Annotated in this window: 40 protein-coding genes; 24 read left to right on the plus strand and 16 right to left on the minus strand. The window is 46.7% G+C overall.

The genetic code is table 11. From position 1 onward, the window contains the following. Window positions 1-501: 501 nt before the first annotated feature. The 4 genes from QZZ36_RS09345 to QZZ36_RS09360 all read right to left on the minus strand — a co-directional run bounded on the left by QZZ36_RS09345 (window position 502) and on the right by QZZ36_RS09360 (window position 4,090). A complete protein-coding gene (locus tag QZZ36_RS09345; protein ID WP_295080505.1) occupies window positions 502-1,380 on the minus strand; it encodes a carbon-nitrogen hydrolase family protein in 879 nt (292 codons plus the stop codon). Window positions 1,381-1,384: 4 nt separating this feature from the next. Continuing rightward, window positions 1,385-1,930 (minus strand): prolyl-tRNA synthetase associated domain-containing protein, encoded by a 546-nt coding sequence (locus tag QZZ36_RS09350; RefSeq protein WP_295080508.1) that lies wholly within the window; start codon window positions 1,928-1,930, stop codon window positions 1,385-1,387. Between the two features lie 13 nt (window positions 1,931-1,943). Next, the gene (locus QZZ36_RS09355) at window positions 1,944-3,140 is read right to left on the minus strand and encodes an ATP-binding protein (RefSeq protein WP_295080511.1); all 1,197 of its coding nucleotides are present in this window, start codon (window positions 3,138-3,140) and stop codon (window positions 1,944-1,946) included. Between the two features lie 536 nt (window positions 3,141-3,676). After that, window positions 3,677-4,090 carry a pyridoxamine 5'-phosphate oxidase family protein gene (locus QZZ36_RS09360; protein ID WP_295080513.1) on the minus strand — a complete coding sequence of 138 codons (414 nt, stop codon included), beginning with the start codon at window positions 4,088-4,090 and terminating at the stop codon, window positions 3,677-3,679. Window positions 4,091-4,376: 286 nt separating this feature from the next. Here QZZ36_RS09360 and QZZ36_RS09365 point away from each other — a divergent pair, with 286 nt between their 5' ends. From QZZ36_RS09365 to QZZ36_RS09375, 3 genes are all read left to right on the plus strand, one after another. Next, a complete protein-coding gene (locus QZZ36_RS09365; protein ID WP_295080517.1) occupies window positions 4,377-5,273 on the plus strand; it encodes a helix-turn-helix transcriptional regulator in 897 nt (298 codons plus the stop codon). A 70-nt stretch (window positions 5,274-5,343) separates the two neighbouring features. Continuing rightward, window positions 5,344-7,773, plus strand: a complete 2,430-nt coding sequence (locus QZZ36_RS09370) for a glycoside hydrolase family 44 protein (protein ID WP_295080520.1) — start codon at window positions 5,344-5,346, stop codon at window positions 7,771-7,773. Between the two features lie 222 nt (window positions 7,774-7,995). Next, complete coding sequence (locus QZZ36_RS09375) at window positions 7,996-10,179, plus strand: dockerin type I domain-containing protein (RefSeq protein ID WP_295080522.1); 2,184 nt, start codon at window positions 7,996-7,998, stop codon at window positions 10,177-10,179. Window positions 10,180-10,280: 101 nt separating this feature from the next. On the opposite strand, the gene QZZ36_RS09380 is transcribed toward QZZ36_RS09375, so the two are convergent. From QZZ36_RS09380 to QZZ36_RS09390, 3 genes are all read right to left on the minus strand, one after another. Next, the gene (locus QZZ36_RS09380; RefSeq protein WP_295080525.1) at window positions 10,281-11,390 is read right to left on the minus strand and encodes a GGDEF domain-containing protein; all 1,110 of its coding nucleotides are present in this window, start codon (window positions 11,388-11,390) and stop codon (window positions 10,281-10,283) included. Window positions 11,391-11,523: 133 nt separating this feature from the next. Further along, the gene (locus tag QZZ36_RS09385; RefSeq protein ID WP_295080528.1) at window positions 11,524-11,994 is read right to left on the minus strand and encodes a C-GCAxxG-C-C family protein; all 471 of its coding nucleotides are present in this window, start codon (window positions 11,992-11,994) and stop codon (window positions 11,524-11,526) included. Between the two features lie 25 nt (window positions 11,995-12,019). Further along, complete coding sequence (locus tag QZZ36_RS09390) at window positions 12,020-12,646, minus strand: nitroreductase family protein (protein WP_295080532.1); 627 nt, start codon at window positions 12,644-12,646, stop codon at window positions 12,020-12,022. A 461-nt stretch (window positions 12,647-13,107) separates the two neighbouring features. On the opposite strand from QZZ36_RS09390, the gene QZZ36_RS09395 reads away from it, so the two are divergent. From QZZ36_RS09395 to QZZ36_RS09410, 4 genes are all read left to right on the plus strand, one after another. Continuing rightward, complete coding sequence (locus QZZ36_RS09395) at window positions 13,108-13,800, plus strand: hypothetical protein (RefSeq protein ID WP_295080535.1); 693 nt, start codon at window positions 13,108-13,110, stop codon at window positions 13,798-13,800. Window positions 13,801-13,814: 14 nt separating this feature from the next. Beyond that, entirely contained in the window at window positions 13,815-14,813 is a 999-nt protein-coding gene (locus tag QZZ36_RS09400; RefSeq protein ID WP_074714407.1) for a GGGtGRT protein, read from the plus strand. Window positions 14,814-14,939: 126 nt separating this feature from the next. Continuing rightward, window positions 14,940-15,386: a hypothetical protein gene (locus QZZ36_RS09405; RefSeq protein ID WP_295080538.1), complete on the plus strand. Its 447-nt coding sequence runs from the start codon at window positions 14,940-14,942 to the stop codon at window positions 15,384-15,386. Beyond that, a complete protein-coding gene (locus tag QZZ36_RS09410; protein ID WP_295080541.1) occupies window positions 15,379-15,798 on the plus strand; it encodes a hypothetical protein in 420 nt (139 codons plus the stop codon). Before QZZ36_RS09405 ends, QZZ36_RS09410 begins: the two co-directional genes overlap by 8 nt. A 39-nt stretch (window positions 15,799-15,837) precedes the next feature. Here the strand turns inward: QZZ36_RS09410 and QZZ36_RS09415 are convergent, their stop codons facing one another. From QZZ36_RS09415 to QZZ36_RS09445, 7 genes are all read right to left on the minus strand, one after another. Further along, window positions 15,838-16,719 carry a DegV family protein gene (locus QZZ36_RS09415; RefSeq protein WP_295080544.1) on the minus strand — a complete coding sequence of 294 codons (882 nt, stop codon included), beginning with the start codon at window positions 16,717-16,719 and terminating at the stop codon, window positions 15,838-15,840. Between the two features lie 197 nt (window positions 16,720-16,916). Further along, window positions 16,917-17,441, minus strand: a complete 525-nt coding sequence (locus QZZ36_RS09420; RefSeq protein WP_295080547.1) for a hypothetical protein — start codon at window positions 17,439-17,441, stop codon at window positions 16,917-16,919. A 16-nt stretch (window positions 17,442-17,457) separates the two neighbouring features. Next, entirely contained in the window at window positions 17,458-18,495 is a 1,038-nt protein-coding gene (locus QZZ36_RS09425) for a metal ABC transporter substrate-binding protein (protein WP_295080550.1), read from the minus strand. A gap of 96 nt (window positions 18,496-18,591) precedes the next feature. After that, window positions 18,592-18,891 (minus strand): hypothetical protein, encoded by a 300-nt coding sequence (locus tag QZZ36_RS09430; RefSeq protein WP_295080553.1) that lies wholly within the window; start codon window positions 18,889-18,891, stop codon window positions 18,592-18,594. Window positions 18,892-19,070: 179 nt separating this feature from the next. Next, window positions 19,071-20,129 (minus strand): alpha/beta fold hydrolase, encoded by a 1,059-nt coding sequence (locus QZZ36_RS09435; protein ID WP_295080556.1) that lies wholly within the window; start codon window positions 20,127-20,129, stop codon window positions 19,071-19,073. Between the two features lie 84 nt (window positions 20,130-20,213). Continuing rightward, window positions 20,214-21,140: a SufD family Fe-S cluster assembly protein gene (locus tag QZZ36_RS09440; protein WP_295080559.1), complete on the minus strand. Its 927-nt coding sequence runs from the start codon at window positions 21,138-21,140 to the stop codon at window positions 20,214-20,216. A 13-nt stretch (window positions 21,141-21,153) separates the two neighbouring features. Continuing rightward, window positions 21,154-21,882: an ATP-binding cassette domain-containing protein gene (locus tag QZZ36_RS09445; RefSeq protein ID WP_295080562.1), complete on the minus strand. Its 729-nt coding sequence runs from the start codon at window positions 21,880-21,882 to the stop codon at window positions 21,154-21,156. Window positions 21,883-22,171: 289 nt separating this feature from the next. Here QZZ36_RS09445 and QZZ36_RS09450 point away from each other — a divergent pair, with 289 nt between their 5' ends. From QZZ36_RS09450 to QZZ36_RS09500, 11 genes are all read left to right on the plus strand, one after another. Then, on the plus strand, window positions 22,172-22,555 hold the full coding sequence (locus QZZ36_RS09450) for a VOC family protein (RefSeq protein ID WP_295080565.1): 384 nt from the start codon (window positions 22,172-22,174) through the stop codon (window positions 22,553-22,555). A gap of 9 nt (window positions 22,556-22,564) precedes the next feature. Beyond that, window positions 22,565-23,038 (plus strand): GNAT family N-acetyltransferase, encoded by a 474-nt coding sequence (locus QZZ36_RS09455; RefSeq protein ID WP_295080568.1) that lies wholly within the window; start codon window positions 22,565-22,567, stop codon window positions 23,036-23,038. A gap of 703 nt (window positions 23,039-23,741) precedes the next feature. Next, window positions 23,742-25,208 carry an anthranilate synthase component I gene (gene trpE, locus QZZ36_RS09460; protein ID WP_295080571.1) on the plus strand — a complete coding sequence of 489 codons (1,467 nt, stop codon included), beginning with the start codon at window positions 23,742-23,744 and terminating at the stop codon, window positions 25,206-25,208. Next, complete coding sequence (locus QZZ36_RS09465) at window positions 25,205-25,771, plus strand: aminodeoxychorismate/anthranilate synthase component II (protein ID WP_295080574.1); 567 nt, start codon at window positions 25,205-25,207, stop codon at window positions 25,769-25,771. Before trpE ends, QZZ36_RS09465 begins: the two co-directional genes overlap by 4 nt. Before the next feature lie 27 nt (window positions 25,772-25,798). Next, window positions 25,799-26,818 (plus strand): anthranilate phosphoribosyltransferase, encoded by a 1,020-nt coding sequence (gene trpD / locus QZZ36_RS09470; RefSeq protein WP_295080577.1) that lies wholly within the window; start codon window positions 25,799-25,801, stop codon window positions 26,816-26,818. Window positions 26,819-26,826: 8 nt separating this feature from the next. After that, a complete protein-coding gene (gene trpC, locus QZZ36_RS09475) occupies window positions 26,827-27,603 on the plus strand; it encodes an indole-3-glycerol phosphate synthase TrpC (RefSeq protein ID WP_295080580.1) in 777 nt (258 codons plus the stop codon). 1 nt (window position 27,604) lies between these two features. Further along, window positions 27,605-28,204: a phosphoribosylanthranilate isomerase gene (locus QZZ36_RS09480; RefSeq protein WP_295080583.1), complete on the plus strand. Its 600-nt coding sequence runs from the start codon at window positions 27,605-27,607 to the stop codon at window positions 28,202-28,204. 16 nt (window positions 28,205-28,220) lie between these two features. Further along, on the plus strand, window positions 28,221-29,411 hold the full coding sequence (gene trpB, locus QZZ36_RS09485) for a tryptophan synthase subunit beta (protein WP_295080586.1): 1,191 nt from the start codon (window positions 28,221-28,223) through the stop codon (window positions 29,409-29,411). Then, window positions 29,404-30,177 (plus strand): tryptophan synthase subunit alpha, encoded by a 774-nt coding sequence (gene trpA / locus QZZ36_RS09490; protein WP_295080589.1) that lies wholly within the window; start codon window positions 29,404-29,406, stop codon window positions 30,175-30,177. Before trpB ends, trpA begins: the two co-directional genes overlap by 8 nt. A gap of 616 nt (window positions 30,178-30,793) precedes the next feature. After that, entirely contained in the window at window positions 30,794-31,468 is a 675-nt protein-coding gene (locus QZZ36_RS09495; protein ID WP_295080592.1) for a response regulator transcription factor, read from the plus strand. A gap of 4 nt (window positions 31,469-31,472) precedes the next feature. Continuing rightward, window positions 31,473-33,251, plus strand: coding sequence for a HAMP domain-containing sensor histidine kinase (locus tag QZZ36_RS09500; protein ID WP_295080595.1), 1,779 nt, complete (start codon window positions 31,473-31,475; stop codon window positions 33,249-33,251). A 40-nt stretch (window positions 33,252-33,291) separates the two neighbouring features. Here QZZ36_RS09500 and QZZ36_RS09505 read toward each other — a convergent pair whose 3' ends face one another. Together QZZ36_RS09505 and QZZ36_RS09510 are read right to left on the minus strand one after the other, a co-directional pair. Then, the gene (locus tag QZZ36_RS09505; RefSeq protein WP_295080598.1) at window positions 33,292-34,110 is read right to left on the minus strand and encodes an RNA methyltransferase; all 819 of its coding nucleotides are present in this window, start codon (window positions 34,108-34,110) and stop codon (window positions 33,292-33,294) included. 5 nt (window positions 34,111-34,115) lie between these two features. Continuing rightward, window positions 34,116-34,892: a nucleoside phosphorylase gene (locus QZZ36_RS09510; RefSeq protein ID WP_295080601.1), complete on the minus strand. Its 777-nt coding sequence runs from the start codon at window positions 34,890-34,892 to the stop codon at window positions 34,116-34,118. Window positions 34,893-35,210: 318 nt separating this feature from the next. Here QZZ36_RS09510 and QZZ36_RS09515 point away from each other — a divergent pair, with 318 nt between their 5' ends. The 6 genes from QZZ36_RS09515 to rpoC form a co-directional block, all read left to right on the plus strand. Then, entirely contained in the window at window positions 35,211-36,188 is a 978-nt protein-coding gene (locus QZZ36_RS09515; RefSeq protein ID WP_295080606.1) for a DUF4003 family protein, read from the plus strand. 43 nt (window positions 36,189-36,231) lie between these two features. Then, window positions 36,232-37,179, plus strand: a complete 948-nt coding sequence (locus QZZ36_RS09520) for a PPK2 family polyphosphate kinase (protein ID WP_295080609.1) — start codon at window positions 36,232-36,234, stop codon at window positions 37,177-37,179. A 172-nt stretch (window positions 37,180-37,351) separates the two neighbouring features. Next, window positions 37,352-38,023, plus strand: a complete 672-nt coding sequence (locus tag QZZ36_RS09525; protein WP_295080613.1) for a GntR family transcriptional regulator — start codon at window positions 37,352-37,354, stop codon at window positions 38,021-38,023. Window positions 38,024-38,038: 15 nt separating this feature from the next. Next, a complete protein-coding gene (locus QZZ36_RS09530) occupies window positions 38,039-39,082 on the plus strand; it encodes a TraB/GumN family protein (protein WP_295080616.1) in 1,044 nt (347 codons plus the stop codon). A gap of 395 nt (window positions 39,083-39,477) precedes the next feature. Next, window positions 39,478-43,398 (plus strand): DNA-directed RNA polymerase subunit beta, encoded by a 3,921-nt coding sequence (rpoB, locus tag QZZ36_RS09535; protein ID WP_295080619.1) that lies wholly within the window; start codon window positions 39,478-39,480, stop codon window positions 43,396-43,398. 122 nt (window positions 43,399-43,520) lie between these two features. Beyond that, on the plus strand, window positions 43,521-46,963 hold a 3,443-nt coding region (rpoC, locus tag QZZ36_RS09540; protein ID WP_295080621.1), incomplete at its 3' end, for a DNA-directed RNA polymerase subunit beta'.

Here is a 46,963-nt window from a genome sequence, read left to right on the forward strand (position 1 = left end):
TTGGTGCGATCATTACAGCTGTAATCAGTCCTGCAACGATCTTCTTATAATTTTTATGCATGATATTCCCTCCCTTTATCTATCTGCATTTGTAATAATATTATATATTATTATCTTACATATGTCAAGATCACTTGTCACAATTAACAAACAATTACACAGTATCAATATCCTCTAACCCGAATATCTCTACTTTACTAGATTAGAAGAGTTTAAATTAATCCTCAAATCAGATCTAATAAAAACAGCTCCCTCGCGGGAGCTGGATTATTGTTGTATCGTTATACTGCCTTTCGTCGTGTGCATTCCGTGTGCATTTCATGTGCATTACACCTGTTTTTTGTGCACACGGGACTGCAAATTTCCATTTAAAACTGCTTTCTGTATGTAACAGAAAAGCCTGTATTTCGGTGTTTTCCTCGAAATACAGGCTATTTAATTCTGGCGGACAGAGAGGGATTCGAACATTCATTACATTCATAATTTTCTCATATTCAATTACTATTCCTTTTTATGTTCACTCTCATAAGACTTGATACCTGCTTCTGTATCGGGCTTGAGAATACAGTGCTTGAACAGCCAGTTACCGCGCAGGATGTCTTCGCCATAAAAACGGATTTCCTTATGCATTTTCTTAGGCTGAATATCGACCTCTGCACCTATTATTTCGGGAATATCAGTATTTATCGGTACAGATTCTTGTGCATATATCCTGCTCATACCATTCATTCTGAAACTGTATTTCTTCATCATTGCGCCCATTTTTCCAGGCATATATTCAAGTTCACCTGTACTGTTCACGTAGACAACAGGGACTCCGAATGCCTCAACATAAGCCATACAGCGCTTGTCGTTTTCACTGCGTTCTTTATCTGGTTTATTCGAGTCCGCAGGGGAACCATGCGGAAACAGTATCAGTGAAAGCTCCTCATTACTGACGTTATCGTAGAAGTGCTTGCGGCGTGAATCGTAACAGATACCAATACCAACGTTTCCAAATGGAGTATGAATAATACTGCCGAAGTTTCCGCGTTTGAATACTGCCGATTCACCCTCAGACTTAGTAACAGTACCACATACTCCGTCAGGACCTGAGATCATATAGCGGTTATAGTAGTCACCGTTCTCTTTATCGAGATAGCCTGCTCCAATGTAGATATTGTACTTTTGGGCGATGCTGACAGTCCATTCACTTGTGCCACTACCGCAGTCATCTGCAAGCTCCCATATCTTCTGACTTGCCATATAACTGCATATAGCAAGCTCTGGCAGAACTACTATATCAGGCTTGGGAAGCTTTTCAATAAGCCCCTCAATATAAGCCTTTCTTGGTTCGATACCTTTAATATCATTATCAAGCTCTAATGCAAATATACGCATAATATCACTCCACGGGAAGGTCAATGAATGTTGGCTCATGCTTAGAAGCACGAACATATTTAAGCATGTCCTCACGGAGCAGGCGTAATGTTGAAGTATTGAGACCAGGATGTCCGCAGATGTACTCGTCTTTCATAAGGTCGTTATCAATGACGAGCTGGATGTTGTTATTAGTATCAAATATCAGTTCAAGAGCTGAAACAGAGCCGGGGATAGTATGCAGATATTCCTGCATCTTGTCAGCCTCTGCAAATGAAAGTCGGGCACAGTTCAGCTGCGAGGTGAGGAATTTTGTCTTGAAAGGCTTATCACCAGGCATAAGCAGCATATAAAAGCTCGTCTTCTGACGATTGCAGAGAAAAAGGTTCTTGCATATTTTAGCACCAAGTACTGATTCTATCAGCAGGCAGTCCTCCATAGTATCGGCATGATCGTGGTCTGCTCTCTTGTATTTGATACCGAGAGAATCAAGCCTGTCATATATAGCCATTTCAGCTTCTGAACGCTCGTCCGAGGGACGTCCAGTATAAAGTGTCTTGTCAATATTCATTGCAATTCTCCATTTACCATTTATCTCGCATAAGGAAATCCGCTATATGCACTATCTCGATACCGTTATCGTTGCCTAAAGCGAGTGGGTCGCGGCATACTACATATTTATGGTAGTGATCCTTTATATCCATAAGGTTAGCAGTTTCACGGTTGGATCCGTCGGGAAGCTGAACGCAGACCTGAACGTATATCCTTTCATCTCTGCGAACCGCAACGAAGTCAATCTCTTTGGTATTGTTCTTGCCAATATATACCTCATAGCCTCTACGCCTTATTTCGAGGTATACTATGTTCTCAAATACAGCTGAAAGCATTTTTGTATCGAAGCCCATCTGACTGTACTTGATAGAAATATCGGAAAGATAGTATTTTTCCTGAGTTTTGAGTACTGCCTTGCCTTGAAGATCGTAACGCTGACAGGGATAGATGATAAACGCTTCACTAAGCCATTTCAGGTAGTTGTAGATAGTCTCAACAGAAAGACTGCGGTTCTCGTTTTTTAGGAACTTCACTATCGTATTAGCCGAGAAGGTCATACCAACATTTTCAATCACATAACGAACAACTCTGTCAAACAGCTCCTTATTACGTATCTTATGACGCTTGGATATATCTCTTGTTATGACGGACGCATAGATTCCGTCAACGATCTGATATGCAGACTTTGTATCAAAGCTGCTGATACCTACAAGAGGAAATCCTCCATATTGTACATAGTCATCGAATATGTCTCTTGCCTGAGACTCATCTTTGCTTTTGAACGTAAGGTATTCACGAAGTGAAAGAGTATATACAGGTATCGTCACATATCTGCCCGTGAGGTATGTGGATATCTCACTTGACATCAGTTTGCTGTTTGAACCGGTGACATATATATCAACATCGCTGTTTTCAAGAAGGTCGTTAATGACCTTCTCCCAGCCTTTAATCTCCTGTAATTCATCAAGGAGCAGGTAACAGCGTCCTTTACCAGAAATTACAGTTTTTATATCGGCGTACATCTCTTTTGCAGAAAAGTCCTCATACATGATCTCGTTGTATCTGCGCTCAATGATACTTTCTTTTGAAACTCCACGCTGCATGAGTTCATCAGCTACCATTTCAAGTATAGTGGATTTACCACAACGACGAACTCCGGAGAGTATCTTAACGATAGGGGAGTCTATAAATGGCTCTATTGCGTTAATATAATCAGGTCTAAGAATCATAATATCACCTCTTTATACTATTATACCCGAAATAGTTGTGATAGTCAAGAAGTTTTTTCTTGTATAATAGAAAAAATAAATGTAATCTAATGTTTTTTCAATATAAGAAAGAGTAAGCCGTCATAAGACGGCTTACTGAAATTAATAATGTGGAGCAATCTTTCAGTGGGATTTGCGTGACTTGATTGTATTCAATGAGAAAATGGATCGATTATAGCATATGCTAAAATAATGACATTGCTCCCTTAAAAAGGGGAAAAACTGTTGAAAAATATATACAAGTTCGGGTCAATTCAAGTGTGGAAAAACTGTGGAAAAATCATTTTATTCATCGCCTGAAACGACGATATATCTGATAAAAAGCGTTATCGTTAATTGGGCTTCCGTGGCATACGAACATAACTTTTATCATAGCTTTAAACCTCCGTGACCGCGGAATTCTAAGGACATCGTTATTAGTAAAAATGGTAGTAAACACAGTGTGTTTTACTACTAAGGATTTTGAGCCGATTTCTATACATAAAACGGTTGCTTCATTACTCAACAGTAAAGCTTTCTGTTTTCAAATCGCAATAGTATCTTCCGGTTTCTGCTGTGAATCTCAAAACACAGTAATCAGGATCAGTAACGCCGCCTTTATAGAACAGTGTGTCTCCTTTGCGCCAGATCATATCCTTAGTTTTTTGATCAGTCAGCACTTCCATTTTCCCTTTCAGCATAATACCTGTATATTTGATCAGTCCCTTATGATAAAAGTAAATGCAGGCGTTTGGATTACTTAAATACTGTTTCACTCTCATTGAAGATGTGTTGGTTGAGAAATAGAAATGATGCAGTCCATCGATTTTTCGTGGCTTTAGCATCGCTTTGACATTCGGGAATCCTTCTTCATCAACTGAGCATATAAAAGCAACTTTTTGTTTTCTGATAAACGATAGCACTGTATCCATGTTCATAATATTTCCTACCCACCATTCCGATTGCGTTTTTATATCACTTTATTATACCATAATCCTTCTTTTTTCTCAAGTCAAAACGGGCAAAAAATAACGGCTCACCAAAGTGAGCCGCAGATGAGCATATCATACTGTCAAAGCCCTGCGGCGGAAGCTGTTTTTATGAATGATATTACAAATACAACCAATAGTTGCAAAATGTCTATTAATATTCGCTTGAACTCAACTGAATGTTGTGATAAAATGTAAATGTAGAAAGCACAGAGAACGGAGGTGTACCATGGACAAAAACAATGTTTTCAGAATGAATCTTGTAAAGCGCAGAAAAGCTCTCGGACTGACACAGGAACAGCTTGCGGTACGTATGAACGTATCTCCGCAGGCGGTATCAAAGTGGGAAAATTCCAGTTATCCTGACGGTGAATTGCTTCCTCAGCTTGCAAAGGAACTGAATACCTCTCTTGACTCACTTTTCGGTGTAAAGGTAATGAGCAGCGAAAGAGACATAGAGCAGCTCGTTGACGATGAAATGAGAGCGACCCTCCCTGAAAACAGAGCGGAAAAGTTCATGAAGATATTGTACACCGCCCTCTGCGCCTGCAATCCCAACAACGACACCGTTGCGAAGCTCCGCGAAGGTTATGAGCACGAGACCTACGCAGGACTGAAAACTGACCGTGAACTGGCACTTTCACGCATCAGCAGGGATCTCAGATACTTCTGTTTCCTTGAGATCCCTGAAAACGGCGTCAATTCCTACTTCGGCGATACTACGAACATGGTGCGCCTGTTCAACACCCTTGCGGACAATGATGCTATCAGTATTATCAGCTACCTCGGAGCAAGCGTACGGAACAAGATGTTCTCGGCGGCGATGATCTCGGAAAAGCTCGGAATATCTTCCGAAAAGGTACAGCATATAATCGACCGTCTCGACAGGTTCGGACTTGTATGGCGTGTCTCGGCGGATATCGACGACAAGCCTGTCATACTCTACGGCTATACTCATCAGATACCGCTGACGATGATACTGGTACTTGCAAAGACAATTACGAATTATATCAAATATATGGATCCCAACGTGGAGGAATGGACTCAGGGCGCTTTCAGACGCGGTGACGGCGAGCAGGACGAGGTCGTACCCCAGGTCCCGTGGTGGGGCGAAGGAGAGCTTTAGGCAACAGCAGCGAAAGCTGTTTATATAACCGCTGAGGCATTACAGCGGGAAAGAATACGGAGGAAAAAACATGAAAAAGACAGCAGCATTTATTGCGGCCTGCGTTGTTTCAGGCTGCGCAGTCACTTCACCGTTCAGCGCTGTACCGCAGAATTACGCAGCTGCGGCAGACGGTTACAGCATGAACATCTCGGTTGACCTGAAGGGTGAGCGCAAGGAGATATCCCCACTCATCTACGGCGTCAACCAGTACACCACAAAGCTAAAGGACGTCCGCGCAACGGCAGTACGTCAGGGCGGAAACCGCATGACTGCCTACAACTGGGAGACAAACGCTTCAAACGCCGGTTCTGACTGGAAGCACAGCTCTGATACCAATCTTTCAGAATCTGACGATCCCGCCGACTGCGTACAGGTGCTTTCAAAGGACGCAGCCAAGAACAATGTAGGCTATAAGCTGACAACTCTCCAGCTTGCGGGCTATGTTTCGGCTGACAAGAACGGTCCCGTATCCGAGGAGGAGGCAGCTCCCTCAGACCGCTGGAACAAGGTAGTCATCACCAAGAACGCTCCATATGCAGACACTCCCGACCTTACCGACGGAGTAGTATACATGGACGAGTATGTGAACTATATCATCAACAAGCTCGGAAACTCAAAATCTGAGACCGGCATACAGGGCTACAGCCTTGACAACGAGCCTGTACTCTGGAACGATACCCACAGCCGTATGCACCCGGAGCCTGTAACTATTGAAGAGCTCGGCACCAAGTCCGTTGAAATGGCAAAGGCAGTAAAGAAGCTCGATCCCGATGCTGAGGTATTCGGACCTGCCCTTTACGGATATACCGCCTTCGATCACCTCGATGACGACGACGACCATACCGAATGGGAGGAGATAAAGGCTGCAAACAACTACCACTGGTACCTTGACTGCTACCTCGATCAGATGAAGAAGGCTTCCGATGAAGCAGGAACAAGACTTCTTGACGTTCTCGATATACATTATTACTCCGAATCCGCAAGAAACGGCATTGACGACAGGCTCCAGTCAGTACGTACACTTTACGAGGAGGGCTTTGCCGAGAACAGCTGGATCGGTAAGTGGTGCATGGAGAATGTGCCCATACTTCCCACGGTAAAGGCTTCCATAGACAAGTATTATCCCGGTACAAAGCTTGCCATATCCGAGTACAATTTCGGCGGCGGCGACAATGCTTCCGGTACTATCGCACAGGCTGAGGCACTGGGCTGCTATGCGGATCAGGGCGTATACTTCGCTTCACTCTGGGGCGGAGAGCCTTTCATAGTTGCAGGCATAAACCTCTATACCAACTATGACGGCAAGGGCGGCAGCTTCGGCGATACGCTTATACCTGCGGCTACTGAGGACGTGTCAAAGTCCAGCACTTACGCTTCCGTAAATGCCGATGACGATTCAAAGGTAACTGTAATGGTCACAAACAAGGATCAGAAGGAAAATGAAAAGGCAGTTATTGAACTGAAAAACGCAGAAAAGGAATACAAGTCGGCAGCTGTATACGCTGTATACGGCGATACAGAGGAGATAAAGCTCATAGACATAATCAAGGACGTAAAGGATAACAAGGTTAATGCAGAGCTTCCTGCTTTTTCGGCTGCTATGGTAGTGGTTTCCGACAAGGCTGACGCCTTTGACGGGCTGAAGACTTACGCAGAGACAAAAACGGATACAGTAACAAAGGAATATACAGATATCGAATCTATCACAAATGATAAGGGCTTCGTAGTAGTTCCGATAGATGACGAAAAGCACCTTTCAAAGATAATCATCAACGGTTCCGTGACATCTGCTGCCGGTTCGAGCTGGGGAACAGCAGGCTGTGCCGTATGTATGAACGCTGTTTCAAAGGATGGCGAGGGCTTCTGGACATATAAGGACTTTACGCTCCCGCTCGGAAACAACGTATCAGCTATAGTAAAGTTTGACGGTATACTCACAAAAACCACCGGCGAGGGCGCTGACAAGGTCTCTGAGGATCTTGAGGCGACTATCGCTGACGGCAAGATAGAGCTCCAGAAATGGTGGGACGCTTCTGAAAAGGGCGAATCAGGGGAGGATACTATCGAGCTCAAATATACCAGTGTTCAGGTGGTATACGAATACGCTCAGGGCGAAGCTCCGGCTGTTTCCTCGACCACCACAACAACTGTAACCACGACGACTACAACTACAACTTCAACATCTTCAGCAAACACCGGCGATGACAAGACAGTATACGGTGACGCAAACTGCGACGGTACCGTTGATATCGCAGACGCGGTGCTTATCATGCAGTCCCTTTCAAATCCTGACAAGTATGGAATAAAAGGCAGTGATGAACTCCACATCACTGAGCAGGGACTCAGAAACGCGGACTGCTGCAGCACAGGTGACGGTGTTACAACCAATGACGCACTTCTGATACAGCTTTACAAGCTGAATCTGGTAAAATCGCTTCCCGGCGAGATCAGTGAATGATACTCATTTCACTTCAAATCTGACTGTTTTGTATAGAAAAGGACTTTCGTTACGAAAGTCCTTTTTTCGTCCGTGAATTTGACTACATATTTGACTGTTTTTTCATGCATGATATCAATTGAAATTAAATCGTTATTGTGGTATGATACAATTATAAGAAAAATAGTTGAACAAAACTGTTAAAATATTACTAATAATATACGACCAGGAAAGGGTGAGAGTATGCCGCGCAAAAAAAGACTAAAAAAGACAGCCACTGCAGTGATATCTGTTTTCCTGCTTACGCAGTCCTCACCCGGAGTAATCGTTGTTGCCGAATATGATATCCCGTCAATGCCTGATTTCTCGTACATTGGCGATGTCGGGAGCCTTTCGGCTCAGCAGACCAGGACAGCGGCTGAAACGGTATATGAATCACTTTATTTCCATAAGGATAATGTGGATTTTTCAAGCAGGGGAGTAAAGATGAACAACAGGAATGCCGATGACCTCATAGCGATATACAGGCACGTTGCCGCGTGCTATGATGTCGGTATCCTTGTAAAAAAGGGAGTTATATCCTACAGCCCATACAGCAGTACAATAAGCCTGTCGTATCTGTACAGCGGAAGTGAGTATAATGAGAAATTCCGTGAATATAACGGTATGCTCGATGATATACTATCAGGAGTGAGCGAAAGCTGGTCTGATGAGGAAAAAGCGCTTTATCTTCACGATTATATAGCAGTCAGGTTCGATTATGACTATCCTGCGTACTACGGGGCGGTCAGCCGGCAGGACAAGGAACAGTACAGCGCTTACGGAATGCTGAAAAACGGTCTTGCGGTCTGCGAGGGCTATTCTGAGCTTTATGCCAAGCTGCTCAACAGACTCGGCATAGAGGCCCAGCTCGTTACCAGCGACGAGCTCCGCCATGCATGGAATATAATATGTATAGACGGTAATCACTATTTTGTTGATGTTGCGTGGGACGACAGCTTCCTTGGATACAAGGGGATAGTCAAGCATGATAACTTCCTCAGAACAGCCGATGAGATGTTCGATGAGAATCATGACGCCAATGACTGGAAGGACGTTTTCGGCAGAAATCTTAACAGTATCGAGGTGCCGGACAATTTCAGCAATGCCTTCTGGCTTGGGACAAAAAAGGCTATAAAGCGCTATCAGGATGGCTGGCTCGCACTGACGGGAACTGTCAAATCTACAAAGGTTGAGTATTACCGGTATGACGGAACTTCGCACAGTGCGGTTTCGTCAGAAACACTGTATACCCTTCCTTCCACGGATTCAATATGGTTCGTATGGGGAGACAAGCGCTCCTACTGGACGGAGTCCTTCAATGTGGCAGAAGTAGTCAGCGGTGTGATCTACTATACTTCTCCGACTGCACTTTATGCCCTGTATAAAGGCAGGAATATGAAAGTGTATGAGCTGAATGATGTGGAGAAGTCAACCGGATATATATATGGAATGTATGCTGACAACGGAAAGCTGTGCTACGGACTTGATACCGAGCGGCACAATGCGGATAAAAGCGGTACGGTGCCGATAAAATACAATGGTATAGCGATCAGATCACTTGAAGAAAAGGTCGAATCGGAAACTGGAGAGACGGTTCCATCAGGTACATCTGTTAATACGACTATAATAACTACCACGACAAAGCCGACCACAACGACTACGACTACGGTAACTACTACAAAGAAACCGACCACAACTACCACGACTACGGCTACTACTACGAAGGAATCGACCACAACGACCACGACTACGGTGACTACTACGAAGAAACCGACCACAACTACCACGACTACGGTAACTACCACTAAGAAACCGACCACAACTACCACGACTACGTTGACTACTACGAAGAAACCGACCACAACGACCACGACTACGTTGACTACTACGAAGAAACCGACCACAACGACCACGACTATTGTAACTACCACTAAGAAACCGACCACAACTACCACGACTACGGTAACTACCACTAAGAAACCGACCACAACTACCACGACTATTGTAACTACCACGAAGAAGCCGACCACAACGACAACAACTATGGCAACTACCACGACAAAGCCGACCACAACGACTACGGTAACTACAACTACTACGATCACAACAACAACGACGGCTCCGCTGATACCTCACGGAGATGCTAATGGTGACGGACGGGTAGATGCGGTAGATGCTTCCGTTATTCTTGCTCATTATGCAAGGATATCTACCGGCAGCAGAGCTATACTCAGCAGGGAACAGCAGCTTGCGGCAGATGTGAACGGCGACGGTATCATTGACGCTGTAGACGCTTCGTGCATACTCAGCTATTATGCATATCTTTCAACACATACGGAAACACTTTCCATAGACGCCTTCATTGACAGGAGGCGTACATACTGAGATAATAAAACAGCCCGTTTGCAGTATAGCATACGGGTTGTTTTGTATTATTATGCAGAAAAAAAGCCCCATACAGTTCGCTGCTGTACGGGACTAAGCTATCAGTCAGTATATTCCGTGTGGTTTTTGCCGTTGTTTTTGCCTTTATAAAGGCGCTTATCGGCTTTCGTGATAACACTGTCGATCTTATCAACAGGGATTCCCACGCTTATTCCGAAAGTCATAGTGACTCCGAACTCACAGTCATCGATCTCAAAAACGTGGGCACGAAGTGATTTGTGGATCTTTTCAGTGAATGCAAGACCTGCCTCTATGCTTGATTCGGGAATAATGAAAAGGAATTCCTCACCGCCCCATCTTGCAGCGTATCCGCCGTCAGGAATGGTGCTTATGAAAAGATTTGAAACGTATACCAGTACCTTGTCGCCTGTATCGTGACCATAGGTATCGTTTATTCTCTTGAAATTGTCAATGTCTCCGATACCGATAACGTACTTGCTCTTGGGTGAGCGGCAGTTACGGCGGATAGCCCTTATGTTCTCATTCATAGCGCGTCGGTTGTACAGATTTGTCAGCGGGTCGATGGAAGCGAGCTTCTTGAAAGTCTCCCTCTGGTCGATGAGCTGGAACTCCATGTACTCACGCAGCAGGATATTTGTCATAGCCGCACAGAGCATCACGAATACTCCGATAATAGCGTTGGTTATCTGTATAGCCCTTATTATGTTATTATCATCAAATGTATACTTGACATTGGCATTGTACGCAAGCGTTATTTTGAAGTACAGGTACAATCCGAGCGATAACGCGCCTATCAGGATAGGTATATAAACCTTTTGTGTCTTCGTAAGAAATGTGGCAGGGATAATGAGAATAAAGAACATTGCGAAATCCGGCTGCCAGCCGAGCAGATGGGTGGCGTAAGCAGCATGAAGTATGATCTCCAGATCTCCGAGGTAAACGATAATGCTTCTGTCGCGTACAAAGCGGACGGCTATAATAAGGATTATATATGTCAGTATGCTGAAAATATTAAAGATCATCAGTTCTTTTACATTAAGGTAATAGAACATGACGAAATACGAAATATGGGCGCAGAGACAAGCTGCCAGTCCTATGGAAAAGACCGATATTTCATTTGTGTGGTCAAAAAAATGCTTGTGGTCTGCAACGAAATCTCTTAAAAAATTAGAACCATTTTGGGAGTCCATACCAGTTGTCACTTCCCCTCAAGTAAACTATGTTTTATTATACATCAAATACGGTAAAAATTCAATATATAAATTGTAAATATTATTAGATTCATTAGCAAATGGCTTAAATAAGGCAAAAAGCCTGATTTGATCATGAGTTGTTTTGCGGCGGGTTTTCTTTGAGGTAAGAATCAAGTATTTCAGCAGCTGTGCGGACAAATCTGACGCAGGGACGGACTTTATAATACTGTTCCGTGCGTTTTTCAGGTTCAGGATCGCTTGTGACTGACAGTCCTTTGAGCAGTTCACGGCAGATAATGGTGTCGTGCTTTTCCCTGAAACGGGCAGCAAGCTCCTGAATGAGCCCGTAATGGGCGGATTTTTCTTCATGGGTGAAGTCGCTGCCGGGACCGTATAGTATGCCGGCCACCATGAACATGGCAGAGCAGGTGCCGCAGACCTCACGCATTCTTCCCATACCTCCGCCAAAAGACGATGACAGGCGTACAGCGAGATCCCTGTCCATTCCCGTGACGTCACAGAAAGCGACAAATATTGACTGAGCGCAGTTGAGACCGCCTGCAAAGAGCTCGCAGGCCTTGTCAGCATGGTCGTATGTCATATTGATAGTATTCCTTTCTAATGAATCAGAATTTATCCCAGTGTATTCTTTCCTTAATGCTGATCTCCTTTTGTTTTACGGGAGCTGTGTCATTTTTTGGCCTGCCTATGCCGATAAAGCAGGGCATAAAATAATCCTCCGGGAAACCAAGTACGCCTCTTGCGTACTCTTCCTCGTCACCGAGGGGTATCCTCAGATTGCAGCCGTATCCTTCTGCCGTGGCGGCAAGGAAGATATTTTCAATACTGCACCATATTGAAGCAAATCCGTTAAGGTGAGAAATGTTGTCAGGGTGCAGGATATCAGTTTTTTGTTTCAGCAGGGGAATAATGACAGCTGACGCATCGAGCAGCATCCTGTACTGCTTGGGTACGGCATTGCGGTAGCACTCCTGCTGTATGCTGTCGTTAAGATTCCAGTCACGTATCAGTGCTTCCATATCTTCAACGGAAATACCCTTGGGAATAATATCAAGCAGACGGTATGCGGTGTCCCTGTCTCTTACGATTATGTAATGCCAGTCTCTCATATGGTCATTTGTAGGCGCTTTGAAAGCCGCTGATATTATTCTCTCCAGTATCTCCTCTGGGATAGTTTCATTTTCAAAATCCCTGATGGTTTTCCTGTTATTTACCGCTTCATAGAATTCCATGAAAAATGCTCCTTAAAAGACATGATTTAAAACAATGTATTTTTATGAACTTCAGTGCTGAAATAGTTTGATACACAAATTTCTGTTGCAAATAAAGGATCTTAGCTTCCTGAGCTAAGTTAAGGAAAATAACCGTTTTACGGCATTTATTAGTGATATATTTTATTATAACCTATTTTTATTTGAAAATCAAGCGGCAAAAACGGGAATGTTATTTTTTTAACGCTGTATAAGCCGATATATAGCCGTGTGTAAGAAATCAGCAATAAACTGAGAAATTTTTTTGCAAAAAAGACTTGATTTTAAAGCGAAAAAGTCGTATTATATATATTAGGTATGTTTGGCACAGAACAGGATACATTTCGCACAGTATCAGTGCATGAAACAGAAAAGCCGCTTATTGTACCGCAATGGCTTATCGTGCAATATGGGCTGCCTAAAAACCGAAAGGAGTATTTATAATGATTTATTCGCACGAAGTTGAAACAATGTGCCCTATCGCACAGGGCGTTGCTCACGGCGCTGCTCCGATTCCTGAGGAAGCAAAGTGGGTAAAGGCTAAGGAGATAAAGGATATTTCCGGCTTTACACACGGTATAGGCTGGTGCGCACCTGAGCAGGGTACCTGCAAGCTCACACTCAATGTTAAGGAAGGCGTTATACAGGAAGCTCTCGTTGAGACTATCGGCTGTTCGGGTATGACACACTCCGCTGCTATGGCTGCTGAGATCCTTCCCGGCAGAACTATTCTTGAAGCTCTTAACACAGACCTCGTTTGTGATGCTATAAACACTGCTATGAGAGAGCTCTTCCTCCAGATCGTATACGGTCGTTCACAGTCTGCATTCTCTGAGGGCGGTCTCGTTATCGGCGCAGGTCTTGAGGATCTCGGTAAGGGACTCCGTTCACAGATCGGTACTACATACGGTACTCTCAAGAAGGGTCCCCGTTATCTTGAACTCACAGACGGCTATATCACAGGTCTCGCTCTTAATGAGGACGACGAGATCATCGGCTACAAGTTCATCAACTTTGGTAAGATGATGGACTTCATCAAGGCAGGCGATGACGCAAATACTGCATTTGAAAAGGCACAGGGCCAGTACGGCAGAGTTGCTGACGCAGTTAAGATCGTTGATCCCAGAAAAGACTAAGGAGGACTTGTAAAATGGCTTTATTTGAATCATATGAGAGACGTGAGAAGCAGATTCTCGCTGTTCTTAAAGAATACGGTATCAGCTCAATCGAAGAGTGTGCTGACGTATGTAAGGCTAAGGGCCTCGATATCTACAAGCTTGTAGAGGGTATCCAGCCTATCTGTTTTGAAAATGCAAAGTGGGCTTACACAGTAGGCTGCGCTATCGCTATAAAGAAGGGCTGCAAGAGAGCTGCCGACGCTGCTGCTGCGATCGGTGAGGGACTTCAGGCTTTCTGTATCCCCGGTTCAGTTGCTGACCAGCGTAAGGTCGGTCTCGGCCACGGTAATCTCGGCAAGATGCTTCTTGAAGAGGACACAGAGTGCTTCGCATTCCTGGCAGGTCACGAGTCCTTCGCTGCTGCTGAGGGAGCTATCGGTATCGCTGAGAAGGCAAACAAGGTTCGTCAGAAGCCCCTCCGCGTTATCCTCAACGGTCTCGGCAAGGACGCTGCTCAGATCATCGCACGTATCAACGGCTTTACATACATCGAGACAGAAATGGACTACGCTACAGGCGAGGTAAAGGAAGTATTCCGCAAGGCTTACTCAGATGGTCTCCGTGCTAAGGTAAACTGCTACGGCGCTAACGACGTAAGAGAAGGCGTTGCTATCATGTGGAAGGAGAACGTTGACGTATCTATCACAGGTAACTCAACTAACCCCACACGTTTCCAGCATCCTGTTGCGGGTACCTACAAGAAGGAGCGCGTTGACGCTGGCAAGAAGTATTTCTCAGTTGCTTCCGGCGGCGGTACAGGACGTACACTCCACCCTGACAATATGGCAGCAGGTCCTGCTTCCTACGGTATGACAGATACTCTCGGACGTATGCACTCTGATGCACAGTTCGCAGGTTCTTCATCAGTTCCGGCTCACGTTGAGATGATGGGACTTATCGGCATGGGTAACAACCCGATGGTCGGTGCAACAGTTGCTTGCGCAGTTGCTGTTGAAGAGGCTATGAAGTAATTAATTCACTGTACGAATTATAGAGGACGGTTCGTAAGAACCGTCCTCTTTTGTCTATTTTTGCGATTGAATATCCTTAAAGTATATGATATAATAATTACATTATTAAATAAAAGGAGGGCTAATATGCTAGAAGAAAGAACATTTGAAGAAATCAAAACTGAATATGTTAATGCGCGAGAGAAGGAACGTAAAAAGATAGCGGATTACCTAAAAGATAACGGATACTCAGTAGTAGGCGAAACCGGAGGAAAAGGCAGAACTAATTATAAATCAGGGAAAAACTGTATAAAACCTTATGATCTTTCTAATTGGAAGTGGGTTGAAGCATCAAAGGACGGTTTTAATTATTTTATTTCGCTACAGGCTTTTGACAGAGACCCAGGATCAGGCAACTACCACGCACTTATGGACAGGATAGGAATATGTGCTTATACTGGCGAATACAAAGAGGCGCATATTGCCTCCAGTATGAAGATTTCCGATATTGATCTTCCTTTGTCAGAGACAGACCTTATAAAACTCGAAGAAGCTCTGAAATCAGAAAGGGAAAGGAGGGAAAGCCATGAATAATTATGAGTTGTTCCGCCGTATAGCCAAGGTGATTACAGATGATAATGAACGATGTGAGCAGCTTTTTGACTATATCATACACTCAATGGATGACAATGGGTTTTTGAGAAGCAGAGCGGCACGGAGCGAAAAAGCATTGCCGCAAATTGAAATAATCGAGAACGTAAGAACAGTTTTGATAGCGTTTGACCGTTTAAGCGGTTTTAATGGAAACAACGGTCTCTATAATGAAAAAAACGGGATTATGTATACTGAATTAAAAATGGTCCTGTATCCTTATGATCTTTCAGACGAAAAAGACTTTGCTTCTGAAGCAAAAAAGTGTTGGGGAACAGGCTTTCCGATTATTTTTAAAATAATGCTGTCCGACATTGAAAAAGACACTGTTGAGTTGTATGAGCTACAGGATTAACGATAAAGCCGTGTTAAAAACACGGCTTTTACATTTATATCAATTTATTTCCAGCGCCCTTGCCGTCAGACCCACGGCAACTCCCTGAGTGCCTGTTCCCACATGGGAAGCGATACTGCACGCAAGAGGACGGTATGTCACCTTATATCCGCTGAACTCCGACTTTACTATGCCAACCCAGCGCTCTATCTCCTCCTCGGTCTCCATAGTGCCTGCAGCGCCTATGCTCAGGTGCTCCCTGGGGACATCTGCGTACTTGCTCTCGATATCCCTGCGGACTGCCTCCAGCATTTTATCCTCTGCAGCGGACATTCCTCTTGCCTTGGCATAAGCGTCCAGCTTGCCACCCTGTATCTTTAGTATAGGCTTGAGATTGAGGACAGTCGCTATCGCCGCACCGGCAGCTGTGATACGTCCCGTTTTGGTTATGCGTTTAAGACTTTGCAGCGTGATATATATATCGTTCTGATAAGCGTTCTTTTCCAGAGAATCTTTTATATTGGCAGCGCTCATGCCGCTGTCGGCGCAGAACTTCGCGTCGTATACCGAATCAAGCAGAGTTATCGAGATACGGTGATTGTCAACTACGAAAACCTTCCCGTCGTAATCTATGGAGAGAGCCTTTGCAGTATCGCAGGAACCGCTCAGACCGCTTGACATCGGGATATATACAAGCTCATCGTAACCGTCTGCGAGTATCCTGTCCCACATTTCGGTAAGAGCTCCGGGAGACGGCTGCGAGGAAACTATATCCTTGTTTTCTTTGAGAGCCTTATAGAGAGCTCTGTGGGTCAGGTCTATTTCTTCTGTGAAGTCCTTGCCGTCTATAATTACAGGCATAGGCAGCACATATATACCGTGGCTCCTGCCCTCCTCCAAAGTAATACCACTGTTTGTATCAGTCATTACTGCTGTTTTCATACAATTCCTCGTTTCAGATCAGCTTTGGATCTCCGTGAATAGCGGAGTCCTCTTCCCCTAATATGGTGATTATACCATTTTAAGGCGTTTTTGTCAATAGACAGCCATTTTTGAAAATAAAAACAGCTCCGTGAAAGCTTTTTCCGCGGAGCTGATGTTGTATTTTTACTATAATTTTTATAGTATTTAAGATTGTTTTACCATGAAAGCTGTCCGACATCCATTTTCGCATTCGTCAGCTGTGCATATCTGTTCTCGCCTTCATTATAATAATTGAATTTTCCAGTAACTGTGATCTCAGCGTTCTGTGCCGGGTAATCCTTGGGATAGGTGTAGTCCCCGTCGAGAACGAATTCCAGCCCCTGTGCGCAGCAGGCTGTAGCGTCCTTGATGACTACCGAAAAGTATTCGTTTCCAGTCTTATCGTCCTTGAAGTAGTCGAAAGTACCGTTTGCTTTGACCGTCTTTCCCACATACTGATCGGGATTAACGAACATATCGTTTACCTGAGCGTACACCATGGAAGAGCTGAGCTGTGTGAGGTCAATATCATATTCTCCGCTGCTGCTGTTGAAGGCTTCATCTTTGGGCTTTATGCCGCCCACAGGTGTATCTCCGGAGGACTGATATGACGGCTCACTGCTGGAAGCGGTTGTGCCGTTGCAGGAATAAAAGCAGAGTGGGAGTGCCATTAATGCGATAAATGTTTTGATAGATTTCATAGTGATTCACGACCTTTTATTTAAAATACTCCGCAAGAACGTCGTAGTTCTGCTCCATAAGAGAAAGGTAAGAAACACCGTTTCCGGCGTCCGCTGATGTTACAGACTGTATCGAATTGAGTTCTGCAATACCGCAGTCCTTTTTCTTTGAATTGGTGATTATTGCTTCTGCAATTGACTTGTCGGAATTCTCGATGGTAAATATAGTATCGCAGTCCAGTTCGCTGAGCTTTTCCGCGAGGAAGCTGATAGTCTTGAAGCTTGCTTCGCTTTCAGCAGAGCAGCCGACAAACGCTGCATAGTAATCTATACTGTAGTCGTCAACGAAATAACGGAAGGGGAAACGGTCTCCGAATATAAGTGTCTTATTCTTTGCAGAACCTGCAAGAGAAGCGAATTTTGCGTCGAGCTCGTCAAGCTTTGCTGAATAAGCAGCAAGGTTGATGCTGTAATCGGCAGCATTATCCGGATCAGCTTTTGCGATGGCTTTGGCGATATCGCCGCATATGATCTTTGCGTTTTTCAGCGAGAGCCATACGTGTTCGTCGTACTCCGGTCCTTCTTCGTCATGGTCGTCGTCGTCGTGTTCATCTTCCTCCTCGGCTTCCATGCCCTCCTTGATCTCTTCTTCCTTTGCGGAATCGCCGAGAAGATCCATAAGGCAGAGAGTCTGCATATCCTTGTTTACGGTCTCGTTGAGAATATCGCTGACCCATTTGTCGGACTCTCCTCCAACATGGATAAACAGGTCGCAGGTAGATATTTTCAGTATGTCGTCTGCTGTGGGCTGGAAGTTATGGAGATCAGTGCCGCTGTTGAGGAGATATGTTATCTCGGCGTCATTGGCGTGACTTCCCATTATTTCTTTTACCCAGTCATATTCCGGGAATATGGTGCATACGATACTCAGCTTTTCAGACTTGCCGTTCGTTTCGTAATTTTTCTCTTCCCTGGTGGCAGGCTGACTGCTGCCTGTATCTGCAGAGCTGCAGCCTGCAAGACTCATGGTTCCTAAAACAAGGCTGAGCGCTGTGACAATGATTTTTCTGAACATAAATAAAAACCTCCGGTTAGTAATGATAACGCATTGCAGCATGGTATATGAGCATACGCTCCTGTGCTGCACTATATAATGATAACAGAGGATGATTCAGTTAAGAAGCTCCACTTTCATGGATATGAGAGTATTGGCTGTATCGGCTCCCTTTGCGGCTGATACCGCAGTGTATACGGTAAAAACAGCAGCTGCGGTGCATACGGCGGAATAACCGGGTATAAAGTAGGTACGCAGATTATTGCTGCACTGAGCGAGCTCGGCACATATCTCACATCCGCTTCCCTGACATTTATGGGAAGCATGGTCTATGATAAAGACAGCGGAACAGAATAGTACCGATACAAAAACAAATACTGCCGCAGCAGCCGCTATTCGGTTTTTTAAATTTTTCATTCTGTACGCTCCTTTTAATTTGAGAATGAATTTCATTTTCATCCTTATTATACCATATTTTCAGAGCTTGTCAAGGCGGACAGGGATTTTTTCACTGCATTTTCATAAAGGGATATAAAAGTGACTGCCATAGGCAGCCACTTGAATGTCAGATGTTTTGTTTTTTAATGAGGCGCTGTTTAAGCAGCCTTTTCAAAAAAGCTGTTTATCAGCGAGATGACTTCCGGATTGAAGCCGTTATAGAGCTCGCCGTCTATGGACTTATAGAACTTTACTCTCTCATCGTACGGAACATCATTGTTGTATTTAGCGTTGAGCTCGTCCTGCAGGGGGATAAGGGTGTTTTCCTTGTATTCGGTATATTCCGTTGTATTGAAATAGGAATTGTGACCGTTTCTTTTTTCCTCGGAAAAGGTATAGAACTCAGCCTTGGGATTCGTTATCCTGTCCCTTTGGGCAATTATCGAGGCGCCGTTATATTTTATCACATCGTCATTATCACCGTGTATCACAAGTACAGGTATACCTGATTTGTTTATGCCGTCAACTGCCGACCATGATGAATTTTTGCCGAATGTCACCTTATTGTAGGTCCATACCAGCGGATACAGAAGCTTTGCAGCCATTCCGTATGAGCCGTCGCAGTTTTCAGCAAGCTCCGCAAAGGGCGTATTGTAGCCTGACATTGAGATACACGCCTTGATGTCGTGATCGAAATTGAGTACAGCCGCGGCAGCATAGCCTCCCCAGCTGTGTCCGAGGACGTATTTGTCCATATCCTTTGTGCGGCTGTCACTCTCCGTGAAACTAAGGGCTTTGTCAAGGTCTATCAGCGACTGTGCAAGACCTTTTGTGCCCTCGCCATCGCTGTAGCCGCTTCCGGTGCAGTCATAAGCGAAAACGCTCCAGTCAAGGTCAACGAGACGTGTTATCAGCCCAAGATAGAACTCATGTCCGCTGCCTATACCGTGAGCGAAGACGATAAGTCCTTTTTTGCCGCCCATGCCGTAAAGGAAGCCCTTCAGTGTGTTGTCACCGGATCTGAAGCTGACTTCTTCACGGGGATAATCGTTTTCGTAGTGGTCGTAGAACCATGTGGCTGTCAGGTTTTTGTCAGGATATTCGCCGCGCCCGAAGTTCTTTTTCATTTCATTTGCGGTGATGATATACCCTATTATAAAGGAAACTATCAGGAATATCGCAAGTATGAGCGCAGTTCTTTTCAGTGCCTTTTTCATAAGCTTCCCCCATGCTCTAAACTAAATCATAATTTTGCTCCGCAAAATTATGATTTATATTAGCAGCAATACAGCACAGCAGCCTCACTTTAGGAAGCCGTTTATTATCTGCTCTTCAGCCTCAGCCTCGGTAAGTCCGAGGGTCATGAGCTTTATGAGCTGTTCGCCTGCGATCTTGCCGATAGCAGCCTCGTGAACGAGAGCTGCGTCGATACTGTTCGCTTCAAGAGAGGGAACAGCAAGTATCCTTCCGTTATCCATTATTATGGAGTCACATTCGGTATGTCCGCTGCAGGCGGCGTTTCCGATGATGCAGAGGTCAAGCTTCTGATAAGAGTCGTCACGCGCAACAGAACGTGAGACAACGTCAGCGCTTGAACCGTCACCCTTCAGGTCTACCTTGTATATGCTTCCTGCCTGCTGAACACCGTGGGTCATGAGCCTTTCGCGGACTATGAGCTTGGCGTTTTCTTTAAGCTCTGCGATAGTTGTCCTCTCAGTGGAGTCAACTCCCTTTATCTGCACCATTTCCATTTCCATGGTGCTTCCGTCCTCCATGTAGACCTCTGTAACGGGGTTGAGTATACGTTTTCCGCTTCCGTCGCCTGAGCCGTAGTGCTTTTCAACATATTTTACACGGGAGTTCTTTCCTATATAGAATCGGTGTATACCGTCGTGCTCGGAATCCTGAGAGCCGCAGTTTTCGATACCGCAGCCTGCGACTATGAGGACGTCGCAGTTTTCGCCAATGTAGAAATCGTTGTATACGTTCTCCTTTATACCGCTCTGACTGAGGACAACGGGGATATGCACGCTTTCATTCCTTGTGCCGTCCTTTATGCGGATATCAATACCGCTGACGTCTGTTTTTGACTGTATATCTATATTTGCAGTGGTGTTCCTGCTGATAGCCTGACCGTTTGCGCGGAGATTATAGGCTCCCTCCGGGATACCGTGGAGATCGGCTACCTCCTGAAAAAGTCTTTTCTGAACTGCGTCCATCTGAACCATATCTGCCGCCTCCTTACTGTATTTTGCTGCATACGTTCACAGCATTTTCCGTACCTGTTATTTCAGGAAGTATAATATCCTTATCGCCCTGCTTTACTATCTTTCCGTCGGCGATGACTACTATCTCGTCTGCGATATTGAGTATGCGCTCCTGATGAGATATAACGATTATTGATCTGCCTCTGCGGTCTTTGCGCATATTCTCAAATATACGGATAAGGTTGCTGAAGCTCCACAGGTCTATGCCTGCCTCCGGCTCGTCGAAAAGAGCAAGCTTCACATCACGGGCAAGTACCGTGGCTATCTCTATACGCTTCAGCTCTCCGCCCGAAAGTGAAGCGTTTATCTCACGGTCGATATAATCCTTGGCGCAGAGACCTACTTCGGAGAGGTATTCGCAGGCTTCGGACACTGAAAGATTTTTGCCGGCTGCTATCCTGAGCAGGTCGATAACTGTCATGCCCTTGAAGCGGACAGGCTGCTGAAATGCGAAGCCTATGCCCATTTTCGCGCGTTCGGTTATGCTTTTTTCTGTGATGTCCTCGCCGTCGAAGATTATCTGACCGGAATTGTTTTTTACTATACCTGCAACGACCTTGGCAAGTGTGGACTTTCCTCCGCCGTTGGGACCTGTGATGACCACGAATTTGTTATCGCCGACTGTGAGGCTTATATCGCGGAGGATACCGACGTTTTTGCCGTCATTGTCCGCGTTGAAAACAATATTTTTAAGTTCGAGCATTTTTTACTCCTTTTCACTTTACACTTTCGTTTCTGAGCTTTGTTCATCTCAATAGCCTTCATGCGGAGGTTATTGAGACCACACCAATTATAACACGCAGTATGCCCGAAATCAACACGGACAGACTTTTTGTTGCACAGGAGAAACAATGTGAAAGAGGAGAAATAACGCAGAATAGCGTACATTGCGTTATCATACTAAAACACCTATTTTGCAGACAGGAAAACTTCTTCTGTTGACATGAGCAGGAGTATAAGTTATAATTTCATCATGGAAAGGAGCTGTGACCATGAAAATTGAACATATAGCTATGTACGTCAGCGACCTCGAAGGCGCACGGGAATTTTTCCTCAGGTACTTCGGCGGCAGCTCAGACAGCGGCTATCATAATGAAAGGACCGGTTTCCGCTCCTATTTTATCAGCTTTGACGACGGCTCACGTCTGGAGCTCATGAACCGTCCGGATATGGAGGATATGCGTAAATCTGCTGCAAGGACCGGATATGTGCATATCGCTTTCAGTCTCGGCAGTCCTGAAAAGGTCGGGGAGCTGACCGAAAGGCTGCGAAATGACGGCTATGAAGTAATAAGCGGTCCGAGGACTACGGGGGACGGCTACTATGAGAGCTGCATTTCGGCTTTTGAGGGGAATATCATAGAACTTACGGTATGAGGTGAAAATATGGGATATACGATAAGAGAAATGCACGCAGATGAATACAGACTGCTCGAAGATTTTCTGTATGAAGCCATATTTATTCCGGAAGGGGCAGAGCCGCCGGCACGTGATATCATAAAACTGCCGGATCTTCAGGTATATATAAAGGATTTCGGTACATTGCCCTGTGATACCGCCTATGCAGCCTTTGTGGACGGAAGGGCTGTAGGTGCGGCGTGGGCAAGGATAATGCATGATTACGGGCATATCGACGATGAAACTCCTTCACTGGCGGTCGCTCTGTATAAAGAGTATCGCGGGCAGGGGATAGGGACCGGGCTTATGTCGGCGTTGCTCAGCGGACTATGGGATAAGGGCTGCAGAAGAACTTCGCTTTCAGTTCAGAAAGCAAATTATGCCGTAAAAATGTACCGGAAACTCGGCTTTGTGACAGTTGATGAAAATGATGAGGAGTATATAATGCTGAAAGATCTGTAAACAGAGTGCAAGCTTACTTTTGCAACAAAAAGATTTCGGTATGAAATATGATTTTTGTGCATAACCGCACTTTTTGCACAGCCGGACAGCTTTTTCGCAAAAAACATCTTGCTAAATCAAGTGTCTTAGAATATAATATATTTAAGAAGTGATTCCTTTGCTTCTGCACGGGAGCTGTACCTCACGTGCAATAAAGAATTTGTTGTAAGGGACAAATCAGAAAGGGCTGTACTCAGTGAGTATGGCTTTTTTCTTGCGCAGGACAGGAAATTTCAAAAACTACTTGACAAGTAAGTATAACAGTGGTATAATAATAACAAGTTAAACCGTTGAAGCGGAGATAAAGTTAATTATGCTTCCACAGAGAGCCCGCGCAGCTGAGAGTCGGGTGAAAAACAGATTAGCAAATGGACCGCCGAGGGTGCAGTCAAATGGGCAATGGCGTATCAGGACAGGGTTCCGGAGGGAGCGGCAGTTCCGGAGGGACGGCTGTTTTAAGGGGACAGGTTCCCGGCATTATTCCCAGAGTATTCTGCAACGTAAGGATGTGCGTTAATCATCAGGGATATGACAGTATCCTGTAAAGCGCACGGCAATGCCGTGAATCAAGGTGGTACCGCGGATAAGATTATTCGTCCTTGACAGATCATACTGGTCTGTCAGGGCTTTTTTATTTTCCTGACAGGCTGCGGAGGTGCTTATAATGAAGTTTTTACCCGAATTCGACGAAGTCAGACGTTATGCCGAGAGCGGCAGATACGATATTCTCCCTGTAAGCTGTGAGATACTGTCGGATATCTGCACTCCTATCGAAGCCATAATGATACTCAAAAGTATCTCGACTTACTGCTATATGCTGGAGTCGGTGGCTGATAAGGAAAAGTGGGGACGATATACCTTCCTCGGCTACGATCCTAAGCTGCAGATAACTGCGGCAGGCAGTGAACTGACTATCGGCGATGTGAAAATGACAACAGATGATCCGTCAGTTCAGATAAGACAGATACTTTCAAATTACAGAAGTCCGAGATTCGATTATCTTCCCGCATTCACAGGCGGTCTCACAGGATATTTTTCCTATGATTTCCTTGCGTACAGCGAAAAGACGCTGCGTACCGATGTCAACGATACCGAGAACTTCAAGGACGTAGATCTGATGCTTTTTGACAAGGTCATAGCCTTTGACAACTTTCGTCAGAAGCTCATACTCATTGTGAATATGCGTCTTGAAGAGGGCGAGGCAGGCTACAACAAGGCGAAAATGGAGCTCCAGCAGATGGCTGACCTCCTCAGGAACGGCGTTCCAAAGCGTGAACCGGCAGGTCATCTGAAAAGCGAGGTCACAGCACTGTTCAGCAAGGAGCAGTACTGTGATATGGTTGAAAAGGCAAAGCGCCATATCCACGAGGGCGATATCTTCCAGATAGTTCTCTCCAACCGACTCTGCGCAGAATATGAGGGAAGTCTGCTGAATACCTACCGTGTACTCAGGACTATCAACCCTTCGCCTTATATGTTCTACTTCTCCGGCACAGACGTTGAGATTGCAGGAGCTTCTCCTGAAACTCTTGTAAAGCTGGAGGACGGTGTGCTCCATACATTCCCGCTTGCAGGAACGCGTCCCCGCGGAAAGACGGACGCTGAGGACAAAGCTCTCGAAGCAGACCTGCTTGCAGACGAAAAGGAGCTTGCAGAGCACAATATGCTTGTGGACCTCGGACGCAACGATCTCGGAAAGATCAGTAAATTCGGCAGCGTGGAAGTTGAAAAGCTCCACAGCATAGAGCGTTATTCCCATGTAATGCACATCGGCTCTACGGTGCGGGGAGAGATAAGGGAGGAGTTTGATGGACTTGACGCCGTGAGCGCTGTACTTCCGGCAGGAACTCTTTCGGGAGCTCCCAAGATACGCGCCTGTCAGCTCATAGCAGATCTGGAGAACAACAAGCGCGGTATTTACGGCGGCGCTATCGGTTACATAGACTTCACCGGAAACCTCGATACCTGTATCGCTATACGCATAGCCTACAAGAAGAACGGCAAGGTATTCGTAAGGAGCGGTGCAGGAATAGTTGCGGACTCGGTTCCCGAAAAGGAATATCAGGAGTGCATAAACAAGGCAGCGGCTGTGGTCAATGCACTTAAACTTGCAGAGGAGGCGGATGTATGATTCTTCTCATTGATAATTATGACAGCTTTTCCTACAATCTCTATCAGCTTGTAGGTGAGATATGTCCCGATATCAGGGTCATCAGGAACGACGAGATGACAGTGGGGGAGATAGAGGAGCTTGCTCCGGACAAGATAATCCTTTCTCCCGGTCCCGGACGTCCGGAGGACGCAGGTATCATAGTGGAAGCGGCTAAAACGGTATGCAGGAAGATCCCGACTCTCGGCGTATGCCTCGGACATCAGGCTATATGCGCGGCTTACGGCGCTAAGGTGACCTACGCCAAGGAGCTGATGCACGGAAAGCAGTCCGTTATAAGCTTCATGAACAACAGCCCCATTTTCAGAGGCATAAACGAGGGCGCTCCCGTTGCGAGATATCACTCACTTGCGGCGGACGCTGCCACGATTCCCGATTGTTTCGAGGTTACGGCAGTTGCCGACGACGGAGAGATAATGGCGGTGCAGCATAAGGATTTCCCCATATACGGTGTGCAGTTCCACCCGGAGTCCATAATGACTCCCGACGGAAAGATAATGCTGCGCAATTTCATCGAATTATAATTCTATAGACTGAACGGAGGTTTTATTATGATCAAGGAAGCGATCGTAAAGATAGTAAACAAGGAGGACCTCACCTACGACGAGGCATACAAGGTAATATCGGAGATAATGTCGGGAGAAACAACTTCCACACAGAATGCGGCTTTTCTTGCCGCTCTTTCCACAAAGAGCACAAAGGCTGAGACTATAGACGAGATAACAGGCTGTGCAGCCGCAATGCGTGACGCTGCTATAAAGTTCGAGCACAATATGGATCTCCTTGAAATAGTGGGAACAGGCGGTGACAACGCTCACAGCTTCAATATCTCAACAACCTCTGCTTTCGTTATAGCAGCTTCAGGAATAAAGGTGTCAAAGCACGGCAACCGCGCTGCATCTTCTCTCTCAGGAACTGCCGACTGCCTTGAAGCTCTCGGTGCTAATATTGCTCTTGAACCTGAGAAGTGCAGAAAGCTTCTTGAAGATGTGGGCTTCTGCTTCTTCTTCGCTCAGAAATACCACACCTCCATGAAGTATGTAGGTCCCATAAGAAAGGAGCTTGGCTTCCGCACAGTATTCAATATCCTCGGACCTCTTACAAATCCTGCCTGCCCTAATCACCACCTCCTCGGCGTTTACGACAGCGTTCTCCTTGAACCTGTTGCTGAGGTTCTCATGAAGCTGGGCTCGAAGAACGGTATGGTAGTATTCGGCAAGGATAAGCTTGACGAGATATCACTCAGCGCTCCCACTGCTGTATGCGAGTACAGGGACGGCTGGATGAAGAATTATGAGATAACTCCCGAACAGTTCGGCTTCGAGCGCTGCACAAAGGACGACCTGAAGGGCGGTACTCCCGAAGAAAATGCAGCTATTACACGCGGTATCCTCGACGGCAGTATTAAGGGACACAAGAGAAACGCGGTTCTTCTCAACGCCGGCGCGGCTATCTATATCGGCGGCAAGGCTGAGACAATGGTTGAGGGTGTTAAAAAGGCTGCGGAGCTTATCGACAGCGGTGCTGCCCTTGCGGTAATGGATAAGTTCATAGCTGAATCACAGGACTGAGGTGCGGCATGACAATTCTCGACCAGCTTGCAGACTACGCCCGTGAGCGTGTGGCTGCGGCTAAGAAAAAGCTTTCGGCAGAAGAGGTAAAAAGGCTTGCTCTTCAGCTGCCGAAGGGAAGCTTTGAATTTGAAAAGGCTCTGAAAAAGGAGGATATCGCCTTTATATGCGAGTGCAAGAAGGCTTCTCCGTCAAAGGGCATTATAGCGGAGGAGTTCCCCTATCTTGATATCGCAAAGGAGTACGAAGCTGCAGGAGCTGACTGTATATCAGTCCTCACAGAGCCGAAATGGTTCCTCGGCAGCGACGAGTACCTCAGGGAGATAGCCTCAGCCGTAAGTATCCCATGTATACGTAAGGATTTCACAGTAGACGAATATATGATATACGAGGCAAAGCTTCTCGGCGCAAAGGCTGTCCTGCTAATTTGCTCCATTCTTTCACAGCAGCAGATTAGCGAATATATCGGTATCTGCGACGAGCTTGGCATATCGGCTCTCGTCGAAGCTCACGACGAAGCGGAGCTTCGTGCGGCTGTTGCTGCGGGCTCCCGCATTATTGGAGTGAATAACCGCAATCTTAAAGACTTTTCCGTAGATACAGGCAACAGCCGCAGGCTTCGGGAGCTTGCTCCCGAAGCCGTGAGCTTCGTCTCCGAGAGCGGCGTGCGTAATGCGGAAGATATAAAACTTCTCCGGGAGGCAGGCGTAAACGCTGTGCTTATTGGCGAAACTCTCATGAGAGCGGCTGACAAAAAGGCAAAGCTTGCGGAGCTGAAAGGATAATATGACTAAGATAAAAATGTGCGGACTTCGCCGCATGGAGGACATAGACTGCGCAAACAGGCTGCTTCCGGACTACATCGGCTACGTTTTCGCGGAAAAGAGCAGGCGATATATCGCTCCGGAAAAAGCCGCAGGACTGACAAAGCTGCTCGATAAAAGGATAATCCCGGTCGGAGTCTTCGTTAATGAATCAGTGGAGAATATCGTTTCCACCGTAAAGTGCGGAGCAATAAAGGTCGCTCAGCTCCACGGAGAAGAGAGCGAAGAGGACATAAAGGCACTGAAAAGTCTGGGGATACCTGTTATAAAGGCTTTCAGGATAAACAGTACAGTTGACTGCGAAAGAGCTGAGAGCTGCTGTGCTGACTTTGTTCTCCTTGATTCCGGCAGGGGCTCCGGAGAAGTCTTTGACTGGTCGCTTATCAGCGGTATAAAGCGGAAATTCTTCCTTGCAGGGGGGATAACTCCCGAAAATGCAGCAGAAGCCATAAAGGCTTTTAAACCGTATGCGCTGGACGCAAGCTCCTGCCTTGAAACTGATGGGTTCAAGGACTATGATAAAATGGCTGCCTTTGCAGAGGCTGTAAGGGCTGTAAAATAAGGAAAGGAAAGATGATATGTCAAATTCAAAAGGAAGATTCGGCGTTCACGGCGGTCAGTACATCCCCGAAACGCTTATGAACGCGGTCATTGAGCTTGAACAGGCTTACGACCACTATAAAAATGATCCCGAATTCAACCGTGAACTTACAGAGCTCCTGAACAATTACGCAGGCAGACCGTCTCTGCTTTACCGTGCGGACAAGCTGACCCGTGAACTGGGCGGAGCAAAGATATACCTCAAGCGTGAGGATCTCAACCATACAGGCTCACATAAGATAAACAACGTTCTCGGTCAGGCTCTTCTTGCCAAGAAAATGGGCAAGACACGCCTTATCGCAGAGACCGGAGCAGGTCAGCACGGAGTTGCGACTGCTACAGCCGCTGCTCTCCTCGATATGGAGTGCGTGGTATTCATGGGCGAGGAGGACACAAAGCGTCAGGCTCTCAATGTTTACCGCATGAAGCTTCTCGGCTCTGAAGTCATTCCCGTAAAGAGCGGTACCGCTACCCTTAAAGACGCTGTTTCCGAGGCTATGCGAGAGTGGACCTCACGTATTTCCGATACACATTACTGTCTCGGCTCCGTTATGGGACCTCATCCGTTCCCCACGATAGTACGCGATTTTCAGGCTGTTATCTCCCGTGAGGCGAGAGCGCAGATACTTGAAGCGGAGGGAAGGCTTCCCGACGCTGTTATTGCCTGTGTAGGCGGCGGCTCAAATGCCATAGGAAGCTTCTATCACTTCATTCCCGACGAGGGAGTACGCCTTATAGGCTGCGAGGCTGCAGGAAGAGGCATAGATACCTTTGAGACTGCCGCTACTGTAAACACCGGAAGAATAGGCATATTCCACGGTATGAAGTCCTATTTCTGTCAGGACGAGTACGGTCAGATAGCTCCTGTTTATTCTATCTCCGCAGGTCTCGACTATCCCGGTGTAGGTCCTGAACACGCTCATCTCCACGACATAGGAAGAGCGGAATATGTTCCGGTAACAGATGATGAAGCTGTAAACGCTTTCGAGTATCTCTCACGTACAGAGGGAATAATCCCTGCCATCGAGTCAGCTCATGCGATCGCCTACGCTATGAAGCTTGCTCCGACAATGGACAAGGACAAAATAATAATCGTTACAGTATCCGGACGCGGTGACAAGGACTGTGCCGCTATCGCAAGATACAGAGGGGAGGATATCCATGAGTAATATCAAAGCTGCCTTTGCGGACGGCAAGGCTTTCATACCATTCATTACCTGCGGAGACCCCGACCTTGAGACTACCGCAAAGGTAGTACGTGCAGCCGCTGAAAACGGAGCTGATCTCATCGAGCTGGGTATACCATTTTCAGACCCAACAGCCGAGGGCCCTGTGATACAGGGGGCAAATATCCGCGCACTTGCGGGCGGAGTCACTACAGACAAGGTCTTTGAACTTGTAAAGGAGCTTCGCAGAGATGTTAAGATACCCTTTGTATTCATGACCTATGCTAATGTTGTATTTTCTTATGATGCTGAGCGCTTTATGGCTCGCTGCTGTGAGACAGGAGTGGACGGAATCATTCTTCCTGATCTTCCGTTTGAAGAAAAGGAGGAGTTCTCCGCAGTTGCAAAGCAGTACGGAGTTGACCTTATATCACTGATAGCTCCTACTTCTGAGAACCGCATAGCGATGATAGCAAAGGAAGCGACTGGCTTTATATATATCGTATCAAGTCTCGGAGTTACCGGCGTAAGAAGCGAGATTAACACCAATATCGGAGATATCGTAAAGGTGATACGTGAAAATACGAATGTGCCCTGTGCTGTCGGCTTTGGTATATCAAAGCCCGAACAGGCAAAGGCTATGGCAGGTCTTTCCGACGGTGCGATCGTTGGCTCGGCTATAATAAAAATACTGGAAAAGTACGGCAGGGAAGCCGCACCTTATGTTGGTGAGTACGTAAGGGAAATGAAAAACGCTGTTATATCCTGAATATAAGAAACAGCCTGAACATTACTGTTCAGGCTGTTTTTGCTGAAATAAGAAAGTCCCCTCGGTCATAAGGGGGACTTTCTTATCTATTATTCAGAGAGGTGGTACAATCGTGTATCATTAAAGCATCTTTGGGTGGATGAACGAGATCAGAGATCCCGTTCGTACCATTACTGCCAAGGCCGGAGCCTAATCCTCCGGCGTAATGCTGCAGCGCGGAGGGGTGAGCTCTGCAGCTTTATGTAATATGCATACCGTCAGGGAAGGTTTGCCATCTATTCATGTTCATGTCCTGTAACATTTTTTAGCAGCGGTTATGCATATAACAGTTTTATACTATCTGTATTTAAAAATACAGTTTCTCAGCAATTTACATATCTGTCCACTGTATCATCTGTATCTATTATATAATATCTGACTGTGGAAAACAAGACAAAAATTGTTCTGTTCTAATCGTTTATTGCTGTTTATGGGGCTGCTTTACGGGTGCTATCCGAGGTTTGTTTGACAAATATATGCAATTTGGATATAATGATATAAAAAAAGCATACAAAGGATACAAAAAAGACATATTATCAGTTTATAATTTGGTCAGACGATAAGGAGCGCGTAACTTATGAAAAAAATACTGCTTGTTGAGGACGATACAGATATATGCGAGATCATACGGGAGTACTTCGGCAATAAGGGTACCGTTGTCGAGGCTGTGAACAGCGGCGGAAAGGCTTCTGATATCATAAGCAGCGGCATGGAGGGCTGCGACCTTGTACTGCTCGATATAATGCTGCCGGAAACGGACGGCTTTGAGCTGTGCAGACAGATACGCATGAAAAACGATATACCGGTGATCTTCATAACTGCAAGGGGACGCGAGGAGGATATCCTCAGCGGCTATGACCTCGGCTGCGATGACTATATTGTAAAACCCTTCCTGCTTTCGGTGCTTTACAGCAAGTGTGAAGCCCTTGTGCGCCGTGCAGGAAATAAGAATGACGACCATCAGCTGAAATGCGGCAGTATAAGCCTTGATACAGTCACTCTGCGCTGCTTTGCAGAGGGCGGAGAGGTGGAGCTCCCTCCAAAGGAGTTTGCCATACTCCGTTATCTTCTGGAGCATGAGAACTGGGTGGTGACCCGTGATGTTCTGCTCGACAGGGTATGGGGCTATGACTACTTCGGCAGTGACCGCGTGGTGGATAACCATATAAAGAAACTCAGAAAAGCCCTCGGCAGCGCAGGCGCACAGATAAAAACACTGGTGGGACGGGGGTACAAGCTTACAAAGGAGTGAGCACATGATAAAGAGATTATTGAGGCGCATAAAAGAGCGCAGACTAAAGCGTACCACGTTCATGAAAATGTTTCTGAAGGCAATGATACTTCCGGTCATAGTTACCGTAATACTGGGAAAAATTTTCCCTGTCATGATAAGAATGAGCGCTTTGGAGCATAGTTGCAGACAGATGCAGGAATATTCATACGGTCTTGAAAGAAGAATAGCCAATGTATACCTCGGAAAGCTGCCTTTTCAGTATTTTATGTGCTATACCGGGGATATAGATGTGCGAATTGAGGGCGGACGTCTTGTTCCGAGCACATGGATAGAGCCGTCAGGCTATTCAGTGTCATTTACCTTTGATGAGAACGGCAGGATACTCCATTCAAACCGCGCGAAAATGTTTGTGTTCGTAAACTACGGTAAACAGCCGGAAAAGTATTCGGAGCAGTACAAGACTCCGGAGTACGATCAGTTGTACACATTTGATCCGCTGGAACACGATATTCCCGAACTGAACAGCTTATTTGACGATCATTTTAAAGAGAAAAGAAGCGACGGTTATTTAATGCTCCGGATAAAGAGCTTATATGTCAATGAAGCTGAGCAGAAAATGATACCGCATGAGATACTGGTGAAAAAAGGAAAGTATGATTACGGATTCATGGATTACGGCTATGTATCAGATGAGCAGATATATCCGCTGGAGGCTGATGACAAGGAAGCATACGAAGTAACGATAAATGCTGATGTGGAAGGATATGAACTGCTGGAGCTCGATCGGAATGATGGGGAGGTATATCCAAAGTGCGGAAACTGCTGCATTTCAGGCGTTAAACCTGCTGTATTTGACCGTGAAGCAGAGAATTGCCGTAAGAATATCGAATATATCATGAATAAAAAGACGAGCAGGCTGGAGTTTTCGGAAAGTGACCCCTATCTTATGAATGACTCAAGCGGTATAATACAGAAATATGATACCGAACAGGCGGAAGGCATAAAAGGGTACCTTTCCATGATACATACCGACCTGAAAGGTATCGGCAGGCTGAGGAGATTCTACTTCTATCTTGGGATACTTTTCGGCATTATGACCCTTATCGAGTTTCTTTCCTGCTGGAGCAGGAACGTAAAGAACAAGGCTCGGTATGAGTTTGAGGACTATCAGCGTGCCCTTACGAACAATCTTGCACATGACCTGAAAACTCCACTTGCCGTAATAGGCGGCTATGCGGAGAATCTTATGGAAATGCGCAGGGACAGCGGAAGTGAAAAGGAGCTGAAATACCTCGGCTCGATCATGAAAAATGTGGCGTATACCGACGATATCATCGCAAAAACTCTCAAACTCAGCAAAACGGAACAGTCAGCAAAGCTGAACAGAAAGAAAGTTGATATAAAAGCTCTCGCGGAGAAGTCTGCTGAGAAATACCGCACAGTGCTTGAAGAAAAGGAAATAGAACTGATAACGGAAGGCGGCGGAGAAGTAAGCGCTGATGAGGATATTCTTGAGGCGGCGGTGGAAAACCTCATCTCCAACGCGGTAAAGTATACTTCAACAGGCGGAAAAATAAGCGTGACTGCGGATAATAAACGCTTGTGCGTTGTAAATGATGTAGAGGAAGATATAGATACAAAGGATCTGCTCATGCCTTTTGTAAAGGGCGATAAGGCTCGCAGCGACAAGCAGAGCCACGGTCTGGGACTTGCCATAGCTTCGTCGGCGGCTGCACAGAACGGATTCAGGCTGAAAATAGACTGCAGGGACAGGAAATTTACGGCGGTCATTGATTTTTGATGTGGGGTAAACGCAAACAGGCTGCATATGCAGCCTGTTTTTATATATTTTTGCTTAGCTGAAAGAATGCAACAGCGCTGGCAGCCGCTACATTGAGGGAATCAACGCCGTGTGCCATCGGTATCTTTATGGTGTAGCCGCAGCGGTCTATAGTTGCGCCTTTCAGCCCGTCGCCCTCAGTACCGAGTATAACTGCGAGTCTGGGTTCGTCCCTGAGGCGACGATCGTCGATCCTGACGGTATCTTTTCTGAGTGCCATAGCGGCACAGGCGAAGCCGTGATCCTCCAGCTCTGATATGTAGTCCGGAGCGCCTGAGCTCAGATATGTCCACGGGAGCTGAAAGACCGTACCCATACTTACCCTTACGGTTCGGCGGAACAGAGGATCGCTGCATGACGGAGTCAGCAGTACGGCGTCAAATCCGAGAGCCGCAGCTGAACGGAAAACAGCTCCGATATTTGTCTGGTTCATTACGTCCTCAAGAACGGCTATCCTCTCCGCGTTTTTGAGGATATCCCTTGGAGCAGGCAGCTTTTTGCGGCGCATCGCGCATAGAGCTCCCTGAGTGAGCTTAAAGCCGGTAAGCTTTTCAAGTATGTCCGATGAAGCGGTGTAGACCGGGATATTTCCGCAGCGGCTTATTATATCGGCAGCCTGACCGTTTATGTATTTCCTTTCAAGCAGCAGGGATACAGGTTCATAACCGGAATCAAGAGCTGTGCGTATGACCTTGGGGCTTTCGGCGGTGAATATGCCTTCTCCCGGCGCAAAATAATCAAGCAGTTTTTTCTCAGATGTATCGGTATATGGCAGGAGCTCCACGGCGGTAAGGTCGGATATTTCGGTTATATATGCCATTTTTTTCACCTCTTTTCGTGTCTGTAGCTGCCGATTATACTCAGACAGAGCTCAAGGGCAGGCTGAAGAGAAGCTATACCGAAGCCGCGTTTGTCATAGTTGTTTATATCCGCAAGTGAATCCGCGGTAAAAAACAGCATACCGAAGTCGGCGCCTCTGAACTTTGCACAGGCGGCGAGAGCGGCACACTCCATGTCAACAGTATCGCAGCCCTCGCTGCGCCGGTATCCAACTGTTTCGGGCGTTTCACGGAATAGTCCGTCCGTAGTCCATGTGGTGCATCTGCGGAAATGGACATTCATGCTGTCAAGTGTGCGGCAGATATGCTCTGTGACCGGCATATCAAGCTCTATGAAACGCGACGGCGGCAGGTATTTGTATGAGCTCCCTTCGTCGCGGAGAGCCCTGACCGGGACAATGAATTCATTTTCGGGCAGTTCTGTGAGAACTCCGCAGGAGCCGGCTGAAATGATATGCCTCACTCCGTTATGGATGAGGATCTCAAGGTTCTGGACAGCTGCCGGAGCGCCCATAGGCGCCTGACACAAGCATATGTCCTCACCGCCGCATTTGACGATATATACGGGATAATCCCTTGTTATAGTTTTTATTGTTCCCGCTGCTGCAGCCTTATGTGAGACAGCATATTCGTCTATGCAGCTGCCGAGAAAGCCGTATACCGCCTTTTCAGGCAGCGGAATATCCGTTTTTGAAGCGTTGAACAGTGCATTCGGCGAAGTATCGTATTCAAGGACCGGAAAGTCGTTTTTGTGCAGAGACATAATTTTATCCTTTCAGATGTTTGTTCTGTCACAGGGGCAGACACGTGGGCGGACATGAGCAGCCTGACCGGTAATTTCGTGTCTGTTTCCTCAGTTTTTTGACAGTTATGTCATTATTATAATCTATTTGTGCGAAAAAAACAATATTTTCACAAAATTTTGATTGAAATTTTTATTGCAATGTGATATAATAGTTACAATAAATATTTTACAGGATAAAAAAGGCAGTTTTTTTGTATGAGTTCAGGCATTTTTCCGGAGCAGTGCATATTATGAATGTCCGGACTCTGTTCAGAGCCATATGTGAGGAGGTGCGCCATGAAAGAGCTTCTTGAGACGCTGTGTGACAAGTATCTGCTGAATCTGGGGCTGTTTACCGATTTTTACCCCCTTGAAAGGGATATACTCTATCCGGTGTGCGCAAACGTGTTCTGTGCTTCCGATGCGGTTTTCGAGCTTGAAAAGTTCAGGGAAAGCATGGAACTTATAAAGGAGAATCCTAAAATGCTGTCCAGCTTCCGCAGTACCGTCCGGCCGCTGATCGCTTCATGGCTTTCCGTAAGCGAAGACCCACGGCGTGAAATGGAGAGATATCTTGAATGCTATGATCTGCTGAAAAAGTATTTCACCAATTCGGAGCATCTTGCTCTTCTGTCGGTCCTTCTTGTGAGGATAGCCCATGCCGGGAATAACGAGGAGCGCATAATGCGCGGCAGGCAGATATATGACCGCATGAAAAAGGAACACCGTATCCTCACTACAAAGGAGGACGTTGCGTTTGCTGTAATGCTTGCATTTTCGGAGAAATCCGACGACGAGCTCATAGAGGATATGGAGGCAAGCTTCAGACTCCTGAAGCACAAAGCAGATAATAACAGTATACAGACCGTTTCCCATGTGCTTGCCATGGTCCCCGGTAAGCCGGAGGAAAAATGCGCGAAATTCTGTGAATTATACGAAAGCATGATAAAAAAGGGCCGAAAGTACGGCAAGCATTATGAGCTTGCAATGCTGGCGGCGCTTTCGATAACAAAGTTCAGCAGTGAGGAGATACAGAGCGATATCAGCGACAGTGAAGCTTTCCTTGCGAAGCACAGCTCTGTGGGGGATCTCTCGGAATTCGGAAAGAGCGAACCCATAAGCCATGCGTTCCTGCTGCTCACTATTGCTTACGCAAGTGATGAAAATGTCAGCAGCGAACAGGAAAGACACGCTCTTCTTGCCGCAAGACAGGCAACGCTTTATTCGGTCCTTGTTTACAGCATGATGACCGTGGCGCCGCTGGTACATCAGTAATAATAATGCCGTTTCAGGCTTATACAGAATGGAGGTTTTTTAATTGAAGGCAGACAAATACCTGATCCGTGAGGACAAAAAGACTGATATCCGCAAGCTGCCTACAGACAGCAGGGATGACAATGTGGACAAGGAAGAGATCATTGCCGGATATGAGGAGAAAAAGCGTGAGCTCATCATGCTTCAGGACAGGTTCTATGCAGACGCGAGAGAGGGACTTATCGTTGTGATACAGGCTCTTGACGCTTCCGGAAAGGATTCCGCGATAAAATATGTTTTCAGCGGAGTCAATCCTCAGGGCGTAAAGGTGCATTACTACAAAGCCCCGACTGCTGATGAGCTTGCACATGATTATCTCTGGAGGATACATCAGAATGTTCCGCGCAGAGGCGAAATAGCGGTTTTCAACAGAAGCCATTACGAGGACCTTGTCACCGTACAGGCGGAGGAGATATGGAAAGGATACCATATGTCAGACAGGATACTCGATGACACGAAGAAAAAGTTCTTTGAGAAGCGCTATGATCAGGTCAACAATTTTGAGCAGTACCTTTATGAAAACAGCTACCGCATGGTCAAGATATTCCTGCACGTCTCAAAGGAAGAGCAGACGGAACAGCTTCTTGAGCGTATAGAGCTCCCGGAGAAGAACTGGAAGTTCCGCGCGGACGACCTTAAAGTCAGGGACAAGTACGACGCATACCTGAAGTGCTTCAACGAAGTAATCAACAGGACTTCAACGAAAAACTGCCCGTGGTACGTACTTCCGGGAGATCAGAGATGGTATACGAGATACCTAATAACAGAGATAATCCTCGACGCTCTTAGAGCCTGCAAGCCGGAATATCCTGAGCTGCCTCCGGAGGAAGCGGAAAAGCTGCCGGAATGCAGAAAGATCCTTGCGGACGCCATGAACGAGTACGAAAACGGCAAAAAAGAGAAAAAAACGGAAGCGTCCGGAAAAAAATCAAAGAAAAAGAGAAAGAAATGATATCACGCGGACTGTCCTGTAACAGACAGTGAGCTCATTGAAATTTCTTTCAACGGTTCGGCAGATTTTTCACTTTCACCGCACTTTTTGCAAGAAAATACGTTATATTATTGACTTGCAGATAAAAGTATGATATAATTCTTTATGTATATTTTGTGCTAAGGAGGAAGCTATGGGCAACAGTGAATACCGCAAGACAATCGACTATATTTTAGATCTTATCAGAAGCGGAATGCTGAAGGTAGGGGACAAGCTTCCGACAGAGCGCAGTATCTCGGAAAAGCTCGGCATAAGCCGGAATACTGTCCGTGAGGCGCTCAGGGGACTTGAGATTCTTGGTATAGTCAATGGAAAACAGGGCTCCGGGAACTATCTTACTGATAATATCTCGGATTCCATCGCAAAAGCTATGGATGTCATGCTACTGATGAACAAGACTTCAAAGGAAGAGATATGTTCGTTCAGACGCAGTATGGAAAAGACCGTGTGCAGCTATCTTATCGCAAGAGGCTGTTCGTCGGAGAACAAACTGAAGATCGTGGCAGCTCTCAACAGACTGAAGGAGTCTGAGGGTACAAGCAGGCAGACGGTCGCGGACAGGGATTTCCACTATTCGCTTATCTATGCTACGGAAAACAGCTTCTGGATCACATTCATGAACGCTGTGTCCGACGTATATATGAGATGGATAGACGATTTCCTGACAACATCCGGTCAGGACGTTAAGGAACAGCTTCAGGACGCTCATGAGAAAATGGTGCAGGGCATCATAACAGGCGACAATGAGTTCTGCTTCCGTGCGATCGACGCACATTATGATATTATTGACAAGAGCTTCGGCTGATGAAAGAGGAAAGCTATGAGTAGGATACGTTTCTTTGCTGCTGTTTCAGCGGCACTGATTGCTTTTAGTGCTGTTTCGTGTTCACATAAGATCAACGTCAACGACGATACTGATAATAGTGTGACCACAACAGTTACTGGAGAAGGGGAAAAGGAAACAGCGTCAGACAATAAAAATAAAGCTGCTGACGACATCAACTCATACATCAAAGTCAAACAGGCTAAGCCTGCAATGTGGAAGGTGACTGATACCAAAACAGGCAATGAAATATATATGCTCGGTATGCTGCGGTTTGCTACGGAGTATACATTTGCCATGTCTGATTATGTCAATGACATTTACAATAAGTGCAGCGGGATAGCCATCGAACTGAATATGGCAGACGTGCCCCAGGATCAGCTTGAGGAGTTCTATACCCACTGGGTGTATACGGACGGCACTACAATACAGGACCATATTTCAAAGGAGACCTATCAGACGGCAAGGGAATACCTTACCGAAAACCTGTACTATAATGAATTCGCGGAAAGCAATATCGCCAGCGGCTGGGCTTCACAGGTGAATGCTGTTGCCATAAGCAAGGTAAAGGGACTTATTTTTGAAACTCTCGATACAAGCTTTACAGGCAAGGCAAAGCTGGACGGCAAGCAGATCGTCGGACTTGAGGATATAATGACCCAGCTGAAGGGCATAGACGCCTGCTCTGACGAGCTTTTGGATTTCATGATATCCGATACCATACGACGTGGAAACGATATCGCCGCTTTTACCGCAAATCTCGCGGATCAGCATGACAGCTGGGCAAAGGGCGATGTGGACGCGCTTGCTGAGGAATTGTACTGGGGAGACCGTTCTCATGACCTCGATGATGATTATGAGGCTTATCTCAAGGTCAACCTCTACGAACGCAATGACAGTATGGCGGAAAAGGCGGAGGAGTTCCTCAAAAACGGTGATAATTACCTTATTGTCGTAGGAGTTACCCATTTTTCAGGTAAAAAGGGCATAGACGATATCCTCTCGGAGAAAGGCTACAAGGTAGAACGCATCGATAAATGATATATAAACAGCGCTTGTGCAATACGCACAAGCGCTTTACTTTATTATGTGCAATCCTACAAAGCTGAAAGCCCGTTCGTCACAGAAACAATGATGAAATTAGGAAGAATGAAATTCCAACAAAAAAAACGCCCTGTCTTTTTTAAATTAGGCGCTTTTTGATAAATCTTTCCTGAGCCCCTTGACATGGGACAAAAACTGTATTATAATGTTATAATGTATCAATATGGAATAGTATCGCTATTTTGCAAGATATTATAGCATACTTTGCACAGACTTGTCAATAGTTTTTGCAGAATTTTTTTCAGACGATACGGCAGCTACAAACAGAACTGCCGCTCCTGACTCTGTGTGCGGAGGGAACGGCGGCAAAAAAATACAAGGAGGTTCCGCCTATGGTGAATGTTACACCTAAGCAGCTGGGAAAGAATGTCAGAATGAGCTTCGGTAAGATTACCGAGCCTCTGGAGATGCCGAACCTTATCGAGGTGCAGAAGAACTCGTATAAGTGGTTCAAGGAAGAAGGTCTTCGTGAGGTGTTCCGCGAAATGACCGCCATCACCGACTACAACGGCAATCTCGTCCTCAACTTCAAGGACTACCGCTTTGACGACACTCCCAAGTATTCTCTCGCAGAATGTAAATCAAGAGGAGCTACCTATCAGGTCTCAATGAAAGCGACCGCTACCCTTGCCAACAAGGAGACCGGCGCTGTCAGCGAAAGTGAGATCTATATGGGCGATTTCCCGCTTATGACGGACAGCGGTACCTTCGTTATCAACGGTGCTGAGCGTGTTATCGTATCTCAGCTCGTTCGTTCGCCGGGTGTTTATTACGCATTCACAAAGGACAAGACAGGTAAGGACCTTTTCAGTTCGCAGATAATCCCTAACCGCGGTGCGTGGCTGGAGTATGAACAGGATTCAAACGACGTTGTTTACGTTCGTATAGATAAAAACAGAAAGATACCGCTCACTACCTTCATCAGAGCTCTCGGAGAAGAGGGCACAGATGAGGAGATATTCGAGATATACGGCGAGGATGAGCGCCTCAGACAGACTATCCTCCAGAAAGATCAGACAAAGAACCGCTCTGACGCTCTCATAGACGTATACAAGAAGCTCCGTCCGGGTGAGCCTCCTACGGTGGAAAGTGCGGTCAGCCACCTCAACAACCTCTTCTTTGAGGCAAAGAGATATGACCTCTGCCGTTTCGGACGCTACAAGTACAACAAGAAGCTGGGCATAGCTTCACGTCTTTCGGGAAGAACTCTCGCACAGCCCATCGTAAGCGAGATGACAGGTGAGATACTCGCGGACGCAGGCGAGACACTCACATATGACAAGGCTTGTGAGATCGAGCAGGCAGGCGTTTACAGCGCTTTCGTAAACGTCGAGTCGAAGGAATACTATACCGACGAGCGCGGAGAGACTTCAGTCCGCATGGTAGAGAAGACCGTAAAGGTCATCGGCAACGGTATGGTGGATATCAAGGGCTATGTTGACTTTGACGCCGAGAAGTACGGAATCAACGAGAAGGTATCCTTCAATGTGCTGAAGGACATCATCGACAACGCTGCCGACGCTGACGAGCTTGAGGAGACAATCAAGAAGAAGGCTGACGAGCTCTCACCCAAGTATATCACACTTGACGATATCAGAGCTTCCATAAGCTATTTCCTCAATCTCTGCGAGGGCGTAGGTACTGTTGACGATATCGACCACCTCGGAAACAGACGTATCCGTTCCGTAGGTGAGCTTCTCCAGAACCAGTTCCGTATCGGTTATACACGTATGGAGCGCGGTATCCGCGAGAGAATGAACCTCCAGACTCAGGACGTGAATACCCTCACTCCACAGACACTTATCAATATAAGACCTATTTCTTCAGCTATGAAGGAATTCTTCTGTTCCTCACCTCTGTCACAGTTCATGGATCAGAACAATCCTCTTGCTGAGCTTACACATAAAAGACGTCTTTCAGCCCTTGGTCCCGGAGGTCTTTCAAGAGACCGTGCCGGATTCGAGGTACGTGACGTTCACTACAGCCACTACGGAAGAATGTGTCCTATCGAGACTCCTGAAGGTCCTAACATCGGACTTATCTCCTACCTCGCAACATTCGCAAGGATAAACGAGTACGGCTTCATTGAGGCTCCCTACAGAAAGGTAGACAAGAATACCGGCGTTGTAACCAACGAGGTAGTATACATGACTGCCGATATGGAGGACAACTTTGTAGTTGCTCAGGCAAACGAGCCTCTCACAGAGGACAACAAGCTTGCAAGACCACGTGTAAACGCGCGTTTCCGTGAGCAGATCCTTGAGTGTGAGCGCGAAAAGGTAGACTACATGGACGTTTCGCCTAAGATGGTCGTATCAGTAGCTACCTCAATGATCCCATTCCTTGAGAACGATGACGCTAACCGTGCCCTCATGGGCTCGAACATGCAGCGTCAGGCTGTTCCGCTCCTCAAGACAGAGCGCCCCTTCGTCGGTACAGGTATGGAGTACAAGGCTGCTGTTGACTCTGGCGTATGTGTTGTTTCCGATTACGACGGAAAGGTCACCTACGTTGACGCAGACAAGATCACTATGGTGGATACGGACGGCGTTGAGCACAAGTACGAGCTCATTAAGTTCAAGCGCTCCAACCAGGGTACCTGCGTGAACCAGAGACCTATAGTCACAGCGGGAGAGGAAGTAAAGAAGGGACAGGTGCTCGCAGACGGTCCCGCTACCGCTGACGGAGAGATCTCCCTCGGCAAGAACGCCCTCATCGGCTTCATGACATGGGAAGGCTACAACTACGAGGACGCCGTACTTCTTAACGAGCGCCTTGTAAGAGAAGATGTATTCACATCAGTTCATATAGAAGAATACGAGATCGAGTGCCGCGACACCAAGCTCGGACCTGAGGAGATCACACGTGATATCCCCAACGTAGGTGACGACGCTCTCGCAAACCTCGATGAAAACGGTATCATCCGCATCGGTTCCGAGGTAAACTCCGGCGATATCCTCGTCGGCAAGGTAACGCCAAAGGGCGAGACCGAGCTTACCGCAGAGGAAAGACTTCTCCGCGCTATCTTCGGCGAGAAGGCAAGAGAGGTGCGTGATAACTCACTGAAGGTTCCTCACGGCGAATCGGGCGTTATCGTTGATGTAAAGGTATTCACAAGAGATAACTGCGACGAGCTCTCGGCAGGCGTAAATATGCGTGTTATCTGCTATATCGCTCAGAAGCGCAAGATCACTGTCGGCGATAAGATGGCAGGCCGTCACGGTAACAAGGGCGTTGTTTCACGTATACTCCCTGAGGAGGATATGCCTTTCCTCCCGGACGGTACTCCCCTCGATATCGTGCTGAACCCCCTCGGCGTTCCTTCACGAATGAATATCGGACAGGTCCTTGAAGTACACCTCGGTATGGCTTGTAAGGCACTGGGATGGCACATCATGACTCCTGTATTCGACGGCGCTCACGAGGACGATATACGTGAATGCTTCAGTATGGCAAATGAACACGCCAAGGAGCACAAGGACGATATGTTCGAGCTCAAGGCTATGGATAAAGTTATCAACCCCAATGCTCTGGAATTCACAGAGGATTGTAAATTTACTCTTTACGACGGACGTACAGGTGAAAAGTTCGATAACCGTGTAACTGTGGGCTATATGTACTACCTCAAGCTCCACCACCTTGTTGACGATAAGATACACGCACGTTCTGTCGGTCCTTACGCTCTCGTTACACAGCAGCCTCTGGGCGGTAAAGCTCAGTTCGGCGGTCAGCGTTTCGGAGAGATGGAAGTCTGGGCTCTCGAAGCTTACGGTGCTGCATACACCCTCCAGGAGATCCTTACTGTCAAGTCAGACGATACTATCGGACGTGTCAATACCTACGAGGCTATCGTCAAGGGACAGAACGTACCTACTCCGGGTATCCCTGAGTCCTTCAAGGTACTTATCAAGGAAATGCAGTCACTTTGTCTTGACGTTAAGGTCCTTGACGAAAATCAGGAGGAGATCGATCTCACTCAGAGCTTTGACGATGACGATCCGATGCCTTCACGTTCCTACGACGATGAGGATACTCTTGACAATTCAGATTTCTCTGAGAGTGACCTCGGCGACGCGGGCTTCGGTGTTGAAGGTGAGGACGAGGACGGCGAAGACGGCGTTCTTGATCTTCTCGGCGGAGACGACGACTTCAACTTCGACGAGGACGACGATATGGACCTCGATTCCGACGATACGGACGTTCTTGATCTGGACGACGACAATGAGGAATTCGATTTCGACAGCGAGGACTAATCAAAGGCAAACGAACCAAGAATCGCGGATACGGATAATGAACAGCTGCGTTTCCGCTGCGGCGGAACGCAGACTATGATCCCGGATTCAGAATTCCGAATTATATATTAGGAGGTAGCAGTTTGGAATTTACAACTTTTGAATCGATAAAGATAGGTCTTGCTTCACCTGAACAGATCAGGAGCTGGTCTCACGGTGCGGTTGAAAGACCTGAAACAATAAATTACAGAACTCAGAAGCCTGAGCGTGACGGTCTTTTCTGCGAAAGGATATTCGGACCTACAAAGGACTGGGAGTGTCACTGCGGAAAATTCAAGAAGATACGCTTCAAGGGCAAGATTTGTGACCGCTGCGGTGTTGAGGTCACAAGAGCAAGAGTAAGAAGAGAGAGAATGGGTCACATCGAGCTTGCTGCTCCCGTTTCCCACATCTGGTACTTCAAGGGCACTCCCTCACGTATAGGACAGGTGCTGGAGGTATCCCAGAAGAGACTTGAAGAAGTCCTCTACTTCACAAAATATATAGTTACAGACCCCGGCAATACGGAGCTCATCAAGAAGCAGCTCCTCTCAGAGAAGGAGTACCTCTCCTACCTTGAAAAGTACGGCGACGACTTCAAGGCTGAGATGGGTGCTGAGGCTATAAGGAAGCTCCTCAACGAGTACGACCCTGCAAGATACGACACTCACAAGCAGAGACTTGTGGAAATGGGCAAGGTATCTCTCGGAGGTAAGAAGCTGGAGTGCTTCAACAAGCCTACAGAGTGCGAGTGCGAGGAGTGTCAGAAGTTCAGGGAGCTGGAGGATATCGACTGGAGAAACAACCTGGAGATCGTTGCGGACGACCTCAAGGCTGAGCTTGTAGGTCTCCCCGGCGGACAGAAGAAGGTAAAGCTTCTCAAGAGACTTCAGATCATCGAGGCATTCCGCCTCTCCGGCAACAAGCCTGAGTGGATGATACTCAGCGTAGTTCCGGTAATACCTCCGGATATCCGTCCTATGATAATGCTGGACGGCGGACGCTACGCTACATCAGACCTTAATGATCTCTACAGAAGAGTTATCAACAGAAACAACCGTCTGAAGAGAATGCTGGAGCTTGACGCTCCCGACATCATCGTAAGGAACGAGAAGCGTATGCTTCAGGAAGCTGTTGACGCTCTCATAGACAACGGCAGACACGGCAGACCCGTTACAGGTCCCAGCAACCGTGCTCTCAAATCCCTTTCCGATATGCTCAAGGGTAAGCAGGGACGCTTCCGTCAGAACCTTCTCGGTAAGCGTGTTGACTACTCAGGACGTTCGGTTATCGTTGTAGGACCTGAGCTGAAAATGTATCAGTGCGGTCTTCCTAAGGAAATGGCACTGGAGCTCTTCAAGCCCTTCGTACTGAAGAGACTCGTTGACAAAAAGGCTATAGCCAATATAAAGAGCGCGAGAAAGCTCATCGACCGTGCCGACAATAAGGTATGGGACGCTCTCGAGGACGTTATCAAGGATCACCCCGTTATGCTGAACCGTGCTCCTACGCTTCACAGACTTGGTATCCAGGCATTCGAGCCTATTCTCGTTGAGGGTCGTGCTATCAAGCTCCACCCCCTCGTATGCTCTGCCTTCAACGCTGACTTTGACGGCGACCAGATGGCTGTACACCTTCCTCTTTCCGCAGAGGCTCAGGCTGAGGCAAGATTCCTTATGCTTGCCGCAAACAACCTGCTGAAGCCTTCAGACGGTAAGCCTGTTGCCGTTCCTTCACAGGATATGGTACTCGGTTCATACTATCTGACAATGGATAAGCCCGGCGAACCCGGCGAGGGCAAGGTGTTCCGCGACGTGAACGAGGCTCTCATGGCTTACAACGAGCATGATGTATCTCTCCACGCGAACATCAAGGTAAAGATAACAAAGGATATCGGCGACAAGAAGGTATCCAAGGTCATCGACGCTACAGTCGGCAGACTTATCTTCAACGAGAATATCCCTCAGAACCTCGGATACGTTGACAGAACCAACTCCGACAAGCAGTTTGATCTTGAGGTTGCTTTCCTTGTAGGAAAGAAGCAGCTCTCAGACATCATCGAGCGCTGCATAAAGATACACGGCACAACAACTACCTCCGAGGTACTTGACCGTATCAAGGCTCTCGGTTACAAATATTCAACAAGAGCAGCTCTTACTGTTGCTGTTTGTGACGCTTCTATCCCGCCGCAGAAGAAAACTATTCTTGCTGAGGCAGACGCGGAGGTCGCTGAGATCACAAGCGAGTATGAGTACGGCTATATCTCCGCACAGGAGAAGTCCAAGAAGATCATTGCTCTCTGGACTGATACGAATGACAGAGTTACCGCTGCGCTGAAGGCAAACTTCGACCGCTACAATCCGATCTGGATGATGGCTGATTCCGGTGCCCGTGGTTCTATCTCACAGATCCGTCAGCTTGCAGGTATGCGTGGACTTATCGCTAATACCTCCGGCGGCGTTATCGAGATCCCGATCAGAGCTAACTACCGTGAAGGACTTAATATCCTCGAATACTTCGTTGCTTCACGTGGTGCGAGAAAGGGTCTTGCTGATACCGCTCTCCGTACCGCTGACTCAGGTTACCTTACACGTCGTCTTGTTGACGTTTCTCAGGACGTTATCATACGTGAGGAGGACTGCGGAACTACAGAGGGTATCGAGGTATTTGAGATAAAGAACGGCAACGAAGTAGTTGAACCGTTTGAAGAGCGTCTTGTCGGAAGATTTCTTGCCGAGGACCTCCGCGACGAGTCAGGCGAGCTCATAGTATCCCGCAACAAGCTCATAAACGACGCGGACGCAAAGAAGATAATCGAAACAGGTATCGAAAGGATCAAGATCCGTTCAGTTCTTACCTGTAAGTCAAGAACAGGCGTATGCGCTAAGTGCTACGGAGCTAACCTTGCAAACAACAATATGGTATCAGTCGGTGAAGCTGTTGGTATCATCGCAGCTCAGTCCATCGGTGAGCCAGGTACACAGCTTACCATGAGAACCTTCCATACCGGCGGTGTTGCTTCTGCCGACGCGGAAGATATCACACAGGGTCTTCCTCGTGTTGAGGAACTCTTCGAGAGCAGACGTCCGAAGGGTGCCGCTATCCTTTCAAGACTTTCAGGAAAGATACACATTGAAGAGATCAAGACTACAAGAAATATCATTGTTACCAACGATGAGACAGGCGAGTCTGAAAGCTATATGATACCGTACAACCTCAAGATCAGAGTTCAGGAGAACGAAGAGATCGAAAAGGGAACACGTCTTACAGAAGGTAACATCTATCCTGCCGATATCCTTAATATCCTCGGAACACAGGCTGTTCAGAACTACATCATCAATGAAGTTCAGAAGGTTTACCGTTTACAGGGTGTTGATATCAACGATAAGCATATCGAAGTTATAGTTCGTCAGATGCTCCGCAAGATCAAGGTGGAGGAGACAGGCAGCAGCTATCTGCTTCCCGGTACTCTCGTTGACAGCAAGGAGATCGACGCTATCAATGAAGAGCTGCAGGCTCGTATCGACGCAGGCGAGGACGATGTACA

The organism is Ruminococcus sp. (assembly GCF_016287535.1).
Taxonomy (GTDB): domain Bacteria; phylum Bacillota; class Clostridia; order Oscillospirales; family Ruminococcaceae; genus Ruminococcus.

Coding starts and splice junctions, on each gene's coding strand:
- QZZ36_RS09345 (WP_295080505.1), bottom strand. CDS start 1,380: ATGCGTATATTTGCATTAGAGCTTGATAATGATATTAAAGGTATCGAA.
- QZZ36_RS09350 (WP_295080508.1), bottom strand. CDS start 1,930: ATGAATATTGACAAGACACTTTATACTGGACGTCCCTCGGACGAGCGT.
- QZZ36_RS09355 (WP_295080511.1), bottom strand. CDS start 3,140: ATGATTCTTAGACCTGATTATATTAACGCAATAGAGCCATTTATAGAC.
- QZZ36_RS09360 (WP_295080513.1), bottom strand. CDS start 4,090: ATGGATACAGTGCTATCGTTTATCAGAAAACAAAAAGTTGCTTTTATA.
- QZZ36_RS09365 (WP_295080517.1), top strand. CDS start 4,377: ATGGACAAAAACAATGTTTTCAGAATGAATCTTGTAAAGCGCAGAAAA.
- QZZ36_RS09370 (WP_295080520.1), top strand. CDS start 5,344: ATGAAAAAGACAGCAGCATTTATTGCGGCCTGCGTTGTTTCAGGCTGC.
- QZZ36_RS09375 (WP_295080522.1), top strand. CDS start 7,996: ATGCCGCGCAAAAAAAGACTAAAAAAGACAGCCACTGCAGTGATATCT.
- QZZ36_RS09380 (WP_295080525.1), bottom strand. CDS start 11,390: ATGGACTCCCAAAATGGTTCTAATTTTTTAAGAGATTTCGTTGCAGAC.
- QZZ36_RS09385 (WP_295080528.1), bottom strand. CDS start 11,994: ATGACATACGACCATGCTGACAAGGCCTGCGAGCTCTTTGCAGGCGGT.
- QZZ36_RS09390 (WP_295080532.1), bottom strand. CDS start 12,646: ATGGAATTCTATGAAGCGGTAAATAACAGGAAAACCATCAGGGATTTT.
- QZZ36_RS09395 (WP_295080535.1), top strand. CDS start 13,108: ATGATTTATTCGCACGAAGTTGAAACAATGTGCCCTATCGCACAGGGC.
- QZZ36_RS09400 (WP_074714407.1), top strand. CDS start 13,815: ATGGCTTTATTTGAATCATATGAGAGACGTGAGAAGCAGATTCTCGCT.
- QZZ36_RS09405 (WP_295080538.1), top strand. CDS start 14,940: ATGCTAGAAGAAAGAACATTTGAAGAAATCAAAACTGAATATGTTAAT.
- QZZ36_RS09410 (WP_295080541.1), top strand. CDS start 15,379: ATGAATAATTATGAGTTGTTCCGCCGTATAGCCAAGGTGATTACAGAT.
- QZZ36_RS09415 (WP_295080544.1), bottom strand. CDS start 16,719: ATGAAAACAGCAGTAATGACTGATACAAACAGTGGTATTACTTTGGAG.
- QZZ36_RS09420 (WP_295080547.1), bottom strand. CDS start 17,441: ATGAAATCTATCAAAACATTTATCGCATTAATGGCACTCCCACTCTGC.
- QZZ36_RS09425 (WP_295080550.1), bottom strand. CDS start 18,495: ATGTTCAGAAAAATCATTGTCACAGCGCTCAGCCTTGTTTTAGGAACC.
- QZZ36_RS09430 (WP_295080553.1), bottom strand. CDS start 18,891: ATGAAAAATTTAAAAAACCGAATAGCGGCTGCTGCGGCAGTATTTGTT.
- QZZ36_RS09435 (WP_295080556.1), bottom strand. CDS start 20,129: ATGAAAAAGGCACTGAAAAGAACTGCGCTCATACTTGCGATATTCCTG.
- QZZ36_RS09440 (WP_295080559.1), bottom strand. CDS start 21,140: ATGGTTCAGATGGACGCAGTTCAGAAAAGACTTTTTCAGGAGGTAGCC.
- QZZ36_RS09445 (WP_295080562.1), bottom strand. CDS start 21,882: ATGCTCGAACTTAAAAATATTGTTTTCAACGCGGACAATGACGGCAAA.
- QZZ36_RS09450 (WP_295080565.1), top strand. CDS start 22,172: ATGAAAATTGAACATATAGCTATGTACGTCAGCGACCTCGAAGGCGCA.
- QZZ36_RS09455 (WP_295080568.1), top strand. CDS start 22,565: ATGGGATATACGATAAGAGAAATGCACGCAGATGAATACAGACTGCTC.
- trpE (WP_295080571.1), top strand. CDS start 23,742: ATGAAGTTTTTACCCGAATTCGACGAAGTCAGACGTTATGCCGAGAGC.
- QZZ36_RS09465 (WP_295080574.1), top strand. CDS start 25,205: ATGATTCTTCTCATTGATAATTATGACAGCTTTTCCTACAATCTCTAT.
- trpD (WP_295080577.1), top strand. CDS start 25,799: ATGATCAAGGAAGCGATCGTAAAGATAGTAAACAAGGAGGACCTCACC.
- trpC (WP_295080580.1), top strand. CDS start 26,827: ATGACAATTCTCGACCAGCTTGCAGACTACGCCCGTGAGCGTGTGGCT.
- QZZ36_RS09480 (WP_295080583.1), top strand. CDS start 27,605: ATGACTAAGATAAAAATGTGCGGACTTCGCCGCATGGAGGACATAGAC.
- trpB (WP_295080586.1), top strand. CDS start 28,221: ATGTCAAATTCAAAAGGAAGATTCGGCGTTCACGGCGGTCAGTACATC.
- trpA (WP_295080589.1), top strand. CDS start 29,404: ATGAGTAATATCAAAGCTGCCTTTGCGGACGGCAAGGCTTTCATACCA.
- QZZ36_RS09495 (WP_295080592.1), top strand. CDS start 30,794: ATGAAAAAAATACTGCTTGTTGAGGACGATACAGATATATGCGAGATC.
- QZZ36_RS09500 (WP_295080595.1), top strand. CDS start 31,473: ATGATAAAGAGATTATTGAGGCGCATAAAAGAGCGCAGACTAAAGCGT.
- QZZ36_RS09505 (WP_295080598.1), bottom strand. CDS start 34,110: ATGGCATATATAACCGAAATATCCGACCTTACCGCCGTGGAGCTCCTG.
- QZZ36_RS09510 (WP_295080601.1), bottom strand. CDS start 34,892: ATGTCTCTGCACAAAAACGACTTTCCGGTCCTTGAATACGATACTTCG.
- QZZ36_RS09515 (WP_295080606.1), top strand. CDS start 35,211: ATGAAAGAGCTTCTTGAGACGCTGTGTGACAAGTATCTGCTGAATCTG.
- QZZ36_RS09525 (WP_295080613.1), top strand. CDS start 37,352: ATGGGCAACAGTGAATACCGCAAGACAATCGACTATATTTTAGATCTT.
- QZZ36_RS09530 (WP_295080616.1), top strand. CDS start 38,039: ATGAGTAGGATACGTTTCTTTGCTGCTGTTTCAGCGGCACTGATTGCT.
- rpoB (WP_295080619.1), top strand. CDS start 39,478: ATGGTGAATGTTACACCTAAGCAGCTGGGAAAGAATGTCAGAATGAGC.